Annotated in this window: 46 protein-coding genes and 1 pseudogene (2 of these 47 only partly in view); 21 read left to right on the top strand and 26 right to left on the bottom strand. The window is 54.0% G+C overall.

All coding sequences use genetic code 11. The features are described from left to right. Both ACZA91_RS03420 and gshB read left to right on the top strand, forming a co-directional pair. Positions 1-1,252 carry the 3' end of a glycosyltransferase gene (locus ACZA91_RS03420; RefSeq protein ID WP_463184681.1) on the top strand. The gene continues 4,424 nt to the left of window position 1, outside the view, so only the last 1,252 of its 5,676 coding nucleotides appear in the window; its start codon lies beyond the left edge, outside the window; the stop codon is at positions 1,250-1,252. Positions 1,253-1,348: 96 nt separating this feature from the next. Continuing rightward, complete coding sequence (gshB, locus tag ACZA91_RS03415) at positions 1,349-2,320, top strand: glutathione synthase (protein WP_463184679.1); 972 nt, start codon at positions 1,349-1,351, stop codon at positions 2,318-2,320. Between the two features lie 27 nt (positions 2,321-2,347). On the opposite strand, the gene ACZA91_RS03410 is transcribed toward gshB, so the two are convergent. Together ACZA91_RS03410 and mazG are read right to left on the bottom strand one after the other, a co-directional pair. Beyond that, a complete protein-coding gene (locus ACZA91_RS03410) occupies positions 2,348-2,605 on the bottom strand; it encodes a hypothetical protein (RefSeq protein ID WP_143473140.1) in 258 nt (85 codons plus the stop codon). A 251-nt stretch (positions 2,606-2,856) separates the two neighbouring features. Further along, positions 2,857-3,714, bottom strand: coding sequence for a nucleoside triphosphate pyrophosphohydrolase (gene mazG, locus ACZA91_RS03405; RefSeq protein WP_463184677.1), 858 nt, complete (start codon positions 3,712-3,714; stop codon positions 2,857-2,859). A gap of 217 nt (positions 3,715-3,931) precedes the next feature. Here mazG and ACZA91_RS03400 point away from each other — a divergent pair, with 217 nt between their 5' ends. Further along, the gene (locus ACZA91_RS03400; RefSeq protein WP_190531328.1) at positions 3,932-4,360 is read left to right on the top strand and encodes a hypothetical protein; all 429 of its coding nucleotides are present in this window, start codon (positions 3,932-3,934) and stop codon (positions 4,358-4,360) included. 171 nt (positions 4,361-4,531) lie between these two features. Here the strand turns inward: ACZA91_RS03400 and ACZA91_RS03395 are convergent, their stop codons facing one another. The 9 genes from ACZA91_RS03395 to ACZA91_RS03355 all read right to left on the bottom strand — a co-directional run bounded on the left by ACZA91_RS03395 (position 4,532) and on the right by ACZA91_RS03355 (position 16,241). Continuing rightward, on the bottom strand, positions 4,532-5,350 hold the full coding sequence (locus tag ACZA91_RS03395) for a DUF4231 domain-containing protein (protein WP_463184675.1): 819 nt from the start codon (positions 5,348-5,350) through the stop codon (positions 4,532-4,534). A 260-nt stretch (positions 5,351-5,610) separates the two neighbouring features. Beyond that, positions 5,611-6,705 (bottom strand): hypothetical protein, encoded by a 1,095-nt coding sequence (locus ACZA91_RS03390; protein WP_463184673.1) that lies wholly within the window; start codon positions 6,703-6,705, stop codon positions 5,611-5,613. 83 nt (positions 6,706-6,788) lie between these two features. Further along, positions 6,789-7,580: a class I SAM-dependent methyltransferase gene (locus tag ACZA91_RS03385; protein ID WP_463184672.1), complete on the bottom strand. Its 792-nt coding sequence runs from the start codon at positions 7,578-7,580 to the stop codon at positions 6,789-6,791. 48 nt (positions 7,581-7,628) lie between these two features. Then, positions 7,629-8,837, bottom strand: coding sequence for a DMT family transporter (locus ACZA91_RS03380; protein ID WP_463184670.1), 1,209 nt, complete (start codon positions 8,835-8,837; stop codon positions 7,629-7,631). Positions 8,838-8,934: 97 nt separating this feature from the next. Next, on the bottom strand, positions 8,935-9,528 hold the full coding sequence (locus ACZA91_RS03375; protein ID WP_463184669.1) for a DUF1349 domain-containing protein: 594 nt from the start codon (positions 9,526-9,528) through the stop codon (positions 8,935-8,937). Between the two features lie 57 nt (positions 9,529-9,585). Further along, positions 9,586-10,662 (bottom strand): NAD-dependent epimerase/dehydratase family protein, encoded by a 1,077-nt coding sequence (locus ACZA91_RS03370; protein ID WP_463184667.1) that lies wholly within the window; start codon positions 10,660-10,662, stop codon positions 9,586-9,588. Between the two features lie 300 nt (positions 10,663-10,962). Further along, positions 10,963-13,113, bottom strand: coding sequence for a DegT/DnrJ/EryC1/StrS family aminotransferase (locus ACZA91_RS03365; protein WP_463184666.1), 2,151 nt, complete (start codon positions 13,111-13,113; stop codon positions 10,963-10,965). Between the two features lie 880 nt (positions 13,114-13,993). Next, entirely contained in the window at positions 13,994-14,563 is a 570-nt protein-coding gene (gene rdgB, locus ACZA91_RS03360) for an RdgB/HAM1 family non-canonical purine NTP pyrophosphatase (RefSeq protein WP_099534669.1), read from the bottom strand. A 205-nt stretch (positions 14,564-14,768) separates the two neighbouring features. Then, positions 14,769-16,241: a phosphoglucomutase/phosphomannomutase family protein gene (locus tag ACZA91_RS03355; RefSeq protein WP_463184664.1), complete on the bottom strand. Its 1,473-nt coding sequence runs from the start codon at positions 16,239-16,241 to the stop codon at positions 14,769-14,771. Between ACZA91_RS03355 and ACZA91_RS03350 the strand changes: the two genes are divergently transcribed. Next, entirely contained in the window at positions 16,240-16,488 is a 249-nt protein-coding gene (locus tag ACZA91_RS03350; protein ID WP_463184663.1) for a hypothetical protein, read from the top strand. The genes ACZA91_RS03355 and ACZA91_RS03350 overlap by 2 nt on opposite strands. A gap of 189 nt (positions 16,489-16,677) precedes the next feature. Then, positions 16,678-18,276, top strand: a complete 1,599-nt coding sequence (locus tag ACZA91_RS03345) for a calcium-binding protein (protein ID WP_099534672.1) — start codon at positions 16,678-16,680, stop codon at positions 18,274-18,276. On the opposite strand, the pseudogene ACZA91_RS03340 reads toward ACZA91_RS03345, so the two are convergent. From ACZA91_RS03340 to ACZA91_RS03330, 3 genes and pseudogenes are all read right to left on the bottom strand, one after another. Then, positions 18,273-19,076: pseudogene (locus tag ACZA91_RS03340) on the bottom strand (creatininase family protein). The gene ACZA91_RS03345 and the pseudogene ACZA91_RS03340 sit on opposite strands and share 4 nt — an antisense overlap. A gap of 52 nt (positions 19,077-19,128) precedes the next feature. Beyond that, positions 19,129-20,754 carry an ATP-binding protein gene (locus ACZA91_RS03335; RefSeq protein ID WP_463184661.1) on the bottom strand — a complete coding sequence of 542 codons (1,626 nt, stop codon included), beginning with the start codon at positions 20,752-20,754 and terminating at the stop codon, positions 19,129-19,131. 305 nt (positions 20,755-21,059) lie between these two features. Continuing rightward, positions 21,060-21,395, bottom strand: coding sequence for a hypothetical protein (locus tag ACZA91_RS03330; RefSeq protein WP_099534674.1), 336 nt, complete (start codon positions 21,393-21,395; stop codon positions 21,060-21,062). Between the two features lie 229 nt (positions 21,396-21,624). On the opposite strand from ACZA91_RS03330, the gene ACZA91_RS03325 reads away from it, so the two are divergent. Both ACZA91_RS03325 and sigC read left to right on the top strand, forming a co-directional pair. Continuing rightward, a complete protein-coding gene (locus tag ACZA91_RS03325; RefSeq protein ID WP_463184658.1) occupies positions 21,625-23,127 on the top strand; it encodes a BCD family MFS transporter in 1,503 nt (500 codons plus the stop codon). Between the two features lie 955 nt (positions 23,128-24,082). After that, positions 24,083-25,480, top strand: a complete 1,398-nt coding sequence (sigC, locus tag ACZA91_RS03320) for an RNA polymerase sigma factor SigC (protein ID WP_199291669.1) — start codon at positions 24,083-24,085, stop codon at positions 25,478-25,480. Between the two features lie 256 nt (positions 25,481-25,736). On the opposite strand, the gene ACZA91_RS03315 is transcribed toward sigC, so the two are convergent. Next, positions 25,737-27,548, bottom strand: coding sequence for a DUF3352 domain-containing protein (locus tag ACZA91_RS03315; protein ID WP_463184657.1), 1,812 nt, complete (start codon positions 27,546-27,548; stop codon positions 25,737-25,739). A 272-nt stretch (positions 27,549-27,820) separates the two neighbouring features. Beyond that, a complete protein-coding gene (gene sppA / locus ACZA91_RS03310; RefSeq protein WP_190356251.1) occupies positions 27,821-29,662 on the bottom strand; it encodes a signal peptide peptidase SppA in 1,842 nt (613 codons plus the stop codon). Between the two features lie 211 nt (positions 29,663-29,873). Between sppA and ACZA91_RS03305 the strand changes: the two genes are divergently transcribed. Continuing rightward, positions 29,874-34,265, top strand: coding sequence for a PAS domain-containing sensor histidine kinase (locus ACZA91_RS03305; protein WP_463184654.1), 4,392 nt, complete (start codon positions 29,874-29,876; stop codon positions 34,263-34,265). Positions 34,266-34,346: 81 nt separating this feature from the next. Here ACZA91_RS03305 and panB read toward each other — a convergent pair whose 3' ends face one another. The 4 genes from panB to ACZA91_RS03285 all read right to left on the bottom strand — a co-directional run bounded on the left by panB (position 34,347) and on the right by ACZA91_RS03285 (position 38,397). Beyond that, the gene (gene panB, locus ACZA91_RS03300; protein WP_463184653.1) at positions 34,347-35,168 is read right to left on the bottom strand and encodes a 3-methyl-2-oxobutanoate hydroxymethyltransferase; all 822 of its coding nucleotides are present in this window, start codon (positions 35,166-35,168) and stop codon (positions 34,347-34,349) included. Between the two features lie 207 nt (positions 35,169-35,375). After that, complete coding sequence (locus ACZA91_RS03295; protein WP_463184651.1) at positions 35,376-36,350, bottom strand: hypothetical protein; 975 nt, start codon at positions 36,348-36,350, stop codon at positions 35,376-35,378. Next, complete coding sequence (locus tag ACZA91_RS03290) at positions 36,351-37,439, bottom strand: D-alanine--D-alanine ligase family protein (RefSeq protein ID WP_463184650.1); 1,089 nt, start codon at positions 37,437-37,439, stop codon at positions 36,351-36,353. Between the two features lie 724 nt (positions 37,440-38,163). Next, a complete protein-coding gene (locus ACZA91_RS03285) occupies positions 38,164-38,397 on the bottom strand; it encodes a hypothetical protein (RefSeq protein WP_463184648.1) in 234 nt (77 codons plus the stop codon). Between the two features lie 42 nt (positions 38,398-38,439). On the opposite strand from ACZA91_RS03285, the gene ACZA91_RS03280 reads away from it, so the two are divergent. Both ACZA91_RS03280 and rnc read left to right on the top strand, forming a co-directional pair. Next, entirely contained in the window at positions 38,440-40,299 is a 1,860-nt protein-coding gene (locus ACZA91_RS03280; RefSeq protein ID WP_463184647.1) for a sensor histidine kinase, read from the top strand. A gap of 691 nt (positions 40,300-40,990) precedes the next feature. Further along, positions 40,991-41,824, top strand: a complete 834-nt coding sequence (gene rnc, locus ACZA91_RS03275) for a ribonuclease III (protein WP_234407052.1) — start codon at positions 40,991-40,993, stop codon at positions 41,822-41,824. 103 nt (positions 41,825-41,927) lie between these two features. Here the strand turns inward: rnc and miaB are convergent, their stop codons facing one another. Then, positions 41,928-43,283 carry a tRNA (N6-isopentenyl adenosine(37)-C2)-methylthiotransferase MiaB gene (gene miaB / locus ACZA91_RS03270; RefSeq protein ID WP_393010857.1) on the bottom strand — a complete coding sequence of 452 codons (1,356 nt, stop codon included), beginning with the start codon at positions 43,281-43,283 and terminating at the stop codon, positions 41,928-41,930. 248 nt (positions 43,284-43,531) lie between these two features. On the opposite strand from miaB, the gene ACZA91_RS03265 reads away from it, so the two are divergent. Further along, a complete protein-coding gene (locus ACZA91_RS03265) occupies positions 43,532-43,828 on the top strand; it encodes a type II toxin-antitoxin system HigB family toxin (RefSeq protein WP_463184645.1) in 297 nt (98 codons plus the stop codon). A gap of 190 nt (positions 43,829-44,018) precedes the next feature. Next, the gene (locus tag ACZA91_RS03260) at positions 44,019-44,417 is read left to right on the top strand and encodes a helix-turn-helix domain-containing protein (protein ID WP_463184644.1); all 399 of its coding nucleotides are present in this window, start codon (positions 44,019-44,021) and stop codon (positions 44,415-44,417) included. 217 nt (positions 44,418-44,634) lie between these two features. On the opposite strand, the gene ACZA91_RS03255 is transcribed toward ACZA91_RS03260, so the two are convergent. Further along, positions 44,635-45,213 carry a restriction endonuclease subunit R gene (locus ACZA91_RS03255; RefSeq protein WP_463184642.1) on the bottom strand — a complete coding sequence of 193 codons (579 nt, stop codon included), beginning with the start codon at positions 45,211-45,213 and terminating at the stop codon, positions 44,635-44,637. Positions 45,214-45,428: 215 nt separating this feature from the next. On the opposite strand from ACZA91_RS03255, the gene ahcY reads away from it, so the two are divergent. The 4 genes from ahcY to ACZA91_RS03235 all read left to right on the top strand — a co-directional run bounded on the left by ahcY (position 45,429) and on the right by ACZA91_RS03235 (position 48,708). Then, positions 45,429-46,718 (top strand): adenosylhomocysteinase, encoded by a 1,290-nt coding sequence (gene ahcY, locus ACZA91_RS03250; RefSeq protein ID WP_099534684.1) that lies wholly within the window; start codon positions 45,429-45,431, stop codon positions 46,716-46,718. Positions 46,719-46,857: 139 nt separating this feature from the next. Further along, positions 46,858-47,481, top strand: a complete 624-nt coding sequence (locus ACZA91_RS03245; protein ID WP_463184640.1) for a DedA family protein — start codon at positions 46,858-46,860, stop codon at positions 47,479-47,481. Between the two features lie 139 nt (positions 47,482-47,620). Then, positions 47,621-48,043, top strand: a complete 423-nt coding sequence (gene ruvX / locus ACZA91_RS03240) for a Holliday junction resolvase RuvX (RefSeq protein ID WP_190531376.1) — start codon at positions 47,621-47,623, stop codon at positions 48,041-48,043. Between the two features lie 68 nt (positions 48,044-48,111). Continuing rightward, entirely contained in the window at positions 48,112-48,708 is a 597-nt protein-coding gene (locus ACZA91_RS03235) for a Uma2 family endonuclease (RefSeq protein WP_463184638.1), read from the top strand. A 21-nt stretch (positions 48,709-48,729) separates the two neighbouring features. Here ACZA91_RS03235 and ACZA91_RS03230 read toward each other — a convergent pair whose 3' ends face one another. From ACZA91_RS03230 to ACZA91_RS03220, 3 genes are all read right to left on the bottom strand, one after another. Then, a complete protein-coding gene (locus ACZA91_RS03230; RefSeq protein WP_099534688.1) occupies positions 48,730-49,299 on the bottom strand; it encodes a DUF4126 domain-containing protein in 570 nt (189 codons plus the stop codon). Positions 49,300-49,560: 261 nt separating this feature from the next. Continuing rightward, entirely contained in the window at positions 49,561-52,179 is a 2,619-nt protein-coding gene (gene clpB, locus ACZA91_RS03225) for an ATP-dependent chaperone ClpB (protein ID WP_463186383.1), read from the bottom strand. Between the two features lie 188 nt (positions 52,180-52,367). Next, positions 52,368-52,562 carry a hypothetical protein gene (locus ACZA91_RS03220; RefSeq protein ID WP_463184637.1) on the bottom strand — a complete coding sequence of 65 codons (195 nt, stop codon included), beginning with the start codon at positions 52,560-52,562 and terminating at the stop codon, positions 52,368-52,370. Between the two features lie 216 nt (positions 52,563-52,778). Between ACZA91_RS03220 and ACZA91_RS03215 the strand changes: the two genes are divergently transcribed. The 3 genes from ACZA91_RS03215 to ACZA91_RS03205 all read left to right on the top strand — a co-directional run bounded on the left by ACZA91_RS03215 (position 52,779) and on the right by ACZA91_RS03205 (position 56,014). Continuing rightward, positions 52,779-53,549, top strand: a complete 771-nt coding sequence (locus ACZA91_RS03215; protein ID WP_190356086.1) for a coiled-coil domain-containing protein — start codon at positions 52,779-52,781, stop codon at positions 53,547-53,549. 136 nt (positions 53,550-53,685) lie between these two features. Further along, a complete protein-coding gene (locus ACZA91_RS03210; protein WP_190356085.1) occupies positions 53,686-54,105 on the top strand; it encodes a hypothetical protein in 420 nt (139 codons plus the stop codon). A 367-nt stretch (positions 54,106-54,472) separates the two neighbouring features. Next, on the top strand, positions 54,473-56,014 hold the full coding sequence (locus ACZA91_RS03205) for an adenylate/guanylate cyclase domain-containing protein (protein ID WP_463184633.1): 1,542 nt from the start codon (positions 54,473-54,475) through the stop codon (positions 56,012-56,014). Here ACZA91_RS03205 and ACZA91_RS03200 read toward each other — a convergent pair. Next, positions 56,011-56,508 carry a hypothetical protein gene (locus ACZA91_RS03200; RefSeq protein WP_099534693.1) on the bottom strand — a complete coding sequence of 166 codons (498 nt, stop codon included), beginning with the start codon at positions 56,506-56,508 and terminating at the stop codon, positions 56,011-56,013. The two genes, ACZA91_RS03205 and ACZA91_RS03200, sit on opposite strands and share 4 nt — an antisense overlap. Before the next feature lie 214 nt (positions 56,509-56,722). On the opposite strand from ACZA91_RS03200, the gene ACZA91_RS03195 reads away from it, so the two are divergent. Next, a complete protein-coding gene (locus ACZA91_RS03195; RefSeq protein WP_143473144.1) occupies positions 56,723-57,304 on the top strand; it encodes a hypothetical protein in 582 nt (193 codons plus the stop codon). A gap of 198 nt (positions 57,305-57,502) precedes the next feature. Next, positions 57,503-57,671: the 5' portion of a glycine--tRNA ligase subunit beta gene (gene glyS, locus ACZA91_RS03190; RefSeq protein ID WP_463184630.1), read on the top strand. It continues 1,988 nt past the right edge of the window; the window shows 169 of its 2,157 coding nt (coding positions 1-169); its start codon is at positions 57,503-57,505; the stop codon falls past the right edge of the window.

Genomic DNA, 57,671 nt, shown 5'->3' with positions numbered 1-57,671 from the left:
CAGCCCAACGGATATCTATCGCAAGCGAGCGTTCCTGATTGCAAAAACCCTGAAGGATCAGGGCGAAGTGGTCGATTATCGGTTTGGGCCCAGGGATCCCCAGCGGCAAAAGCTGCGGGTGGGGATTTTGAAGGATCACTTCACGCCCCAAACGGAAACCTTCACCACCCTGCCCGCCTTTGAATATTTAGATCGATCGCGCTTTGAGATCATTCTCTATAGCGTCTTTGCCACCGGTCATCCCCTAGAGCAATATTGCGCCAGCCGCGCCGATCAGTTTGTGCATTTGCAAGGAAGCTTGGCCCAACAGACGGCCCGGATGCGGGCCGATGACCTGGATTTGCTGCTGATTGGCACGAACGTCACCATGGTGACCAATCCGATCACGGTGTTGGCGGTGCAGCGCCTGGCCCGAGTGCAGGTGATGTCCACCTCAGCACCGGTCACCACGGGAATGACCCATGTGGATGCCTATATTTCCGGGTCGCTGACGGAGACCACCGATGCCCAAACCCGCTACACGGAAAAGCTGTTGGCGCTTGAGGGGCCGGCCCATGCCTTTAACTATGATGTGTTGCCCCAAACGGCGACGATTCAACCCTCGCGGGCTTCCTGGGGAGCTACGGATCAAACCACGGTTTATATGTCCGGGGCCAATTTCAACAAAATTGTGCCGGAGTTGCGATCGGTGTGGGTGAAACTGCTGGCACAGGTGGCGGATTCGGTGCTGGTGCTCTATCCGTTCAATCCCAATTGGGGGCAAAATTATCCCGCGCAACCGTTCATCGATCGGTTCCGATCGGACTTGGCCGCCGTGGGTGTGGATCCGCAGCGCCTAGTGATTTTGAATCCCTTGCCCACCATGGCCGACATTCGCGAGTGCCTGAAGCTGGGGGATGTTTATTTGGATTCGTTCCCCTTTGCGGGGGTGAATTCCACGATCGATCCGTTGCTGGTGGGAATGCCGCCCGTGGTGGTGGAAGGGGTGGCGTTCCGATCGCGGATGGCCTCGGCCCTGTTGCAATCGCTGCGAATTCCGGAGCTGATTGCGGCCGATGAGGCGGACTATCTGCAATTGGCGGTGCGGTTGGCTAAAAACCGCGACTGGCGGCAGGCCTTGAGCGATCGCATCCGGCGGGCCATGGCGGCCAACCCGGTTTTCTTTGACAGTCGCCGCTATTCAACACTGATGGGGCTAGCCTTTGAGCAACTGTTTGCCGCTTGGCAACGGGGCGAGCTAGGGGCCCGCTAGGAGATTTGGAAACGGCGATCGCAACCCTGGACTCACAACTGCTCTTGAACCCAGATTCTTGAGCGCCCTTCGTCAATCAACATTCGGGAGCACCTCGTGAAACTGGCTTTTATCATTGACCCGATCGAACGACTGGATCCGACCCACGACACCAGCGTTGCCCTGATGGAAACGGCCCAACTGGCGGGCCACCAGGTTTTCATTACCCAAGCCACGGATCTGAGTGTGCGGGATTCCCAGGCCTGGGCCAAGCTGTTGCCGGTCACCTTGGCCCCCGTGACCCTGGGCGAAGGACGCTGGTTAGCCGTTGAGGACTGGTTCAGCTTGGGTGAAGCGCTGTGGCAGCCTCTGGAGGCCATGGATGCGGTTTTTATGCGCACCGATCCGCCCGTGACCGTGCCCTATCTTTACGCCACCTATCTGCTGGATTATGTCAATCCGGCTAAAACCCTGGTCATTAACCGCCCCAGCGGGATTCGGGCTGCCAATGAGAAAATGTATGCCCTGCAATTCACTTCGGTAATTCCCGAAACGATCGTCACCAGCGATCGGGAAATCATTCGGGCGTTTGTGGAGCGGCGGGGCGCGGCGGTGTTGAAACCCCTGGGCGGCAAAGCGGGCGAGGGCATTTTGTTCCTGGAGCCGGGCGATCGCAACTTCAATTCGCTAGTGGAAATCAGCACCCAGCGGGGTCAATTACCGGTGATGGTGCAGCAGTTTTTGCCGGAAGCCAAGGCCGGCGATAAACGGGTGATTTTGTTGAATGGCGAGCCGATCGGGGCGGTGAATCGGGTTCCCACCGGCAGTGAGTTTCGCGGCAACATGGCCGTGGGCGGGGCGGCCGTGAAGGTGGCCGTGACCGATCGCGATCGGGAAATTGCGGCCGCCTTGGCCCCCACCCTCCAGCGCGACGGGTTGATCTTTGTGGGCATTGACGTAATCGGCGGCTACTTAACTGAAGTGAACGTCACCAGCCCCACGGGAATGCGCGAGATTGATCGGCTCGACGGGGTGCGTTTGGGCGATCGGGTTTTGGATTGGTTAGCCCAAAATTCCCCGACCCAGTAAGGCCGCATCGGCCCAACCCCTAGCGAATTAGGGATGCTGGCAGCGATCCCAGCCTTCCAACACCATCAAGCTCTTCACGGCTTCCGCTGTGGCCACCTCCGCGTGGCCCAGCCATTGAAGCCACTGTTGCCGGCCCAGGTTCGGATCGCTCAATTGACGGAGGGTACGTCGATCCCAACGGAAACTTTGCCACCGATCGCCGGGTTCAGGAACCCAACCATCTAAGTCGGAACAGCGCTGAATTTGGCCGCTGACGGGGCCGAGGAGGGAAACATGGTAGGACATGACCAAGAGCAGTGCGGAACTCACACTGGCGAAACAGCTCCCCGAGGCCCGCTTGGGGCCGCGAGGGTGGCCTCGCCTTCGCGCGATCGGGGCCACATCCTCATGCTGCCATGGGTTTCAGGAATCGCCCGCCCTGATCATGACGCTTCCGGTGATCCCGGCCATAACTTCAGATTGGCTTTAGATTTTTGGCTCTAGATTTTGTGAATGGCAGCGGCCCCAACGGACAGTTGCTGAACTCAAGCGGGAAATTAAAATTCCTGATTCTGAGCACTTGATCCTTGACCGGATCCTTGGCCCAATTGAGCCTTCGCTTTCTGCCAAAGGGCTTCCAAGGTTTCAAGGCTGTACTGTTCCAAGGGGCGATCGCTCAGGGCCTCCATCATTCGCAACCGCTGCACAAATCGCTGATTGGTTCCATGGAGCGCCGCCGAGGGGTCAATGCCCTGCCAGCGTGCCAATTGCACTACCGTGAACAGCAAATCGCCCAATTCCGAGGCCTGGTGTTCCGGGTCGCCTTGGGCGATCGCCCCTTGCAGCTCCGCTAACTCCTCGTGAAATTTCTCCCAAACCCCCTCCAGGCTGTCCCACTCGAAGCCCGCCTCCGCTGCCTTTTCCGACATCTTCAGGGCTGCCATCAAGGGCGGCAAGCGGTTGACATAGCGATCGAGTTTGGCGCTGAGGGGGGGCGGTTGGTCGATCGGCTCCCCCTTTTCCGCAGCCTTAATCTGTTCCCATTGACGATGCACCGCCGCCGCATCGGTGGCCTCAGCCTCGCCAAATACGTGGGGATGACGACGCACCAACTTATCGGCAATGCCGTTGGCCACCTGCCCCAAATCAAAATCCCCCGCCTCACTGGCCAGTTGCGCTTGCAACACCACCTGAAGCAATAAATCGCCCAATTCCTCCACCGTTTCCGCGCGATCGCCACTGCGAATTGCGGTCACGGTTTCGTAAGCTTCTTCCAGGATGTAAGGCACGAGGCTTTCGGGCGTTTGTGCCAAATCCCAAGGACAGCCCCGCACCGGATCGCGCAACTGGGCCACCACATCGATCAAACGTTGCAAGGCTGTCAGGATTTCAGACGGGCGATCGAGCGAAGACATAGGCAACCATGCATCTGCTATGCATCGAGGAGAAAACCACTGCCAATCCTAACGGTTACCGCCCCGAAAAATTGCTGGCCGATACACCAATCCTGGGGAAGTCATCCTGTGCTAAGACCTAAACACCGGGTCTTGAGCATGTATTAAACAGGTGTTAAACATGCACGGAAATGTGCATTGAATGTGGATTCAATTGAATTTTTCCATTGGAGGTTTTATGGCTCTTGTTTGGTCTGCAAAACGCTGGGCGATCGGTCTCAGTACCCTGACGTTAACGATCACCAGTTCGATCGGCCTAACCATTGAAACTGCCCAAGGAACTACACCCTATGGCCCCGCCGTGGAGCATCCTCAAAATGCGGGTTACCAAGCAGAACAGCGCGGAGATTTTGATACTGCAATCATGAACTATCGTCGGTCTTTAAATGCGGCGGCTGGGTTGTCTGATCCCGTCTTACGCGATTGTGGCGTGGCCGGTGCAGAAGCCAGGTTGCGAGGGGCCGAAGCCGCCAAGATCTATATTCAGCAACATGGGCGTTCTTCCGATCGGTTGAGCCAAGCTCGTGAACGCTCACAAGCCGCATTTCAGAATTATTGGAATGAATTTGATCAACGCCGTCCAGATTTAGTGAATGGCTGTCCCTAAATCTTGATCATGGCAATTCGTCGTAGCAATCTATTGTGGTGACACCCAGTGGGCAGCGATCGGAAAGGGCGGCGATCGCTGACAGGCTAGGTGTCACCACAAATGCTTTGACTAACACGACTGTTCGTCTCTAGATGCAGCCCTTAAATTCATACCCTATCCTGGACTGCCCTATCCTGGATTGCCCTCTGGGTTACTCGTTGCATCACTGCTCATGTCCGGCCCCTTCTTTTGGGATTCAGCATCGCCAGAGTTTTGCAACTGTTTCAAATGAATTTTATTCACCTGAATAATAAAACTTTCAACAGCTTCTTGCAGCTTGATGCGACGTTCCCGAGGCGGTAAATCGCTAAAGCGATAGGCATTCGTTACCCCAAGAATGAACTTCTCTAGCTCGGCTTCCAAAAACTCAACAGCCGTATTGGCAGCCACAGCGTTTTCCTGAAAAGGAAAAGACGTGGAAATACTTGTGACGATCGATGCAACAGCCGGGAACAGCACCGGTAACCACTTGAGCCAAGGAAGGCCAGTTTCTGTTTTATCTAGCAGCACCAAAATCGGTGTCACGCCCGACAACACAATGGTCGCTACCTGAAAGACATAATAAATAATTTGAGACTGACTCCGCATGAGCCGATAGTCAGCAATCAAGTCCTCGCAATATTGAATTGCACGACTGCGCAACAAGTTGATTGATGCATCATCAACATCTTCATTGTCTGGATTAAACTGCCCGTAGAGAGATCCCTTAAAACTACTCTCCCGTTCGCGGGCCGCTTGGCGAACTGCCTTGCCAACACTTCGGTTCACCAACAAAAGAAAAACAATGAGACCTGTTGCTGCAAAGCTGGCTGGCAACATATTGGAGTGTGTAATTCCCCAAAGGTTGAAGCCCACAATGCCAACAGCACTGGTGATTAATAGGGATTGAATGGTGTCAAGAATCAGATAGACTTTGCGATCGCTTTGCGTTAACTCAGCAGTATTCATGGCTCAAAACTCCAGAGCTAGATTCTTGTGTCCGAATGACAATGCATTTGGATTTGGGGCAATGGCTTCCGAGGTAATGATCAGGCTTAAAACCCAAATAACAGCAATAATTTGCAGTGGGTTTTGAATTGACTCCATCTAATCGACTGCCACAAATTAAATGCAATTTACTGATTGGGATTGGTAAGTGATAACCAACCCATCCTAACCAACCGATGGCGACTGGCTAAGGTTAACCAGCTCAATTCATTTACCTGACTTCAACAGCCAAGAAACTGAGTAATATAGTCCCTGGCTAAAAGGGCACTAGCTGCCCCGGCGGCTACGCAACAATGGGGCGCAAATTCCCCTGTTTCTTGAAAAGGTTGCGGATCGGTAATATCCCGCGAGCTTTCTTGAATGGTTGAGTTAGGGGTATATTCATGCTGAGAAAATTTGAGAGATGATCCATGGCGCTCAAACCACGTGCGATCGCGAATCCAAAGCAGCGCTAAAAACTCAGGACGTAGACAAAGCAAATCCATCGCGACCCCTGTGATCAGCAAAGTTGCTCCCCCACTGACCAATAGGGCTTGGAGATCAGCAATTTCAGGATATAAATTGGCTGTCTGTGCTCCCTCTTCATGGTCAAATAATTCCTCTGCAACTTCTCGTAAGATCGTTGCTTCCAAGTTATAAGATTGCTGATCAAAAGGGTCAACACCCGTTGGCTGAAAGATCATCGACGGAACAATATGATACTGACCTGCTCCCTCAGCAACCTGTGCGGATCGCTGATGCAGAAAGTATCGATATTTATCCTTGGAATCTGTCTCAGAACTGGCATTTACAACAAAGCAACAGGAAATGGCGATCGCGGCACTGCGGTTGTGTCCTGTCCAGGCATCTTGCAGCGCCTCCTGCCCTCGGCGATCGCCATGAAGTTTCTGTCGTAAGGGCAAGGCTTGATAGCAGTCTTGGGGGGAAGCATCGAGCGGTAAAGTAGCGATCGCCTGCTCCAATTCAGCTTCCAAAATGGTGCAAGTATTGACAGTATCAAAGTACGATCCCACGGTGCAGTGGAGGCGATCGCCCGCTAGAAAATCTTCAGCATCAGAAGCAGGCTTAAATCGATCCATAAAATCCAATGCATAGGTTTTTCCATTCCATAAATGCTTCCTTGTGCGTTGCATTTTCTCCAGTAACCAGCTACTGCTTGGAAATTGACCTGTTTCAAGCTTTAAGTTGCCCAAAACCTGCCTTGGACTTCGTGGTTTTTCAACCCAAGAGCATAGATTGATTGGATAAACTAAGCCTGTCCCACTGCGAAATAGGGACTCTTCACCATAAAGCCATGCCAAAAAGTTGATGGTCATTGCTTGGCGGGACAAGGGTGAAGTAGAACAAGAGCTAGAAATCATTGCAATGAAAAACCGCCGAAGAGGATTAACTGAAAAGACTAAGGACTAGGACTTACTTGGCAATCCAAAATCAGGTGTGAAGAATTAATGCTATAGGATCCTGATTGATAGTCTCCCCAGGTTTTCACGATCTGAAAATGATTAGCTTGCAAGAGTGTCATAATCTCTTGCGGCCAAAAAATTCGGAGATCTAAATCTTCTTCAGCAAACTGAACGCCATTGCGATAAAACATCAATGTCATTGTATGAATCTGGCTCCAGGCATGATATTGCCTCCGCCGTTTAATGGTCACCAAAGAGCCATCCTGAGGATCTTGAAACTGAGAATAAGGATCAATTCGATCCGGATTTTGCAGAATGTCGAAAATATAGTAGGGATTTTTGAAATCTACGATGAAATGACCGCCAGGAGCTAGATGCTGACGAACCCGACTTAAGCACTGCCGCACATCATCAAGACTATGCAAGTGGGTAAATGTGTCATAGGGAAAAATGATGAGAGAGAACTGAGTCTGAAGATCAAAATCACGAACGTCTCCTTGAACCCAATGGGCTTTTTGGGATTTAGTACGAGCCGCATTGAGCATGGATTCTGAAATGTCGATGCCGGTGCAAAGAAAGCCTCCTTCTGCCAAATCAGCGGTAACCCTTCCAGTTCCGCAAGCCAGTTCCAAAATAGGACTGCCGTGAACTTGGGCGATCGATTGCCAAAATCCAATGTCTTGAGATTGAACTGAGTGTCGATAGGATCCCTGAAAAATTAAGTCGTAAAAGCAACCGTTATAAAATAAATTTTGGTTGTCTTGATTCGTTGATTCTGAATGGCTCATAATAGCAATTCTCCTTGAATTTGAAGCTAAAAATGTCGCGTAAAGCTACTACGATTCGCCAGAAATTTCTGGTGTCTCTAGTGCCAAATCTTGACTAGTAGATGTATTTGATGGATTGGGAATTAGATTGGGACTATTGTTTTTGCTTCCTGTTGCTCCAGTGCCTGTTTTGGCTAGATAAATTCCGAGGGTAATTAGAAAGAAACCCAAAATATTAAGAGGATCAAGAAATTCACCAAACCACAACCAAGCTATGGCAGCAACAGGGGCTGGCTCTAGCAACAAAACAATGGTGACAAATGTAGAAGAGAAATGCTTGAGGCTATAAACAATTAGTCCATGGCCAGTGACTTCACTAATTAATGCGAGTCCAATGACTGCAATCCAACCCATGGTGCTAATGGGAAAGATGGTGCTATCGATCGCCCAAACAATCGGTGTTGCCAAGAGCAAACCAATGGCACAGCGCCATACTAGAATTTTTGAGGTTGAAAGGTGCTGACGCAGTTTTTCAACGAGCAGGAAACTGGCCGCGTAAAAGACCGAGGAGAGCAAGGCTGCCCCATCTCCAAGCAAGGCGCTAGTGCCAAAAAGAGCTTCTTTGGGTTGAATCCAGTCACCGATCGCGAGGGTGATTGCCCCAATGACCGCGATCGCCAACCCACTCAAAAACCGTCGATCGAACCGTTGTCCCAAAAAAAGCCAACCCCCAAGGGCCGTGAACAGGGGAGGCATATTCGCCAACATTGCTCCATTGGCTGCGGTGGTGCTGGTGAGCGACCATGTCCACAAATAACGCCCCACAAGATGCACAAACCCCAGTGCCAACAACAGGTTGATGGTTGCCCAAGGTAGTTTTTGTTGTTGGTCTGTTACTTCTGCGGAAGAATAGTCGGCTGCTCCAGGATTTTGGGTAGTATGGCCACCTTCCGTTTTGCTTTCGGAAACTGCTGATGGAGGCTGTTCTCTTTGAAGCCAATTCAACCCCGTAAACGCCAGCGTTGCAATCCATAATCGATTAAAAACCGTTGCTTCTGCACTGATTTCTCTAATCGATAATTTAATGAAAATGGCTGTCGATGAGAGAGCGATTAGCCCCAAAATTAGCCACAAAAAAGCCAGTGATGAATGGCGATTGTTCTGATTTTGGGAATCAGACTCAGAAGTGGGTGGCTGGCTGATGGAATGATTGGTGGTTGTTTCCTCTTTTGGATTGTCTGAATCATCACTGGGAGATGCTTGGGCTTCAGGGGTCATAAGGTTAAGCCACGGTTTTCAGGTTTGGATATGCCTTGCAGAAAAATCACAGCAGAAATGACACCCGCTAGCTTCGAGGAAGCTTGAATGATAGTTACTAATCGACGACTGGCTTAGAGCAAGATTCAATCATAAAAGCTTCAAAGATCACCTCAAAGTGGGCCCGCTCCGGTGAAGCGCAAACAGGCCCTACCTGAACTGTAGGATCTTCGGGAAAATCCGCTAATCGTAATAGGGTGAATTGCTTCCCATTCAGGGAATAGAGAATTGCAATTGCCTCATCTTTTCGGCGCACTTCAAACCAAACACGCTCTGGCTGTCCAGGAAGTGGTGCAACAGACCAGTCCGAGCGATCGCGTGTTACGACTGCACTGGCGTATTGCACGCCTTCAACGTATTCGATTCCACACTTGAGCCAATGCGTTTCACTCGCGCGTACCATCAGTCCGGCTTGATCATAAAGATCTTGATATTGCCCTGTAAAACAAACGCGCGCCCGGAAGTTGCCGCTGATGGCGCAATGATAAAAATGCCCTGAATCTCGAATAAATCCGTAGTGAGTGGTTCGCCAAAAATCGGATTTCAAGCCTGTTTTAACCCAAAGTTGACCATTGTGATCGCTCCATTCGGCTGGGGGGTTATGCCACTGCATTGTTGACCAGAAATTAGCTTCCGAAAAGCTGTTGACCATGAGCTAACCTGTCAAGATTTTTGATTCAAGAGCCATCGCATTCTAATCCTGTTAATCCTAAACCAAGGCCATATCTTCTCGCTTGGATAAACCCTCATAAATTTGAATTAAAATATCATCCAGACTATATTTAAAGTCCCAATCGGGATAGTGATCCTTAAACTTCTGCACATCGCTGACCCACCAAATATGATCACCGAGGCGATTTTGCTCGCTGTAGCTCCAATTCATGGGCTTGCCCACAATTTCGCTGCTGCGGGTGATGGCCTCCATCATTGAGCAGTGGGAATAGCGGCTGCCGCCAGCGTTATACACTTCTCCACAGCGAGGATTTTGATAAAAATGCCAAAACATATTCACCAAATCATAGCTGTGAATATTATCGCGAACCTGTTTGGCCTGATAGCCGAAAACAGTGTAGTGACGACCGGTAATGGCACATTTCATGAGGTAGGCTAAAAAACCATGCAACTGGGTTCCAGAATGGTCGGGGCCAGTCAGACATCCCCCCCGAAAAATGCCTGTTTTTAAGCCATAGTAAATGCCATATTCTTGCACCATGATGTCAGCAGCAACCTTGGAAGCTCCGAAGATGGTGTGCACAGAGCGATCGATGCTCATGGTCTCGTCAATTCCGCGTTCAAAATAGGGATGAAACGGTTCTAGTTCCCATCGAGTTTCCAATTCCACTAATGGATAGTGATTAATGGCATCTCCATACACATTATTCGTAGAGGTGAAAATAAACACTGCTTCGGGGCAGTGCTGGCGGGTCATCTCTAAAAGATTGAGGGTTCCATTGGCATTCACTGCAAAATCGGTTAAAGGTTCCGTTGCGGCCCAATCATGGGATGGTTGAGCTGCTGCATGAATAATGATTTTGATGTCTGTGTTGTAGGTTTTGAAGATGCGTTCTAGGGCTGCTAAATCGCGAATGTCCTCGTTTTCATGAATGTAGTGGGCAACTTCGGCTTGCAGTCGATCGCGGTTCCAGGCGGTGGAAGCTTCCTCGCCAAAAAAGTAGCGACGTAAATCATTGTCAATGCCAACCACTTGTAAACCCCGATCGGCCAGGAAGCGCACAGCCGCAGAGCCAATTAAGCCGGATGCGCCAGTTACGATTGCAATATCCATAGTGTTCTGCTGAAATTTCTTGTTCAGGCAAAGGGAAGCTAAGCGGCAAGGGCAATCAAAACCCGAGCAGGTGGATGACTATTTAATTGGCGGCAAATTGACGGTCAAATTAACCTGGTGATCAACTCGCGATCGCTTTGCATTCAAGCTGCAATCAATGAACTGGTGATGAGCTAATGGGCAATCAGTACCAGCTCCGTTCACCGATTAATTTCAAGTCATTCGTGAGCATTTCATGATTGCTTGATCTAGTCATGATCGGCAGTGAATTTCTGATCCACTGCCGATCGAACGGATTGGTTAGGACACTTGCGCAAGGGTCAAAACATCAGCAACCGATCGCGCCGCTAACTGCACCCGATCAATGTCTTTCGCATCCATTTGGCTGTGAATGGGGAAGCATAGCAGCGAATTCCAAACCTGATTCGTGACGGGCAGGGGATAGCGTGCATAGCTCTTAGCCCGTGCCAGGGTATGAAGGGCGGGGTTGAAGTATGAGCGACATTCCACCCCTTCTTCCCTCAGGGCGGTAATGACGCGGCTCAGTTCCCCTTGCTTGGCAACCGGCATCAACACTCCCAGGTTTTGGAAATTGGAAATCACGCCCTCGGGAATTCGCTGGGGCATCAGGGCCCCGTGACAGGACTCCTGGAAGAAGGTGCGCAGTTGTTGGGCGTATTGGCGGCGTTGCTCAAGATTTTTGGGGAAGTGGCGCAGGACGTGGCGACCGGTGGCGGCCCGCAACTCATCCATTTTGGCGTTCATGCCCAAGCTCGATTCTGACAAGTTGTGATGGGCAATGCCGTGGTTACGCAACTGTCGCACTTGATTGAGCAAGTCCAAATCATGGCCAACCAGTGCGCCGCCCTCGATCGCTGGCAGCACCTTGGTTGCATGAAAGCTAAACATTTGCAGGCGCGGTTCTGCGGGAACCCGACGGCCATGGGTTTCAGTGCCAAATCCGTGGCAGTTGTCATAGATTAGCTCCGCCCCCGCCTGTTGACAAAGGGCAGCGATCGCCGGCAAGTCAGGCGTTACCCCGAACACATTCACCGGCACTACCACAGCAACATCCCGCTCCTGGTCAAGAATTTGCGCCAGGGCCGTGGGCGACATCGTAAAGGTTTCGGGATCGATGTCGCAGAAAATTGGCTCTAGACCCGCCGACTCGATCGAATTCAAAGTGGCAATGAAGGTATAGGACGGCAACACCGCCTTGCCTTTGCGCCCCAGCACTTGCATACCCAACGTCAGCGCATCCGCACCATTGCTCAAGACCACCACATCGGGCACGCCGAGATACTGGGCCAATTCCTTTTCAAAATTGTGCAAGTGGGGACCGCCGTTGGTGGCTTGCCCGGTGGCCAAAGATTGCTGGAAGGATTGGATGAGAACACTGTTGGGCGCAAAGTGCGGGCGCACCATGGGCACCACTGGAGGAGTATGGCTGGAACTGCGAGAGAACGCACCGCGACCGGCATCGGGGCTAAGCAGTCCCCAATAGTCGAGGGTTCGGCGCAACCCTTCCTCCATGTCAATTTTGGCTTTGAAGTTTAGGATCCGTTCCAGCTTGGACACATCAGGCACACGCACGGGAATTTCTTCAAATCCCTCGCCAAAAAATTGCTTTCCATCAATGTTTTCGGTTCCGGCTTTGTGGCCTGAGAGGCGAATCATAATTTCCGCCAATTCACGCATGGTAATTGGCTCAGGACGGCCAATATTAACGGCTGAGTGGTTATAGCTACAGTCGGGACTGAGTTCAAGGGCGAGTCTTGCGGTTGCTTCTGCCGCATCGTCGATATAACAAAGGGTGCGCACGGCTTGACCGCCATCCACCAACATCAAGGGCAAACCGTCGCGAATTCTGCCCAGAAACTTACTGATGACACGTCCTTTTCCCGGTGCATCAAGTTGGGGGCCATAGATATTAAAGTATCGAACGGCGGCGGCGGTCAGTCCCAAACGGCCCAGGGCATAGGCGTAGTGTTCCCCGGTGGTTTTGGAAATGGCATAGCTCCAGCGATGGTTTCGAGAAGTGCCATAGATGCGATCGCTATCTTCTTCCAGAATGCCGGTATTTAAGCCGTAGGTTTCGCTGCTGCTGGCAATTAAAACAGGGCGGTCATGTTTCAAGCAAGCCATTAAGACATTGCGCGTTCCCAAGATATTCACATCCAAAACATCGTGGGGCCGAGTGACATATTCATCCACACCAACAACGGCCGCGAGATGAATCACTCGATCGCAGCGAGCAATCCAATGATCCATGCAATCAGCATCGAGAATATCGCCCGCGACGTTCTCAATTCGATCATCAATATCGACTAGCCGACCGGGATCGTGGCGATCTAAACAAACCACTGACTTGCCCACACTCAGTAGATAGCGTGCGATCGCGCTGCCGACAAAACCAGCACCACCCGTAATTAAAACGTCAAAATCTGCCATTTCAATAGCCTCGCCAGCGAAAATTGCTGAACCAAATAGCGGGATTATTTCAGCTCAATAATCCCTTGATCGTTTTGAAATTCAACCAAACGGAAACCCGACTTAACTTAAGCCTTGGAAGATTTTTCGAAGTGACTAGTTCAAGAGAGACAGCCCAACAATGACTCTCATGGACGAAGCTTATTCGCTCAAGCAAGATGCTTGAGTCAAGACCTAGAAATTCCGACTGGAGGGGTGGAATGATCTTAGGTCTAATGCTGTTTAAAGGTCAGATTAACTCTAGGCTAAGACAATTTTGATCGCAAATAGAAAAAGCAGTGATTGTAATGAATCTTAATCTCTTGAATGGACTTAAAAATCGTGGCTCATCGATCAATTTAACGAGCAGATATCATTGGATACATGACCAAGGGGGTTGGGTGTTAAAAATCATACATTTGCCTTGGTTTTGAATAACTGAAGCTCAAGAATTTTGGTAAAAATTCTTCTGTTCAACTAAGGTGGATCGCTAACTAACTTCTTGAAGAAAAGTGTAGTTAATCTCCTAAGTCAGATCATCGCCAATGAGGGGTTTGACCCCCTCAGATTCTCGACCTTTCAACGTCAAAATCAAAGTTTTGTGAACCTGATCACCCATCCTAAGGCTCTATAACTGAAATTCTGTAAAAAATATTAAGTTCATCAATTGAAATTGTGTGCTTGAAGCGCTGTGCAAACTATGGAGAAAGAGTGGCAATGAGGGGATTGAAAAATAAAGGCAAAGGGGATTAGTCCTTTGCCTGCTGCGTATGCCGCTTGTGCTGTGGTGAATGTTGAGCCGGGGGGGTGAGGAGACGAGGTTGCTGGGCCTTGGGGTGGGGGTGATGGATTGGCGCGGGAGTTACAGGGTTGCGAGTTGGGGCCGCAACAGGGCGATCGCCCGGCCGCGATGGCTCAGTTCATGTTTTTGGGCGGCAGACATTTCGGCGTAGGTGAGACCCAACTCAGGCATCAGAAAAATGGGGTCGTAACCAAAACCCTGCTCTCCCCGGGGGGCTGTGGTAATTTCACCGGGACAGATGCCCTCAGCTTCGGCGGCCACTGTGCCATCGGGCCGCACGACCACCAACGCACAGACAAATTGGGCCCGGCGATCGGGCTGGTTGGCCAATTCGGTGAGGACGCGGTTGATTCGATCGGCATCGGTGACTCCATAGCGAGCGGAGTAGAGACCCGGTGCGCCATTGAGGGCATCGATCGCCAGGCCGGAATCATCGGCGATCGCCCATTCACCGGTTGCCAGGGCCACTTGGGTGGCTTTCAGGCGGGCATTTTCGAGGAAGGTTTGGCCCGTTTCTTCAATCTCTAGCTCCGGGGGCTTCAGGGCCAGTTCCCAGCCCAAATCATCCAAGTAGGCCTGTAGTTCTTTGAGTTTGCCGGAGTTTCCGGTGGCAACGACTAAACGGGGCATGGCGAAAAAAGAAATTTCAGAATGGACAGAACTTCCCAATTGTCCCGATCGGGGGTGGTTTGGCAAAGGGCAACCAACGGTAATGACCACCCAAAAAAATCACCCGGGGATCAGCCCGGGCGAACCAAGTCCAGCAGGTTTGGGTTAAATCAAGAGCGCACGGTTGGTTTTGGGTGGGTGCGCCCGTGGGAATTGGGCAGCAACCTTAGGCGGCGGCAGCTTCGGCCCATTGCCGGGCCCATTCCAGGATTTCATGCACCCGATCGAGCGTGACGGCTTCGCAATAGAGCCGCAGGACGGGTTCCGTGCCGCTGAAGCGCACCATTAACCAATCGCCACTGGTTAGGCGGAATTTATAGCCGTCGGTGGTTTGGCAGTCGGTGACCGCTTGCCCGGCAATCGTTTGGGGTGGGTTGGCTTGCAGTTGTCCCAAAAGCCGATCGCGGGCGGCCATGCTGGCCAGGGCTAAATCAATGCGATCGTAGGCATTGAAAAAGTTGGTTTTGGTTTGCAGATCTCCGTAAAGCTCATTCAGGCTTTTGCCCGCTTTCACAACGGCTTCCAGCACATACAGGGCCGAGAGCAGCGCGTCCCGCTCGGGAATGTGGTTGCCATAGCCCACGCCGCCGGACTCTTCGCCCCCAATCAACACCGGCACGCTCAACATGCGATCGGCGATGTATTTGTAGCCCACGGCGGTTTCATGAACCGGCAATTGATACAGTTCCGCCACCTTGGGCATCAGGTCGGAGCCGCTGACGGTTTTAACCACTTCGCCGGTTTGCCCACGCACCACGGCCAGGTGTTGAATCAAAATTGGGATCAAGATCTGGGAGGTGAGAAATTCCCCAGACCCATCGATCGCGGCGATCCGATCGCAGTCGCCATCAAAGACCAGCCCCACGGCCAACTGGTCGGGATGGGTTTGTTGGTGGTCGCGAATTTGGGTGATCGAGCGGGTGGTGTATTTGGGCAACGGTTCCGGCGCGCCCCCTTCAAACAACGGATCGCGATTGGTATTCAGCTCTTGCACGGCAACATCCAGCACCTTGCTGAGGCCGCCGGCCGAAGCGCCATGCATCGCATCCACAAACACCGCCAGCTTGCCATCGGCAATGGCAGCTCGGATGGCAGCAAGATCAACAAATTGCCGCAACGCTTCACAGTAGCCGCTTTCCCAAGGATTAAACGACTCGATCGGCTCCGGATGCTCCACCTCGGCCGGAACCGTTTCGGCCGCCAACATCGTCTCAATCTTTTGGGTCACCTCCGGCGACACAGAACCCCCAAAGGCTCCCTTGACCTTCAGACCTAAATAGCGACCAGGATTGTGGCTGGCCGTCAGGACGATCGCCCCAAGGGCCTGTTCATGGTGGGCAATCCAGCTAAAGACCGGCGTGGGGGCATAGCAGTCCGACAGCTTCACCCGATAGCCGATCGCCTGGATGGCTTCAGCGGCCACCCGTGCAAAATCTTCCGCCATGAACCGGCGATCGTAGCCCACCAAAATGGTGCGGTTGCCGGTGCTGGCCCCAAACTCCTGGGCCAACGCTTCCGCCGCCAGCGGGGCCACCCGAGCCACCCGCTCGATCGTGAAGTCCGCCGCAATTACCCCCCGCCAACCATCCGTGCCGAATTTGATCGGGCTGGCCGCCGCCGCTCTCAACGATTGACTCATGAATCAAAAACCTCTGCTTTGTGCGCTGCAATACCGCTCAGATTGGGAATCTAGGACGCAAACGACTGGGGGCGATCGTCCTGGGCTGCTTTGGCCGGGCCGATCGATCGCCCCCGTCCCTTCCGGATTTCCTGAACCACCCCACCCCAACGCCGTGCGGGGTCGCCCCACGCAAGCCTATGTTAACAATCGGGTTAATCGGGTTTGCCCCCTCCCGATCGCCCCAGGGATCCAGGTCAATTCCTGACCTTGCCGGCCCCATCTCTCCGCCTCGCACCCGCCCCAAACCCGCCATTTTCGGCACATCCCCCATTTGACAACCCCAGAACAAATCGACCATCATCGATTCGCGCGAGCCACACCCACCCTCACCTCATCTTCAGCCTGCTCACGCATCGGTTCGCCCGCAGGACTGTAGCCCACCTTGGAGCGCCCCATGGCCATCATTAACGGTAACAACCTTCCCAACCTCCTCACCGGAACCAACGACAACGACCAAATTTTTGGCAACGAAGGGAGCGACACCCTCATTGGCTTAGCCGGTAACGATGCCCTCCAAGGGGGCCGCGACAACGACATCCTCAATGGCAACGATGGCAACGACTTCCTGCAAGGGGGCTTTGGCAGCGACCAACTCTTTGGTGGCAAGGGAAATGACACCCTTTACGGCAACGAAGATAACGACTTGCTGGATGGGAACGATGGCAACGATCTGCTCTTTGGTGGCCAAGATCCCGACATCCTGCGAGGCAGCCAAGGCAACGACACCCTATGGGGCGACGTGGGAGCCGATACCCTCTACGGTGGCCAGGGCGATGACCTGCTGCAAGGCAACGAGGGCGAAGACATCCTGTTTGGAGATTTGGGCAACGATGTCATTTTCGGTGGCCAGGGCAATGACCTGATTTTTGGCAGCCAAGGGAACGATCGGATTGATGGCAGTCGAGGGGATGACGTAGTTTTTGGTGGCCGAGAAGCCGACACTATCAATGGCGGCGATGGTAACGATGATCTGAATGGTGACAGCGGGGCTGATCTGATTTTGGGCGGCCGCGACCTTGACATCATCAACGGCGGCGAAGGCAGCGACACCCTCAACGGCAACGGCGATGCGGATACGATCAATGGCGGCGACAACGAAGATGTGATCTTCGGCGGAACCGGGGACGATCGCCTGTCCGGGGATAACGGTAACGACACCCTGTATGGCAACCAGGGCAGCAACACCCTGATTGGGGGCAATGGCGGCGACACCTTCATTGTGTCAGGCCAAGCGGGTGGCGTTGACATCATTGCTGACTATGACTTCACCCAAGACCTGATTGGGTTTGAGGGCAACATTGCCTCGCGGGTGGTGGTGGTTCCGGGAACGGGGCTGAACGCGGCCGATACGTTCCTGACGTTGGTGGATACCAACAACACGGAGCGGCTGATTGCGATCGTGAAAAACAGCCAGCGCCTCAGTTTCCTCACCCCCGTGGGTACAGACACCACCACGGGCGGCGTGAGCGGCAGCACGGGCGGCACGGGCAGCACCGGTTCCACCCAGCCCTCCACCGGCAATGACAATATTCAAGGCACGTTTGGGGATGACACGATCGATGCTTTGGATGGCAACGATACGGTCACCGGTTTGGGTGGTGCAGATTTGCTGAAGGGCAGTGGCGGCAACGATTTGATTGATGGCGGCGAGGGCAATGACTCCATGGAAGGGGGATTGGGGTCTGATACGTTGCTGGCCACGGGGGGAAGCGACTTCTTTATTTACAACACGCCCGCTGAAGGGGGCGATGTGCTGACGGACTTTGACCCCACGTTGGACAAATTGGTGATTCGGAGCACCGGATTTGGGGGAATTACGACCCTGCGGGTGTTCTCGGTGGATCCGGAGCGGGGCGGGTTTGCCTTTGTCACTAGCGGCACGGGGGTCGCGTTGCAGTTCAACAACGGATCCGGCGTGCAAACGATCGCCACCTTCCCCAATGCGCCTGCCAACTTGTCCAGTAGTTTCAACAGTTGGGCCATCCTGGGCTAGGGCTGGGCGATCGGGTAGTAGTCGTAGATTTCGGCCAGGATCTCAGCCCAGTTGCGGGCGAGCAGTTCAATAATCTGTTCGCCCCGATCGGCCGCCGCCGCCGTTGGGTCACCAATCACGCCACTTTGGCTCAGATCTTGAATTGTCCAGGCGTAGGTTAAGGCTCCCTTGGGCCCCAGTCGCTTGCCCGGATGGATCAGGGGCATCTCTGCTTGGGCCCGTTGCATCCGCACCCGATCGGGATCAAGGGCCAGCATCACGCAGGTTTCCGCATCGCCCGCGTGCATTCCCAGGGTTTCCGCCGGGTTCAAAAGGGGTTTGTAATTGGCCGATCGCCACACAAAACAGGAATAGGTTCAAAAGTCGGGATATCGCTCATGGAGATCCGTGGCGGCAATATCCAACACCTGGGGCTGTCCTCCGTGGCCATTCAGCAACAGCAACTTCCGAAAGCCTGATCGATAGAGGCTGTGGCCAATGTCCATCACCAAGGACAGGAGCGTGGTGGCGCTGAGGGAAATGGTTCCCGGCAGCGCCAGATGCTCGTTAGATTTGCCGTAGAACAACGGTGGCAGGGCATAGGCCACCACGTCAGGCCGTTGTTGATCGAGCCATTGGAGCGATCGCCCGAGAATTCCGTTCACGATCGCGCTGTCCACATTCAGGGGCAAGTGGGGCCCATGCTGCTCGATCGCCCCCACCGGCAAAATCACCACGGCCCGCTCCCGATCGGGCAAGGCCGCGATATCTTGCCAAGTTAGATAAGCAAAAAAGCGGTGTTCCGGAATGGGCCCATGCATAGGTGGCTCGTCCAAATCAGCATCAGCGGTTAACCCAGAGCCATGAGCGCCCTCAAGCTTCCGAAGTCTCAGAAGCTTCCGAAGTCTCAGTGCTGGGAGCGGCCTTGGCCGCCAAGGCCTGCTCAGCGGTGAGGAAGTCGATGAACTGGCGAGCCGTGCGACCCGATCGCCCATTGTGGCGTGTGGCCCACTGCAAAGCTCGGAACCGCAATTCTGCCCGATCGATCCCGAGATTGGCTAAATCAGCCAAATGATTCACGATTTCTAAATAGGTGTCTTGGTCGGCCGCCTCAAAGGTCAACGTCAGGCCAAATCGATCGGCAAAGGAGAGCTTTTCCTGCACCGTATCCCAGGACTGCACCTCATCCGCATCGCTGGGCCGGGGGCGATCGGCAAAATATTCCCGCACCAAATGTCGTCGGTTGGAAGTGGCATAGACCACCACATTCTTTGGCCGCTCCGTGATGCCGCCCTCCAGGCAAACCTTCAACGCCTTGAAGGCCTCGTCATCCTCCTCAAAGGACAAATCATCCACAAATAGGATGAATTTTTGGGGTGCGCTCCGCAACAAGTCCACAATCTCCGGCAGATGACCCAACTCTTGCTTGGCCACCTCCACCAATCGCAACCCCCGATCGCCATAGGCCGACAGCAGCGCCTTCACGAGGGATGATTTTCCCGTGCCCCGCGCCCCATACAGCAACACGTTGAGCGCTCGGTGACCCGCCAACAGAAATTCCGTGTTTTGGATTAGTTGCGCCTTGGGGCCGTCATAGCCGGCCAGGTCGGGCAGATCGATCGGGTCAGGGTGGGTCACCGGCACAAGCTGCCCCGATCGCCAACGGAAAGCGCGGGACTCGCTGAACTGTCCCCGATCGGCCGCTGCCAAATAACGCACCAAAGCTGGCGTGGCTGTCGCCCAGTCGTCCAGGTTGCGCAACTGGGCCCGGAGTGCGGCTTTTGGATTGGGTTTTGTATCTGGTTTTGTATCTGGTTTGGTTTCCGGCTCGGTGACGGCAGATTGATCCGACACATCGGATTGATCCGACTCATTAGATTGATCAGGCTTATCAAGTTGATCAGGATCAAGCGCAGTCAATTGATCGGGCTTGTGATCGGGCTTGTCCAGTTGATCAGAGACATCAAGCGGATCAGATGCGTCGAGTGAATCCAATTCCATTTCTGAGTCAGCACTGGGCCCACTCCAGGCCACTAGCTCGATCGCCCCACCCGCCAACTCCTGGGCCCACTGACAAGCCAAGGCCGGCTCGAACCGCCACAGTTGCTGAAATGCCCGCAAATCATGGTCGATCGCCGCGATCGTGGCCTTGGGCAATTGCTCGATCGTCTTGCCTTTGAGCACCGGAGCCAACACCGCATCCACCGTTACCAGGCGATCGAGCAAATAATCACCCCAGCTTTGGCCCGTGGTCATCAGCGCCCGAAACCAGCGCCCATAGGCCAATGTAATATCTGTCGCATCGCGCGATCGCTCCAGCACCGTTCCCAAAAACTGCGCAAAAGCCTTGCCCACTTCGTTATCCAACACTCCCGGCAACACCAGCAGCGAGGCCAGCAACCATTGCAGCCGTTCAGCCTCCTCCTGAATTTCCCGTAACCGACCGGGACTAATTTTCGGCCGCTGGGAGGATGGGTCGTCAGTCCGCAAGTAGGTCATAGGCCAGATCTCGTTGTCTCAATGAGCAGGAGTTTGCACCGGGCAGCCACCTTCAAAAGCCATCAGCGGCGCGATCGCCCTAGCTGGAAGTGGCAACCAACAGCTTAACTGCCCAGAGATCGCTCGCAAAATGAGCCAGCACAAGAATCAATCACCGCCGGAACTAACCAGCCAGCGTTAAGCCACATCAGACCCCATCCACATCAGAACCCATCAACACACAGGAGGGAGAACAACTCAACATTGCTCTCCCTCCCGTGGCGATCGACTGGATTCGTTTGGCGATCCCAGTTTTGAGACCCCGCCTATTTTTTCAGGTCTTTAGCCATGCTGCGGAACGCATCCAAGTTGCGATCGGCCTTGCGGCGTTCCAGGGTTTCGCCGGCCGTGCTGGCCGGAGCGCTGCTGGTGGGTTCCGCAGCCTTGGCCTTGGGCTTGGCCGGTTGTTCAACGGGCGTAGTTCCCTTGGGGAAAGTCTTGTGGACTTCCACTTCCTTGCGCATCCGCTCAATGTCCCCGAAGGTGCGAGCGCTGTCAAAATCCAAGAAAAAGTCCTGGGTTTCCTTTTGGCGAGCGGGTTGGGGCGCGGGTGCTTCTTCTTTTTTGTTGCCGCCGAACAGGCCACGAATGAATCCGGTCATGGTTGGATCTCGTTCTCTAAAGGTTTGGGCTGGAGTTGATGAGAAATTTTAGACAAAACATTAATTTCTGTGAACCAATTATAAGGATTTATTCTTCAAGAAATTTGGGTATTCCCCAAAATTCCGTCAGGATTTCGGGACTGAAGGGGAAGTTCCGGTGTGCCTTTTAAAATTGGAGAGCGATCGCCGATCCCAATCCATCCTTGAATTCTCTGCCCTTCTTAGCACCATGCCTCCAGAGTCTCCCGAATCCACTTTGAATCCGTTGTCTCCTCCATTGGAGTTGCCCCCGCACCATGACTTGCCCCAACAGCCCCCTAAGCTTTCCCTGCCAGTGATGTTGCGCTTGGGCCTGTTTCAAATGGGCCTGGGCATGATGTCGGTGCTCACCTTGGGGCTGCTGAACCGGGTGATGGGCAATGAGTTGGCCATTCCCCTGGATGTGGCGGCGGGGGCGATCGCCCTGCACCAGTTCATTGCGCCCGCCCGTGTTTGGTTTGGGCAACTGTCCGATGCCAAGCCCCTGTTCCGACTGCATCGATCGGGCTATGTCTGGCTGGGATCGATGGTTTTTGCTGTGCTCTCGTTTTTGATTGTGCAGGTGATGTGGCAATTGGGCGCGGCCGTGGCGCAGGCGGGCGGTTGGTCTTGGGAGGGAACCACGGGCCTCTGGACGATCGCCCTTGGGTTGCTGTTTGCGGGCTATGGCCTCTCCATCAGTGCCAGCTCCACGCCCTTTGCGGCTCTGTTGGTGGACGTGTCCGACGAAGATGATCGATCGCGCCTAGTGGGGGTGGTTTGGTCAATGCTGATGGTGGGGATCATCATCGGGGCCATCGTGACTTCGATTCTCCTGAAACGGGCCGAAGCGGCCAACAGCCTCGCCGCTTTGCAAGGGGCCTTGAACCAACTGTTCATCATCGTGCCCGCGACTGTGGTTGGGTTGGCCTTTGCGGCCACCTGGGGTGTGGAAAAACGGTTTTCGCGCTATGGCCTGCGATCGCACCTGGCGGAACGGGAAGACCAAATTACCCTCGGGCGGGCCCTGCGAATTTTGACCGCCAGTCGGCAAACAGGCATCTTTTTCGCATTCTTGCTAGCCATGACCTTGGGTCTGTTTTTGCAAGAGGCCGTTCTCGAAAACTACGGCGGCGAAGTGTTCAACATGCCCCCTTCGGCCACCACGAGTTTGAATGCATTCTTTGGCACGGGAACCCTTTTGGGGTTGGTGGCCACGGGCTTTGGCCTGATTCCCCGGTTGGGCAAACAGCGCACCACAAAGCTTGGTTGTTTGCTGACGATCGCGGCGCTGGGGCTAATCATCTTGGCGGGATTTTCCAGCAATCCCAATCCTGGGTCGATCGGGGCTAATCCCACGGTTTTGCAAGCGGCCGTGGGTATTTTTGGCCTCACCTCGGGCGTTGTCACCACCGGGGCCTTGACCCTGATGTTGGATCTAACGGCGGCGGAAACGGCCGGCACGTTCATTGGGGCTTGGGGTCTGGCTCAGGCCTTGGCCAAGGCCCTGTCTACCTGGTTGGGCGGCTTAATTTACCAACGGGTTGGGCTGGCGCTGTTTGGGCAACCGATCTATGGCTTCATCACGGTGTTTGCGGCGGAAGCGTTGATGATGGCGATCGCGATCGGGCTGCTGTGGTGGGTGAATGTGCGGGAGTTCAAAACCGATTCCCAACAGGCGATCGCCAACGTTTTGCAGGTGGAAATGGACTAAACCGCTTGCTGCTGATGGCTGCTGAGTCGTGGCTAAGTCGCAGCTGAGTTATTGCCGAGTTATTGCCGAGTTACGGAATCATCAGCTCGGGTTGAGCAGGGTGCAGGGTAGGCAATGTCCACCCGTCATCGATCGCCCAACGAGTCTAATCATCCCTGGAGAGAGGTGAATCATGGGGGCATCTTGAGCGAGATGCTCCCATGATTTTTGGGTAAGAAGTTCTTTGCAGCCTGATCAAAAGTAGTTAAAAATCAATACAAAAATCCATAACCCTGATAGTGTCAGCCAGAGCAAGTTCACGCAAATTAATGCGGTCTTTTGAAATTGAGAATCATCATCAATCAATAATCAAGGAGTAATTCAACAACCATCCATGGACTCATCACTGACAATTGGATGAAATCAGAGTCTTAACCCCTATGGCTCAACCCAATTTCAGAATTCTGGGGATGGGTCTTTAATTGATAATTGATCAGGATTAATTCCTAAATTGCTGGTATTGCGATTTACAAAATTTATCTTTTTTTGTAAAAGTTCAGACAAAATCCAAAGAAGTCTTAAGACATTCTTGGGAGACAGTCATCCCGGGAACAATTCACGATAACTACATCTTAGGGGTGAATTTGTGGACGGAGGTTCCTACCAGCGATCGAGATCACACAGGATGGCGATCGATTATCGACCGTAATGGCGATCCGGCTAACTAGCGCTCCGTGACGAAGATTGTTCGAGAACGCCGCTTCGGTCACTGAGCATTCAGAGGAGCCTCACTACGATAGTTAGCATCAGGGCAGCTTCCCATCGATCCCTATTCCGGCCGCGCGCACTGGCGATCCAGGCTTAAAAACGAACCCATGCGGCGATAGATCGATAGCTATGCAGCAACTGGCGCATTGAGGGTGTTGGACTCGCTTGATTCATGCGCATCTTCGGAGCGGTAGAGACTATGACTGCTATGCCTATCAACTTTTTCGATTCAGATCAATTCTTTAGTAAATCGCCGATCGATTTGTCGCCTGAGTTGTCCAGTGGCCTGCTGGATGAGCAAGAAGACCACTCCGAAGAATCCCTTGATTCCGGAGACCAGGATTTTGATGAAACGACTCTGGAAAATGAGCTGAGTGGCTCAGGATTTGAGGTTGAAGATTTGGGCGTAGATGATTTGAGTGCTGAGGATTTGGGCACAGATGACCTCGGGGCCGATCGCCTTGAGGAAGAGGATGAGGACGTAAAGGCGGCCTTGGCCCAGGATGGCCGGCGCGATCGCCGCAGAACCACCGATCTCGTGCGCCTATATCTCCAAGAGATTGGGCGGGTGCGTCTGTTGGGTCGGGACGAGGAAGTGACCGAAGCCCAAAAGGTGCAGCGATATATGCAACTGTTGCGGCTGCGGGAAACGGCCGCCTGCCCCGAAGAACCGCAACTGGAACGGTTGGTGAACTTGGTGGCTGTGCGCGATCGCCTTTGCGCCACCCTGGGCCATCGCCCCTCGATCGAGCGTTGGGCCCGCGAAGCCGGTGTGACCGTGCCGGAACTGAAGACCGATTTAAACAAGGGCAAAAACCGCTGGGCCGCCGTCGCCCAACTGACCCTGGCGGAGTTGGAAGACATCCAGACCCAAGGCACGCGGGCCAAGGAGCGGATGATCAAGGCCAACCTGCGCTTGGTGGTGTCCGTGGCCAAGAAGTATCAAAACCGTGGTTTGGAACTGCTGGATTTGATTCAAGAAGGAACCCTGGGCCTGGAGCGGGCCGTTGAGAAGTTTGATCCCACCAAGGGTTATCGCTTCAGCACCTATGCCTACTGGTGGATTCGCCAAGGCATTACTCGGGCGATCGCCACCCAAAGCCGCACCATTCGGTTACCGGTGCATATCACCGAGAAGCTGAACAAAATCAAGAAGGCCCAACGGAAAATTTCCCAAGCCAAGGGCCGCACGGCCACCCTTGATGATGTGGCGGCTGAGTTGGATATGACCCCCGCCCAGGTGCGCGAGGTGTTGATGCGCGTGCCCCGGGCCGTTTCGCTGGAAACGAAGGTGGGCAAGGACAAGGACACCGAGTTGGGGGATCTGCTGGAGGCGGATAGCGCTTCGCCGGAAGAGAACCTGATGCGGGAGTCGTTGCAACGGGATTTGCAACAACTGCTGGCACAACTAACCAGCCGCGAGCGGGACGTGATTCAAATGCGGTTTGGCTTGGGTCACAGCAGCCCCTATTCCTTGGCGGAAATTGGGCGGGCGCTGGACTTGTCACGGGAACGGGTGCGGCAAATTGAGGCGAAGGCCTTGCAAAAACTGCGCCAACCGCGCCATCGCAACCAGGTACGGGATTATCTGGAAGCGCTGTCCTAGGGCAATGTCTGCGGGTTGGTGAGCGCTGCTGCCCAATGGGACGTTTGCCCCTTGAGTCCATGAATCATTAAGTCCATGAGTAATAGAGGGGCGATCGAACTAATCGATCGCCCCTCTATGATTTGTTGGATTTTTTGGGCTGATTTTTGCTGGTTGATTTTTGCCTGTTGGCTGAGCTGATTAGCCGTTGCTCGGAAACTGAGTTTCGAGACAAGACCAAGGCGGAATGGGGTCGCGACCCGATCGCCCGACCAGGTTACCAGCTCGTCCAGTGGGCAAACAGGGAGAAGCGACGAAGATTTTCAGGGCCGCCTTCGCTGGTGAAACTCAGGCGATCGAGGCGATCGAACAGGGGCCGCAGGGGCACTTCCACCAACCGGAACAGGGGGATCAAGCGGCGCACCACTGGGCGGGCAGCGGGCCAGCTCAGGGTAACATTGCCATCGTTGGGGACAGGCAGGGTGGTGACAACGGATTGCCAGAGGTGATCACCCAGGAGGGAGGCCGTTTCATCGCGCCCCGCTTGCACTGCTGCGGCCAAGGCGGGAACGGAGGTGGCCAAAATTTCGTAGTCTCCCACCGTGGCCCGGGCCCCTTGCACTTGGGTGCTGACTTGACCCGCATTGCGCCAACCCATTAGGCCGGCGCTGGACGGTGCGATCAGTTGCGTCCAAACGGTGGCTAGTTGGTCGCTGTCCAAGTTCAGGGTTCCGAGGGTCAGGCCCTGTTGTTTGGCCAGGGCATCAATCCGATCGAGTGCGGCGGCGGTTTCGGGAGTGCGGCGGGCCACAAAGACCCAATCGCCGGGAAATTCACCCAAGGCTCGTTCCGCTGCCCGATCGCCCACTTCCACAGGAATTAAGCCCAGGGCAAAATCTCCGGTGTTCCAGGCCAAAAGGTCGTTTTGCAAATTTAGCCCTGAATTGGTTGCCACCTGACTCAGCAGCGGGCCGATCGCCTGGGCGATGGGGCCGTCGCCCAAGATTTGCTGCCACTGTTGGGTGAGTTGTTGCAGGTTTGTGCCGCTGAGGGCAATGGTGGCGGTGTTGGGTAAATAGCGGGTGGCGGTGGCGGGTTCCGTGAGGGGAGATTCGGCCGCCACCAGGGTCAGGCCATCGGCCGCCACCCAAGCGGCCTCGGTGACCAAGCCCGATCGCTCGGCCTTCAGGGACAGGGTGGCGCTGTGGGCCGGCAGTGCGGCCAACCACTCGGCGGGTAACAGTGCTTTCGATCGGCGGCGGGTAGCGGTGGCGGGTTCCAGGAGTTCACCCAAGGCCGTGGGGTTCACGTAGGCGATCGCCAGTCGATCGGGCGGGAGCGCTGCCAATTCCCGTTGATAGTCCGGTTCTCGCAACAGGCTCAAGTCAGCCGCTTGGATGTTGTTGATGGCATCCCGCAGGACTTTGGGATCGTTGGCAGCCAGCACGAAGCGATCGGCCACCAGGGCCGTGGCCAAGTCCGTTTGGGTCGAAACTCGGCCGCCCTGGGCCAAGCGTTTGGCCCAACCGCGTGGAATCAGATCCAACGCTTCCCCATGAACGATTTTTACGCCCTTGTATTGCTCAAAAATCAGGTTAATGCCGTTCAGGGCTTGTTTTTGCCAGAACAGTTGCAAGAATTCCCGGGCCCGATCGGGATCGTTGGCGGCCGCCGCCAGCAAATAGCCCGGCTCCCGGCCATTGTTGGGATCGCGATCGATGTCCACGGTGGTCACCGCCAGGGTCACTTCATCCCCCAGCCAGGGCTGCACATCGCGATCGTAGGTTAGGCCGCTACGGGTGAGCCAGGCATCGCGGGCCTGTTGCCATTCGTGGCGGGCCGCCCTGCGCCGACCCAAGGGCGCGATCGCTTGGCGCAAGGCCTCCACGCGATCGGGATTCACCAACAACGAAACCATGGCCGGAGCCTGTTTGGGGATCATCACAGCGGCTTCGGGCTGAGCATTAGCCACACCGTCCAACAAGCCCAGGGGGCTGTGGGTGGCAATCCAAACAGCTCCGGCGGCCCCGGCCGCCACCAGCGAAATTGCGATCGCCGCCAAAATTGAAAAAAACGCGCGCCCCTTCATGCTTCTCGCTCGCCCTTTTTGGTGTTCGCTTGTGGCGGCCTCCCGCTTGGGTCGGGCTGCCTAGCCCGGCTCCATTATTCCATCTCGATCGCGGGCGGCCTGTGCAGATGCCTGTCTCGGTTGCAGTTAGCAACAAAATGTTGAAGTTGAGCCGTTGGGTGGCAAGGTTGCTGGGGCTGCTTCCCGATGATTTTCCCGGTTAGTTATTTTCCCAGCTAGTTATTTTTCTGGTGATCTGCCCGCTCAACGGTGACTCTTCAACATTGGCCGGCCTAGCGAATTTCCAGCCGATCGGGCCACCAAACATAGGTTGATCGGGGATCGTCATTCAAGAGCCACAACTGCGACGGTAACTGAGCCAGCGATCGCGCAATTAAGGGGGACTGACTCCAGCCCAACCGACTCCAGAGGGCTTGGCTCTTGTCCTCTAGCCAACTGAGGCCAAAGGGTTCCCGGCGCGGATATTCCGCCAACACCCAGTCTTTCCCCAGTTTGGCGGCCTTGGCGGCGGCGGCGATCGCCTGATCTAACCCCCCCAACTGATCGACTAAGCCCAAATCTGCTGCGGCTTTGCCCGACCAAATTCGCCCCTGGGCCAACTCTTCCACCTTGGCCCGATCGATCGATCGCGACTGGGCCACATGATCCAAAAATCGATCGTAAGTCCAGTCCACCGACGATTGCAGCAGGGCCAGCTCAGCGGGCGTTTTGCTGCGGGTCACGGAGCCAATGTTGGCAAAGGGAGCCGTGGTGACCGCATCCCAATTCACCCCATTGTTCTCGCCCAGTTTTTGGATATTGGGCAACAGGCCAAAAACCCCGATCGACCCGGCAATGGTGGTGGGTTCCGCCCAAATTTCCGTGGCCGGCGCAGCAATCCAATAGCCTCCAGAGGCGGCCACATCGCCCATGGAGACAATCACCGGCTTGTCTTTAGCCGCCAAGGACACCTCCCGAGCAATGATGTCAGCGGCGGTGGCGCTGCCACCGGGACTGTCAATTCGCAAAACGATCGCCTTAACATCCTCGTTTTTGCGCAACTTCCGCAGTTCCGTGGCGATCGCGGTGCCATTCATCGCATCCCGCTCGCCGTCTGTGGTTTGGGTCACCATCGTGCCCGTGGCATAGAGCAAGGCAATTTCTTGGCCCGTTGCGTTTTTGCGCCGATCGCCCAATTTGCTTTGGGCTGCTTCCACGGTTCCCACTTGGCGTGCATAGTCAGCCACCGCAACCCGTTGGAAGGTGGGCTTGTTGTCTTCCCGATCGGCCAGCTTCAGCACCCGTTCAATCACCTGGTCGTCATAGGCCAGGCGATCGACCAAACCCAGCTTCACCGCCTGATCGGAGCGCAACAACCCTCCCTGATCGGCGATCGCTTGCAACTGGGCGATCGACTGTTTGCGACTTTGGCCCGTCGCCGTCAGCACCGTTTGCCACAAATCCTGAAGTAGGGCTGCCGTTTGGGCCCGATTTTCAGGGCTGAAATCCCGACGGGCAAAGGGTTCCACCGCCGACTTGAACTTGCCGGCCCGCACAAACTGTACCCCAATGCCATATTTTTCAAGGGCCCCGCTCCAAAAGGTGCTTTCGGCGGCCAACCCGTTGAACTCCAGCCCTCCCGCCGGATGCAACCGCGTTTCATTGGCGGCGGATGTTAGGTAATAGGTACGCTCGTCCCAATCCGTGCCATAGGCAATGACAGGCTTCTTTTTCCGAAACTCCAGAATGGCTTCCCGCACTTCCCGGAGGGTGGCATAGCCCGCGATCGGGCCCGTTCCGGCACTGTCGTAAAGATAAAGACCGGTGATTTGGCGGTCTTTGGCCGCCTGGGCCAAGGTGTCTAGCAACACCCTGAGGGGAATGGTTCGAGGGCGATCGCTGAGCCAGCGATCGATCGAGTCCTCTGCCTGGCCCGGCTCATCCCGAATCGCCAGCGACAGATCCAACGCCAACATCGATCGCCCCTTGAGGGCCACTGGCTCCGAGGAGCTGGACAGGGCCGCCAAAAAAGTAATCAAACCAATGAGTCCCAGGAGGCTGCCACCTGCGAAGATCGTGAGGCCAACCAGCGTTCCCAGAATGCTCGCGATTGTTTGTTGTAAAAAACTTTTCATGACGGCTGGCGGTGCAGGGACTAGGGCAGCAGGAACCAAAGCAGCAAGGTTGCGGATCACTGGCAATCCCTGCGAGCTTTTCTATGCTAGACCCAATCCTAGCGATCGCTGCTGGGGCTTGCGCGACAGAGGTTGACGTTGGCCGCTCATGCTGCCCTCTGCTTGCCTGCTTTTGTTCGCCTGTTTCGCCTGCCTTCCGAGATTTCCACCCATGACCAACCCCGACGCTCCGCAATCTAGCGATCCGCAACCCGCCGGTGGCGATGGGGGTTGCGTGACGGCGACTTCGCAACCGTTGGAACCTCCCGTAACCCCTGAGGCAGCTTTACAACAGCTTGTGGCCGGGTTGCCCCTGCCGATCGCCCTGGTGGATGGCCAAGGGAGCTATTGGGCTGCCAGCCCGGCCTGGTTAACGGCGCTATCGCTGCCGGAAGCCACCCCCGGCCAATCGGTCATGACCCTTTGTCCAGAACTGGCCACCCTTTGGCAACCGGCCATTGCCCGAGCCAGTCAGGGGCAAACCATGCGCTCAGAGCAACCCCATTGGCTGCAACGGTCACCCCATCCGGGCCTTTGGTTGGAATGGGAGGTGGCTCCCTGGGGCAATGGCGGCCTTGGGCCGAACGATGCCGGGCACAACCTGGTTTGCATTTCCCTGCGGGTGGTGAGCGATCGGGTGGTGATGGAGCAAGCCTGGAAACAGCTTTTTATCCAATCGGGCAGTTGCCTTTGCACGATCAACAGTCAAGGGGAATTTCAATTTCTCAACGAAACCTGGGATCAGGTTTTGGGCTGGCGGGAAGAGGCGATCGGGCGGCCTTTCACCGATTACGTTCACCCGGACGATCGCACCCGCACCCAGGCGGAAACTCACTTTTCACCCCAAGGAACCCCTACCCGCGTCCTGGAAAATCGCTACCGACGCAAAGACGGAACCTATCGTTGGTTTCGCTGGAATTTCTTTTGGGATCGGGCCCAGGATCTGATCTACGCCGTTGCCCAAGACATCACCGAGCGGCGCGTGCTGCGCTTGGCCCAAGAACAGGCCGACACCGCCTTGCGAGACAACAACGAGCGCTTCCGCACCATGGTGGCCAACGTCCCCGGCGTGATCTATCGCTGTTTGGGCGATCGGGAACGGACGTTGTTGTTTGCCAGCGAGGCGATCGAACATCTCACCGGTCACCGAGCCGAAACCTTCGTTCAATATCGCAATCGCACCCTGCAAGACCTCACCCACCCCGAAGACCGCGATCGGGTGTGGACGGAAATCCAAGCCGCGATCGCCCAGCAGCAACCCTACCGCGTCGAGTATCGGCTTGGCCACGTCAGCGGCGAACTGCGTTGGGTGGTGGAACAGGGACAACCCAGTTTCAACCACAACCGACAACTGATGTGGCTGGATGGGGTGATTTTTGACGTAACCGATCGCAAAGCCACCGAACAGGCCCTCCAGTCCTCAAAAAAGCGCTGGTCATCCCTGGTGCAACGCATCCCCGTTGCCATCATTGAATGGCTCTCCGATGGGCGCATCATCACCTGGAACCGTGCCGCCACCGAACTCTTCGGCTACACCGCCGAAGACATGATCAATCAACCGTTCGATCGAATCCTGCCCGAAAACGAACAGCCCAAAGTCTATGCCCTGATTGCCGATCTGATGACCGGTCGTGGCGGCAGCCGGTTCCGCAACTACAACCGCACCCGCGACGGCCGCATCATCCTTTGCGAGTGGCAAAATGCCCCCCTTCGCAACGAACAGGGGGACATGATTGGCTGTCTGTCCATTGCCACCGACATCACCGCCCGCATCCTGGCCGAAGATCGCCTGCGCCAAAGCGAAGAACGCTATCGCTGCCTGGTGGAAGCCATGGGCCAAACCCTCTGGCGCACCAACGCCGATGGAGAAGTGACCGAACCCATGCCCCACTGGGCCCACTTCACCGGCCAATCCTTTGCGGACTACTGCGGCCAAGGTTGGTTGATGGCCGTTCACCCCGACGATCGCGGCTACACCCAAGAAGCTTGGCAAACGGCCCGACAACAGCGCCAGCCCTACAAAATTGAGCATCGGTTGCGCCGCGCCGATGGTGAATATCGCCACATGGTGGTGCGGGGTGTGCCCGTCCTGGAAGCCGATGGAACCATCCGCGAGTGGGTGGGGGTGGACACGGACATCACCGAACGCAAACAGGCCGAAATTCGCCTGATGGAACAGGAGCGTACCCTGCGCACCGTGTTGGACACGGCTCCCCTGCTGATTTGGCTCACGGATGCCAAAGGGCGAGTGCAATTGGCCAATCGGCCCCTCTGTCAAACCTTTGGTGTCGAAGAATCCACCCTGCTGGCGGCCAATCACTATCAAGACGTGCTGGGAGAAGAGTCCTGCCGCGTTTGTCTGCTGTCCGATCAACGCTGCCTTTCCCTCGGGAAAACGATTCAGGTTGAAGAGCAGTTTCCCAACGCGGCCGGCGAATTGCGTGATTTTGATGTGGTCAAAACGCCCCTGCGAGATCACACGGGCGCAATTACCGGATTGCTGTTGGTGGCGATCGACACCACGGAGCGCAAGCAAATTGAACGGGAACAACAGCGCCTGTTAGCCATTTTGGAGGCGACCACGGACTTTGTGGGAACCACCGACATTCACGGCAACTTAACCTATGTCAACCCCGCTGGTTGCGCCATGTTGGGCTACAGCGCCGAGGAAATTTTGCGCTTGAACATTGCCCAGTTGCTCCACCCTTCAGAGCGAAACCTAATTCAAGAGCAGTTTCCCCAGTTGTTGCAGGAAGGCGTGTGGCAAGGGGAAGGCTTATTTTGCGATCGAGCCGGGAATCCGATTCCCGTGTCCCAAGTGGCTCTGGTGCATTACGGGCGCAATGGACAGGTGGAATATTTGTCCAACGTGGCCCGCAACATTGCAGCCCTGAAGCAGGTGGAACAGGCCCTGCGAGATTCCCAGCACTGTTTGCAACGACAGGTGGAACGGGAGCGGCTGATTAACACCCTGTCAACGGAAATTCGCAAAAGCATTCATGGCTCCAAGGAACAGGTGATTGGGTTTGCCTTGGAGGAAATTCGCCTGGCCTTGGGGGTTGATCTAACGACCTTTGCCCTGTATGACCAACCGGTTCATGATCAAGTGCATCAACCAATTGATCAATTCAATCAGCTCAATCAGTTAGCTCAGCCACTGGAGGATCAGCAACTCGGTGAGCCAATTAATCAACAAACTGACCAGCCAATTGACCAGCAAGCTGACCAGCCGGCCACAGAAACAATATTGGTGACCAATTCAGCAACTGATTCAGCAACTGAAGTGTTGGCAGAGGGGGCTTGGAGCATCGTGGCGGAAGCGAGAGATCCGGCCATTCCCTCGGTGATTGGTACTTACCATGAGTCCCAGTTTGGCTCGTTGCTGGCAGGGCTAACCCGTATGGAGGTGGTGCAAATTGACGATGTGAAGCAACTGCCTTTGCGAGAGCGGCTAACCCTGTCGCGGATGAAGGTTCGATCGCTCCTCATGGTGCCGGTGCGAATTCATGGCTCCCGAATGGCAGTAATTTCTTGCTTGCAGATGTCCCATGAGCATCGATGGCAGCCGGATGAGGTGGCGTTGGTGCAGGCGGTGGTGAATCAGGTGGCAATCGCTAAAAATCAGGCAGATTTGTTGGAGCGAACCGAAATGGCCGCCGCTGAAGCCCGGGCCAAGGCGATCGCCCTGGAGCAAGCATTGCGAGAATTACGCCTGACCCAAACCAAATTGGTGCAACAGGAAAAAATGTCGAGTTTGGGGCAGTTGGTGGCCGGGGTAGCCCATGAGATTAATAATCCCGTGAACTTTATTTATGGCAACTTAGCTCATACGGAAGATTACAGCAGAGATCTATTGCGATTAGTGGCGTTATATCGCGACTTTTATCCTGATTTAGAACAGCCGATCGCTGACCTCATTGAGGAAATTGATCTGGACTTTTTGATGATTGATCTGCCCAAAATGCTTGATTCGATGAAATTGGGGGCAGAGCGAATTAAGGAAATTGTGCAATCGCTGCGGATTTTCTCCCGCATGGATGAGGCGGAAATGAAGGTGGTGAATATCCATGAGGGATTGGATAGCACCCTGACGATTTTGAATGGGCGAATGAAACCGAAGAATAATCGGTTGGGTATTGAGGTGATTCGAGAGTATGGAACATTGCCAGAAATTGAGTGCTACGCGGGGCAACTCAATCAGGTGTTTATGAATATTTTGGTCAACGCGATTGACACCTTGGAGGAACGAGATCAGCAGCGATCGATGGCGGAAATGCAAGCGAACCCGAGCCGAATTCGGATTATGACGGAACGCCGGGGAGAGCAAGCGATTATCCGGATTCAAGATAACGGTCTGGGAATTCCGCAGGAGGTGCAGCAGCGGCTATTTGACCCGTTCTATACCACCAAGCCCGTGGGCAAGGGCACGGGGCTGGGATTGTCCATTAGCTACCAAATTGTGACCGAAAAACACGGAGGGACGCTAATTTGCGATTCGACCCCTGGGGCAGGCAGCACGTTTGAAATTACGATTCCACTCTGGCAACCCAATGCGCCTTCTTGAGGGGCCGGTGGCCAAAACGCTGGGCACTGGGCCTGATGGGGTGATGTGGGCCCCAATCAGCAGCCAAGGAGGAGACGCGAATCAGGAGCCGATCGACTGGTGAGTCTGGGCAGCGGCTGATAGGGGAGCCGGTGGAAATTGTCCCGATCGCACCTCTTGGCAGTAGGTTTCCGCCGCCGCAATCACCGCTGCTCCCAAATCCGCGTAGGTTTTGGCAAAAGGCGGGGTTTGGTCGCTCAAACCCAACAGGTCGGCGGTCACCAGCACTTGGCCATCGCAGGCATTGCCCGCCCCGATGCCAATGGTGGGAATGGTGAGTTCTCGGGTAATGCGCTCGGCCAGGGTGGCGGGCACATGCTCCAAAACAATGGCAAACGCACCGGCCGCTTCTAGGGCGAGGGCTTCGGCCAGGATCCGATCGCCCTCAGCGGGGCTGCGGCCCTGTTGTCGATAACCCAGTTGATTCACCGATTGGGGGGTGAGGCCCACGTGGCCCATGACGGGAATGCCCGATCGCACCAACCGAGCCACGGTGGCGGCCATTTCGGGATAGCCCCCTTCGAGCTTCACGGCCTGTGCCCCGGTTTCCTTCAGAATCCGACCGGCGGAGGCGATGGCTTCTGCCTCACTGGCTTGGTAGGTCAAGAAGGGTAAATCCACCACCACCAAAGCGCTCTCCACCCCACGGGCAACGGCGGCCGCGTGGTGAATCATTTGGTCGAGGGTCAGGGGCAGGGTGGTTTTGTAGCCCAGAGCCACCATGGCCAGGGAGTCGCCTACCAGCAGCAGATCAACCCCCGCGCGATCGAGCAGACGGGCCCACAGCCAATCCCAGGCCGTGAGAGCCGCGATCGGGCGACCCTGTTGTTTCCATTGCTGTAGCTGTTGAATGCGCAAGGCCAAATTCAGTTCTCCTGTTGCCCGATCGCAACGGTTTGGTTCGCAACCCTGGACATTGCCTGATTCTTGGTCTAGACCGAAATTCTGTGTAGACCGAAATTCAACCACAAAATTCAACCCCAAAGGCCATCAAGCTGATGGATGGGGGAGTTTAGACTTTGCCGGTCGATCGCTCGACTCGCTCTCTAGCGCTTAATTTGCATGAGCGCCCTAGGGCCGGCGACCCATTTGTTGCAAGCGCACCCAAGCACCCAGGCTACAGAGCACCACCACCCCGGCGAATAGTCCCAACGGTGGGCCCGATCGCTGCGGTCGCACCATGGGCTGCAATTCTCCGAAGCCATTGGCCGGAGCGTTGGCGGTGGTGGAATTTTGCTGAAAACGGCGCTCACTATCGGTGGGCAGGAGAGACGGCGCGGGGCTGGGGCTGGCGGTGTTCCCGATCGCCCCTGAAACCTCTGGGTTTTGCCCCACTTGCAACGGAATCACTTCCGCTGGGCGATCCATCTTCAGCAAGCGGACGATCGCCACGCCGCCCACCAGCCAAAACAAAGCCCAAAATACAAATAGCCCAATCAAAACCCGCCCCCGCAACAGGCGTTCCAAAGCGGTCACCACCGTTGGCATTTGGGCCAGCCAGGCCGGTGACGGCCGACGACGACGCGATCGCCCGATCGGGGCGAGGGCCGTTGAGGCGGCCCCGGTTCCGTCACTCGATCGTCCGGGCCGACGATGGCGCGATCGCCCACGATTTCCGAAGGTAGGATTGGGCTGGGCTGAATCCTGGTCGGCGGATCTAGATTGACTAGGGTGATCAGTGGGGTCTAGTCCAGTGCGATCCAGTCCAGCGCGGTCTAGCCCAGTGCGACCTATGGAGATTGATCGAGGGCGATTTGCACCAACGATCGAGCCGCTGCGATCAGGATCGCCGGGCTGGGGCAGCGCCTCTGCTCTGGGTGCTGGTTCAGGCTTTGGGGCCGGTGTGGGCAGCGGTTGGGGTGATCGCGGCAACGGAGCCGATAGCGGCGGTGGCGGCCCATAACGCGGCAACGGAGCGGGCGCAGCCGGCGGCATTGGGCGCGGCGGCAAGGCAGGCAACTGGGGCGATCCTCGCTTCAGGGCCACATCAAAAGGATTCGATTCCCCATCTGGTAAAGAAGATGATCGCGATGCTCCAGCCGTCATTTACTGCGCCCCTTGTGCCACGGTATGACGTTCAATTGCTAGCGTTACCAATCGGTGTACTAATTCCGGAAAGGGAATTCCGGTCGCTTCCCACAATTGGGGATACATGCTGGTGGCGGTGAAACCCGGCAGCGTGTTGATCTCGTTCAAAAAGATTTCGCCCGTGGCTTCCACATAGAAAAAATCAACCCGCGCTAACCCAGCACAATCGAGGGCTAAAAAAGCCTCCCTGGCCATGGTTTGCAGGCGATCGACCACCGGGGCGGGCAAGGCTGCCGGAATCACCAAATCCGCCGCCCCGTCGGAATATTTGGTGTCGTAGTCATAAAACTCGCTCTCGAAGGTGATTTCCCCAATCACCGAGGCGATCGGCTGATCATTGCCCAGCACGGCGCACTCCACCTCCCGTGGTTTGCCCCCCGCCGCCGCTTCCACAATGATTCGTCGATCGAAACTGGCTGCACTGTCCAGGGCCGCTTCCAACTCAGCACGCGATCGGGCCTTGGCAATGCCCACGGAGGATCCGAGATTCGCCGGTTTCACAAAGCAGGGATAGCCCAAATCTGCTTCAAGCTGATCGCAAAGCTTCGGAAACACGCAAGGATTTGACCAAACTTCTGATCGAGTCACCAATCGATAGGCCACTTGCGGCAAACCCGCCTGGGCAAACAGCATCTTCATGGCGATCTTGTCCATGCCCGCTGCGGATCCCAGCACCCCCGACCCAACCCAGGGAACCTGCATCAGTTGCAGCAATCCTTGGACTGACCCATCTTCCCCATTGGGCCCGTGCAGCGTCGGAAACCACACATCCACCGTGCTGGCCTCGGGCGGAAATTGCCAGAGCGCCGCGCGATCGACGGGGCGATCGTCACTCGGCAACGGTTGCCCCGACTCCAAAACCCCTTGGGCCACCGCTGGCCCTTGCCAAAGCCCATCCTTTTGCAAATAGAACGGCAACACCTGATAGCGATCGCGATTGCTGTTTGCTTGCAGGGCCCGAGCCGCGGCCGCGGCCGATCGAATCGACACCTCATGCTCGCCCGATCGCCCACCAAACAACAGTCCAATACGCAGAGGATTGCTCATGTTGCCAATCGTTCCATTCACCCAAATCAAGACCCGTTTGCCAGCAATGGTCAACGTAGCTACCAGTTAATCACAGGTTGCTAAGAGTTGTGTCTAGGTTGTGCCTAGCCCGCCATTCCCTGGCCACCCACCCCCAAGGGCATCAGGGCCTGTTGTCAGATCGTCCAAAACCCTGATTCCAACCCTAGTGGCTCGGGAAGACAAGGGGCTTAAGCCCCTTGCTACGGCGGTTGAGGCATCGAAAATCAACCGTTTTCACCTGATTTCAGGAAATAACGACAGGCCTTACCCCCCGATCGACCTCCGCACCAAGATTTTCCAGCGAAATCCTCCAAAAAGCCTGCCTTTCCTAGGTTTGATGTAAATTTTCCTCTATCTTCCCTAGATTTTTACACTTGGCGAGTAAAGTCAAATACAACAACCCTAAACGCATTGCTAAATCTTGGTTTTTGCGGAATCGTCACTGCCCAGTCCGCTTCAATTCATTCACCCAATTCACTTGATTCACTTGATTCACTTGATTCACTAATTTACCCAAATTGAATCACTTGAGTTGATTTGAATCGATTGGCATCCATTTGAATCGGTCTATGCTGATGAACCCCACTTGATAAAATTGCTTTGGCTCTAAATCTGGGCAAAAATTCTCGGTAAAAATTATCAGCTCTTTTCGATTGTCAATCTTTGAATGTTGATTTTGGTTATGAATTGACGAATTTGGATTTCAGATCTGAATTTCAATTTCCTCAAGAAATCCCTGTCTGAATTGCCCCACAGAGCGATCGCCCAAATCATCGCCCCAACCATAGTGGCCATTAATCCATAATTTTTCAATTTCTCGAAAATGAAGCTTAATCAAGACTGAAATTAGCCTGGAAAATTGATCCAGCTCCGTTGAGTCTTCAGGATCAATTGAGCCAGCTTTTCCCAGTGAAGTTTCATGAGTCATGTTTCCCATTGTGCCAGTCGTGCTTTACTCTCCTTGCAGGACTGATTCTCCATGATCGCCAAGTCTCGTACCGTGCTGCAATCATCCCCTCCACAGGATCCTTGGTCGCATCCTCAATCGGCTGCCCGAGGAAATTGGTCACGGCGTTTGGCAGACCTCACGATCGGGAAATATCAACGACTCTTGAATCATTTTTCGCGCGATTGGAGCATTGCGCGGAAAGTGTGTTGGGCTTCTGGAACAGCAATTTTTACAGCCATTTTGGGAACCAGTGTTGGCCTATTTGTGGGCAACCGCTATGCCATCCAAACGGTGGCGGAAATTCGGGCTGCTGATATTCGCCAAGAGGAATTAGCCCACTTTGCAGATGACTGGATGGTTATTCTTAATTACCCATTCGAGTCTTTGTACTTGTTGCGCTATCCATCACAATTCCAAGATCGCCAACGACAACACCTCGATAAATTGGCGGAGTTGCGCCGAGAGTTGGTGGAATTCTCGGTCACTATGAAAGACAAGGAAGATGGAATCGATGCGGCTCAGTGGCAGAAATTAATGAATCGCCTCAATGAGTCCATGCGCCACTATCAGCGCTTTGCTTCTCCCTTGCTACAGTCATTGACCCTTCGGCCGGGATACACGACTCAGGAATATGAGGTGGCCCATCAGACTCTGGTGAATTTTCTGGTGAGCGACTCCTATCGATCGTTCTATTTAGAACTGAACAGCATTCACCAGGAACTTTTGACTGTTGCGGAAAAAGTAGAAGAACAGGAAAATATTGGCACTGACCAACTACAGGAAATTCGACAAATTCAAGCGCTGATTGTGGGTGGCAGCCTGTTCGTGAGTTTGCTGTTGGGAATTTTTCTGTCGTTAATGGCCGGCAAAACGATCACAACACCCCTGTTGGAGCTGACTGAAACAGTTCAAAAAGTTACCACAGAGAACAACTTAAAATTAAGGGCATCGATTACCCAAGAGGATAGAACCACTGCTGATTTATCCATGGCGTTTAATCAATTGGTTGAATGGGCCGATTTATATATGAGCGAGCTACACCAGGCTCAAAGTCGCCTCGTCCATTCGGAAAAAATGTCTAGTCTGGGCAAAATGGTGGCAGGCATTGCCCATGAAATTAATAATCCAGCGGGTTTTGTTTATAGCAATCTCTACCATGCCAAGAACTATGCCCAGGAGTTGCAAGCCCTAGTGGCGCTTTATCAAGAAGCCTATCCTAACCCTCCCCAACATTTGCAAGAGGCGATTCAAGAAAGCGATTTGGAATTCATTCAAGGTGATTTAGATCGCGTGTTTTCTTCGATGGAAGTGGGCACTGGTCGGATTCGCGATATTGTGAAATCCCTGCGAGTGTTTTCGCGGCTGGACGAGGCGGAATTCAAAACAATTGATTTGCATGAGTCGATCGAGAGTGCCCTCACGATTTTGGGCTATCGATTGCGGGAGCAGAATGAACGTCCGGAAATTCAAATTGTTCGTGATTATGGCTCTGTTCCCCCGATCGACTGTTTTGCAGGACAACTCAATCAAGCGTTGATGCATTTGCTGACGAATGCGATCGATGCCTTGGATGAGCGCGATCGAGCACGAAGCTACCAAGAATGCCTCAATCAACCGAGTCAAATTCGGATCGCCACAGCCCTGTCCGACTCTGAGCACCTCACCATCACGATCGCGGATAATGGCCCCGGAATTCCCGAAGCCATTCAACCCAAATTATTCGATCCGTTCTTCACCACCAAGCCCGTGGGCATGGGAACGGGCTTGGGGCTAAGCATTACCTATCAAATTGTGGTGGAACATCATCGGGGACAACTGATCTGTCGATCGACCCTCAATCGAGGAACGGAAATCCTTGTGGTGTTACCGATCCATCGCGCCAATTCCTAGCACTAATTTGTCCTCCTAGAGGATGTCTGAAAAGCCAAAGTTGCTGCTCTGGTTACCCCAGCGATCGACATAGAAAAGGGGCTGAAACTCCTTGCCTCTAAAATAATTGGCGCTTCTATTGACGCTTCTATTAATGCTTGTGTCGATGCCTGGCCCGCACTAAAAGATACTTCTCAGACATCCTCTTAGATGGAGGAGCAAGAGTCTTTTGGGCGATCGCGTGCCAATTTGATATCTGTCACTCATGATCAAGGGGCTTGATGAAACCTTTAAAAAGCCCCCAATGCTTTGGCCTGCAACTATTCGAGCGCGGTAAACTACCCTTAGAGCGGGTTTGAATTGAAGAATTGTCTTCCCGAGTTTTTTACGATTGATCGATACGGTATTAACCATATAAGACAATCTCTACTCATAATCTGCCAAACCCAATAGGGGTTTAAGCTCTGCTCCAGTTTCGGTAAAGGTTTGATATGCAAGAACGCCAACAGTCGCCAAAGTCCTGAGGTTCGCAGCCCACATAGCTAGCAACTCGGCTGAGATTCAAGATCAGACGCTGCGCCGTAGTTGTGATTGCATTGGGTGGCTGGCGCTCCCAACTTTAGTTGTCCTGTTGTTGTGCCTCTTGCCTATTTAGGATCACTGGCCCATTGCCAATGCCCAAAGTCTCCCAATCCAAGGACTCAACGCCGTTATGACCGCCTTTGCTCAACAGCCGTCTGGTTCCGAACGCCCTAGGGTGGTTACCTGGCCGCGACCTGCCAAATCCCTTGCTGTTCAGGAGTCGATCGCCCAAACGTCGCTGATGCCCCACTTGGTGCCGGAGCTGCCTCGGTTTAACTGCCAAAGCCTGTTGATTCAGGCACTCACCCATCGATCGCTCGTGCGGGAAAATCCACGACTCGGTGAGGATAACGAGCGACTGGAATTTTTGGGTGATGCAATTTTGACCTTTGTTAGTGGGGCTTATTTGTATCGCCGCTTTCCCGACTTGGGCGAGGACGAAATGACCCGGCGGCGATCGGCCCTCGTTGATGAAAAGCAACTGGCTCAGTTTGCGATCGCCCTGAATTTGGGTCAGCAACTGCGCATGAGCCGAGGGGTTGAGCAGATGGGAGGTCGCCATAATCCCAACCTACTCAGCAGCGCTTTTGAAGCCTTGGTCGGGGCCTACTATCTCGATCAACATGGGGATGTGGAGATTGTTCGCCCCTTTGTGGAAGCCCTGTTTGACGCAGTGCCGATCGAAGAACTCCAGGCGCGATCGAGCCTTGATGTGAAAAATCAACTGCAAGAATGGGCCCACAAATGCGGTCTTTCCTTGCCAAAATACAACACCCAAAAGATTGCCGGACAGGATCACAATCCCCTCTTTTCCTGCCAAGTTTCGTTGGGGTCTCGGATTTTAGGAACCGGTCAAGGCCGCTCCAAAAAAGAAGCCGAAAAATCCGCCGCCGCCGCTGCCCTGGAAACCCTCAACCAGAAGGCCACCAGCAGTACGAACGCGCCGCGAGCGGCCTTGGCCTAACGGGCTTAACTAGCTTTGGCGAACTAATTTGGGCTGTGTTCCCAGGGAATTCGCACTTCAGGGCGATCGCCGCCCAATATGCACCCAATATGAATAGGTTGTCTTAGCAAAGAGCGGGCAACAAAGCCTCACCGGTCAAACTGAAGGCTCGTACCTCCGTAATTTTGACGGGGACAATTTTGCCGCGCAGTTCTGCAAAATCTCCCGCAAAGAAGGTCAACCGATTGCCATCGGTGCGGCCCATCACCTGGCTCGGATTCTTCGGGTTCACATCTTCCACCAACACATATTCCGTGCGGCCAAAATAGCGCTGCGATCGCTCCGCCGCCTTAACCGACACCAGATGGTTCAACCGTTGCAGGCGATCGCTCTTAGTTTCCTCATCCAACTGGTTGTCCCACAGGGCCGCAGGCGTGCCCGGCCGCGGCGAATAGGCCGCCGTATTGAGCTGATCAAAGCCAATATCCTCAACCAGCTTCAGCGTGTTTTGGAACTGCTCCTCCGTTTCGCCTGGGAAACCAACGATCGCATCAGCGCTAATCGACGCATCGGGCATGTAGCGGCGAATCGTGTCAATAATTTGCCGGTAGCGTTCGTGGGTGTAGCCGCGCGACATGGCTTTCAGCACCTCGTTATCGCCCGACTGGAACGGAATATGGAAATGCTTACAAACCTTTGGCAGCTCGGCGCAGGTGCGAATCAGCCGCTCCGTGAAGTAGCGCGGGTGACTGGTGGCAAAGCGCAACCGCTCAATGCCTGCCACGTCATGCACTTCCCGCAGCAAGTCCGTGAAGTTGTACTTGTGCCGTCCGTCGGGCAAGCTTCCGGGCAAGTCGCGCCCATAGGCATCGATGTTTTGACCCAGCAAGGTCACTTCCTTGTAGCCCTGGCGACCCAATTCCTCCATTTCCCGGCGAATTTCCTCGGGATAGCGCGATTGCTCCACGCCGCGCACCCCTGGAACGACGCAATAGGTGCAGCGCTCGTTGCAACCGTAAATCACGTTCACCCAAGCCGTAATTTGGCTGTCGCGGCGGGGCTTAGTGATGTCTTCCATAATATGGACGGGTTCCGTGGCCACCACCTGGCTACCGTTGAACACCTGCTCCAGCAAGTCTTCGAGGCGGTTGGCGTGCTGCGGCCCCATGATCAAGTCCACCTCAGGCACGCGCCGCAACAGTTGCTCGCCTTCCTGTTGGGCGACGCAGCCGGCCACCACGATCGTCAGGTCGGGGTTGGTTTGTTTGCGCTTGGCCTGCCGTCCGAGGTAGGAATAGACCTTTTGTTCGGCGTTGTCGCGGATCGTGCAGGTGTTGTAGAGAATCAGATCCGCTTCTTCGGGTTCTTCAGTCCAAGCAAAGCCCATGGTGTCGAGGATGCCGGCCATCCGCTCGGAGTCGGCCTTATTCATCTGGCAGCCGAAGGTGGTGATGTGGTAGCGGCGGGGTTGGTTGCTCATGGCTCTGGCGGGGCGATCGAGACTCTTTATTCTAAAGCAGGATGTTTCGATTCAACCGCCAATTGATCAGGACTAGGCTTGACGGTTCTCTTTTTGAGAACTAAGATAAATTCCATAACCCATTCGCTGCTCTACCAAGAGCCATTTCAACAGGAGGTACTAATGCTGCAAGGTACAAAATTTAAGGGCTAGTCAACATGCACATTACTAATCTCAAGCTGATTCATGAGTTTTGCAAGCTCCATCCGATGGCTAAATCCAGGCTGGAACGATGGTATACAACCGTTTCAGCAGCCAAGTGGACAAGTTTTGAAGATATCAGAAAAACATTTGCCAGTGTTGATCGTGTAGGTGAATTTCTGGTTTTCAATGTCGGAGGAAATAGATATCGACTGATCGCCAGCCTGCAAAATTACTGTCACCTCCAAGAAGATGGATCACTCAGCAATGCCAAGCTTTTTATCAAGAAAATTTGCACTCATGCCGAATACAGCAAACTTAAGATTCCTGATGATTTGAGAAGAAAATCCAAAAAGCAAAGTTGATGTTTGGTTTAGCCACGTCATCAATTAGAGATAGGGGCTTCGGCCGCTTCTCCCTGAGGTTAGAGTAACTTGAACGGCAGATAGCAGGTTTACTCCAGAGATGGATGATATGTAAGTCGTCACTCTCCAAAGCACTGAATCATACATACAAAAAAGCACACACAGAAGCACGCACGCACCCAACCAAGCCATGCTGGCAGTTCTTGATCCAAAGTCTTATTCACAATTACTGGCAGAAGTCCGACCGACCGTCATTCAGACCGAGGAAGAATATGATCGCCTGGTAGATCAAATCGAGCAACTATTCTTGCGTGAAGATCGATCACCTGAAGAATCAGCTCTATTGGATTTACTGACATTACTCGTTAGTAGCTATGACGATCAGCACTATGCGATCGCTGATTGCTCTGGGCGGGAAGTACTGTTGGAACTGATGGAAGACAACGGACTGAAACAAGCTGATTTGGTCGGAGTGATTGGCTCCAAAGGCATTGTTTCTGAAGTAGTCAACGGCAAGCGCGACATTTCTAAGAAACAAGCGCAACGGTTAGGCGAATTCTTTGGACTGCCTTACACAGTCTTTCTTTGATTGTCACCCTGGCTGCCCTAGACAAAGGGCTTAAGCCCCTTGCCCCTAACATCTTTTTAAGGCGTTTTCCGTCAAGATATTAATTATTAATGAGTAGCGATCGGGCGTGAAATCAAACAGCTTGGCTAACGATCGCCCCGAGTTTTTTCATCACTTGCAAAACCGTGGCCAAATCGTCCGCGCGATCGAGAATTAATTCTGGTGATTTGTCGTACTGCTAACTGTAGAGAGGCGTATCAGCATCATCAGGAAATGTCAGCACCTTGGCTAATTTTAAAAATACAAAACTACTGCCATTGGTCACTAAGCCAAACCGCGCTTGCCGATCGGGAGCTGCTGCCAACATATAACCCAACACCTGCGGAATCCCCACCTTGACCGAAAATTCAGCTCGCTTGGATTCGATCGCCAACACCCACAAACGACCCATCAACACCAAACTATCCATCCGCCCGCGCAGCTTTTCGCCTCCCATTGGGTTAGCGTCCACGGGGCGATCGACCACAATTTCTATTGAAGTTTCCGTATCCACATAGAACGGCGGTAAAAAGAAACCGGCGAGATCCAACAGAGGAGCAACGACGGCTAACTTGGCCGTATTTTCGAGTATTGATCGCCGCTCCAAGTTGGCGTAGCTGGCTTGAATGCGTTGCAGCCGATCGCGCTCGATCGCCCCCAACTCCGGCAACCGATCGCGCCACTCCCGACAGAAATCAGGATCATCACTGCGCTGGAGGCCCAACCGCTGTTCCAGATCCTGAAGCGTTAGTTGTTCGATCGCCACTGTGGTTGTCATCCCGTATCTCCATTTGAGCAGCTTTCGCTTGTTTCCCGCGCCCTGAGGGCGATCCTAAACCCTGGCGACCGGTCACCAGGTTACGAAGTTGATACACTGATTGAGTTGACCTGCAAGAGGCTAACGATCTCCCCTCAGCCGGATGTGATCCGGTCGATCGCCCTAGCTGCCTGCCCCTCCCCCCTCAACGATTCAAGTAAGGAATTGCTAACCCAATGACCGTCGCGCCCGTAAGCTTGCCGCAACTGGTGAAACACGAAGTCAAAGACCTGTCCTTGGCCCCCATGGGTCGCCAACGGATTGAATGGGCGGGTCGAGAAATGCCGGTGCTGCGCCAAATCCGCGATCGCTTCGCCACCGAAAAGCCCTTCGCCGGTTTGCGTCTGGTTGCTTGTTGCCACGTCACCACCGAAACCGCCCACTTGGCGATCGCCCTCAAGGCCGGTGGCGCGGATGCGGTGTTGATTGCCAGCAACCCCCTTTCGACCCAGGACGACGTGGCCGCCAGCCTCGTGGTGGATGAAGGCATCTCGGTCTTTGCCTACAAGGGTGAAGATACCGAAACCTATCTGCGCCACGTGAACATTGCCCTCGACCACAAGCCGAACGTGATCATTGATGACGGTTCCGACGTGACCGCCACCCTGATCCAACAGCGCCAAGACCAAATCGCTGACCTGATTGGCACCACCGAAGAAACCACTACCGGCATCGTCCGTTTGCGGGCCATGCTGCGCGATGGCGTGCTGACCTTCCCGGCCATGAACGTCAACGACGCGCAAACCAAGCATTTCTTCGATAACCGCTACGGCACGGGCCAATCGACCCTCGACGGGATCATCCGCGCCACCAACGTCCTGTTGGCCGGCAAAACCGTGGTGGTTGCTGGCTATGGCTGGTGCGGTAAGGGCACGGCCATGCGGGCGCGCGGTTTGGGCGCAAACGTGATCGTCACTGAAGTGCTGCCCGTCCCGGCGATCGAAGCCGTAATGGATGGTTTCCGCGTGATGCCGATGGACGAAGCCGCCGCCCTGGGCGACCTGTTCATCACCGTCACCGGCAACAAGCATGTGATTCGCGGCGAGCATTTCGCCAAGATGAAGGACGGGGCGATCGTCTGCAACTCCGGTCACTTCGATTTGGAAATCGACCTGAAGGCCCTGAAGGCCCAATCGTCGGAAGTGAAGACCGTCCGCAACTTCACCGAAGAATATCGCCTGAACAACGGCAAGTCCGTGGTGGTGTTGGGCGAAGGTCGCTTGGTGAACCTGGCGGCGGCGGAAGGCCACCCCAGCGCCGTGATGGACATGAGCTTTGCCAACCAAGCCCTGGCTTGCGAATATTTGGTGAAGAACAAGGGCCAACTGGAGCCGGGTCTCTACTCGATTCCCGATGAGGTGGATCAAGAGATCGCCCGTCTGAAGCTGGCGGCCATGGGCATCGCGATCGACTCCCTGACCGCTGAACAGATCGAGTACATGAACTCCTGGACTGAAGGCACATAATCGCCCCAGTCTGAACCCTCATTCCTAGTGCGGGGCAAGGGGCTTAAGCCCCTTGTCTTGCCCTCAAGGGCTTGATGTTTGATTGCGCGATCGCACACCCAACTCATCGATTTTGTTCACCGCGTTATTCTTGCTTTCTATGAAAGAGTGGATTGTTGAAATTATTGGTTCCCTGGGCTATTTCGGCATTGGGTTCCTGATGTTTTTGGAAAACCTGTTTCCGCCAATTCCTTCCGAATTGATCATGCCCTTGGCGGGGTTTACGGCTTCGCAGCCCAATAACAACCTAGAACTGATTCCGGCGATCGCAGCGGGTGTAATCGGTACGGTGTTGGGAGCCTATCCCTGGTACTACATCGGCAAACTGGTCAACGAAGAGCGCCTAGAACGTTGGGCAGATAAATACTTCAAATGGATCGGCATTTCCGGCGAGGATGTGGGGAAATCCAAAACCTGGTTCCAGAAGCATGGCGCTAAGGCTGTGTTTTTGGGTCGGATGGTTCCGGGAATTCGGACACTGATTTCACTCCCGGCGGGGATTGAAGAAATGCCGATCGCTCCCTTCACGATTTACACCACCCTCGGCACGATCATTTGGACAGCAGCCCTCACCACCTTGGGCTACAAACTCGGCTCGAACTATGAGCTGGTTGACGAATATCTCAGCCCAGTTTCTAAGATCGTGTTGGGGATTTTGGTGCTGGGCTTTGCGGCTTGGCTGGTGAAGAAAAACCTGGATTTACGCAACAAGGGCAACGGTTAAAACGTGGGTGACTGGGGGAGGGCGTAAGGTGTTACGCCCCTACGAGATGACTGCCAAAATAATAGTCACGTGAATCGGGGTGGGCTGGGCCTGCCCCGATTTGTTTGGGATGAATTGAGCCGGTTAGAGATCAACAACCATGACAGAAGTGGCGGCGATCGCCCTGGATATTGGGCGCAAACGGATCGGGGTGGCGGGGTGTGATCGCCTTGGGTTACTGGCCAGCCCGATCGCCACGATCGAGCGGCAATCTTTTGAGCAAGATGTGGCAGCGTTGCGGGCGATCGCCCAAGAACGCCAGGCTACATTGTTGGTGGCCGGGTTGCCCTTGACGATGGATGGGGAAGACAGCGCTCAAACCCGCCACGCCCGCAAGTGGGCCAAGCGCTATGCCACGGCGATCGGGCTGCCGTTTGTGTTGGTGGACGAGCGGCTGAGTTCGGTGGAAGCCGAGGAACTGTTGCGATCGCGCGGCCTCCAACCCTCGCGAGACAAGGGCAGCATCGATCGCTATGCGGCGGCGGCGATTTTGCAACGCTGGCTGGATGAGCAGCGGATTTGAATTTAGTCAGAACCAGTCGCTATCCTGGGAAGAGATAGCCCACTGCATCGGTTTTGGAGGATCGGTAAATGACCGCTAGCCTAAGCGCTCCGGTTGCTGCTGAGTCAGCCCCAGAGGCGATCGACCTAAACCAGTTTTTGGCCCTGCCCGATACCCAGCCGGCCAGTGAATTCATTAACGGCAAAATCATTCAAAAACCAATGCCCCAGGGAGAACACAGCACCCTCCAAGCAGACTTGGTAGCAGCCATTAACGCCGTGCTTAAACAGCGCAAAATTGCTCGGGCCTATACGGAATTACGCTGTACATTTGGCGGCCAGGCTATTGTTCCTGATTTATCAGTGTTTCTTTGGGATCGAATTCCCCGAAATGCGACAACTGGCCGGGTTGCCAACCAATTTTTAATCCCGCCAGACTGGGCGATCGAAATCTTATCGCCCAAGCAAGAAAGCCTGGGCATCATTGACAAGCTACTGCATTGTGCTCAGCACGGAACGCAAATGGGCTGGCTGATTGACCCCGATCAAAATGGTGTTTTAACAATTAATCGTGATTGCCAAATTTCAATTTTTTGGGATGAAAACGATCGCTTGCCTGTGCCTGAGTTTGCGGCTGAATTTCAACTTACGCTGGGTCAGCTCTTTGATTGGCTAGCAGTTGATTAATCGCTTTGATCATTTTGATCATTAGGTTCTGGGTGATGATGAGTTCGGTTGTCCTTGGTAATGGAAATACCAGGCCTTGGAACTGCGAATCGCTAACCACAAAAGCATCAGGGCGATTGTGCCCCCTTGGGTGGGCGCATCAAAGGCAAATAGCACCAGAAAAATGCAGAGGGCATCTTGGGTGAAAATTGCCCAAAGGGGCAGCCCTCCTAATCGAAAAAACCAGCCTACCTGCACCAGTTGCAAAACTAGGGCCAACAGGCCTCCCACAATTCCCAACAGTACGGTGATTTGATCCGTCCGATCGGCTGCTTGGGCGATCGCCATTCCCATCACGGCCCCAGCCAAGGGACTAAACACCAATTGCACCAACTGCAAAATTCTTTGCCCCAGCAGTTTTTTGGAAGCAAACAGCTCAAACAGAGACCAACTGACCAGCACCCCAAGCACCCATTGCGGCGACAGTTGCGACAGCAGCGGCACTCGTGACCAGAGGCGATCGCCCTGCAAGAGGCCAATCAACAACAGCGGCAGGGCAATGCGCATCCCTCCCGCCGCCGAAGCTGCCAGCACCGCTAGGAGTTCAACCATGACAATGGGCGCATCCCATAGAAACCTGAACTCGTCTGTAATTGCACCATCGATGCCCCTTTTTGAGTCAATGCCCCTTGTTGAACTGTTTTTTCCAGGATCGGTTGTTGAGATCCGCAAAGGATGGGGGTCGATCGCTCCAATCACAAACTCGGGGCGATCGACCCATGCGACTCGGAAATTTCCCAGTGGCCTTGAACTTTAGGCGATTTTGGTTCACTCAGCACGATCGAGAGCCATGGGCGATCGCCGTTGCCTAACCTAGAGTGCCACCAAGTCCGCCGTCAGCCGCTTAAAAGCCAGTCGCTCGTTTTCAATATCAACCCAAATCGTGTCACCTTCGGTAAACTCACCCCGCAAAATGCACTTAGCAATTTGGGTTTCCAATTCCCGTTGCACGGCGCGTTTTAAGGGGCGTGCGCCGTAGGTGGGATCGTAGCCAACCTCTGCCAAGAAGTCGATCGCCGCTTCTGACAGTTTCAGGGCCATTTTCTTCTCCGCTAAACGGGCTTCCAATCGCTGGGCTTGAATTTGGATAATTTGGCGCAATTCCGATTTTTCGAGACCGTGGAAAATGATGATGTCATCAATTCGGTTCAAGAATTCTGGGCGGAATTGCTCGCGCATGGCCGCCATCACCCGCGTCCGCATTTCTTCGTAGCGACTGTTATCGGCCGCCAATTCCAAAATGTATTGGGAGCCAATGTTACTGGTCAAAATGATGATGCTGTTTTTGAAATCAATGGTGCGCCCTTGGGAATCGGTCACTCGACCATCATCCAAAATTTGCAGCATGATGTTGAACACATCCGGGTGCGCTTTTTCAATTTCATCAAACAGAATCACGGAATAAGGACGACGACGAATGGCTTCTGTGAGTTGTCCGCCTTCTTCATAGCCCACATAACCGGGGGGCGCGCCGACCAAGCGCGAAACCGCATGTTTCTCCATATATTCCGACATATCAATTCGCACCATTGCTTCTTCGGTGTCGAATAGATAAGCCGCCAAGGATTTAGCGAGTTCAGTTTTGCCCACGCCTGTGGGGCCCAGGAAGATAAAGCTGGCGATCGGGCGGTTGGGGTCGGCCAGCCCCGCACGTGATCGCTGAATAGCATCGGCCACCGCCGTGACGGCCTCATCTTGGCCAATCACTCGTTGGTGTAGCTCGTCTTCCAAATGCAGCAGTTTTTCCATTTCGGAAGCAATCAGTTTGCTGACCGGAATGCCAGTCCACTTGGCAATAATTTCAGCAATATCAGATTCACTGACTTCTTCTCGCAGCAGAATTTGACCGCTCGATTGCTGAGTCGAAATGGTTTGTTCGATGGTCTGCAATTGTTGATGCAGTTCATTCAGGGTTCCAAACTTTAATTCAGCGGCCCGGTTGAGGTCATAGTCTCGCTCCGCTTGCTGAATTTCTAGCTCCACCCGATCGATCTGTTCCTTGAGGGCTTTTCGTTGCTCCAACAGATCTTTTTCCTGTTGCCATTGGGCGTTCAGATGGCTTTGGGTTTCCTTCAGGTCTGCCAGTTCCCGATCGAGTCGTTCCAGTCGCTCCTTGGACGCTGAATCACTCTCCTTTTGCAAGGATAAGCGCTCCATTTCCAGTTGCAAAATCTTGCGATCAATTTCATCTAGTTCCTCTGGCTTAGAGGTAACTTCCATTTTCAACTTGGCTGCGGCTTCATCCACCAGATCGATCGCCTTATCTGGCAAAAATCGATCGCTAATATAGCGATTAGAAAGGGTTGCCGCCGCCACCAAAGCACTATCGGAAATCTTGACGTTGTGGTGAGTTTCATAGCGGTCTTTCAATCCTCGCAGAATTGAAATCGTATCCACCACCGAAGGCTGATCAATATAAACCTGTTGGAATCGCCGTTCCAATGCCGCGTCTTTTTCAATATATTTGCGGTACTCATCAAGGGTGGTGGCTCCAATACAGCGCAATTCACCTCGAGCCAACATCGGTTTTAGGAGGTTACCGGCATCCATGGCCCCCTGCGTTGCCCCTGCGCCCACAACGGTGTGAATTTCATCGATGAAGAGAATGATATTCCCTTCAGAATCCGTCACTTCCTTGAGCACCGCTTTCAGACGTTCTTCAAATTCTCCGCGATATTTGGCCCCAGCAATCAGTGCGCCCATGTCAAGGGCAATCAGGGTGCGATTTTGCAAAGATTCTGGCACATCTCCTTTAACAATTCGCTGAGCCAATCCTTCAGCGATCGCGGTTTTGCCCACCCCTGGCTCGCCAATTAGAACAGGATTATTTTTGGTGCGACGCGACAAGATTTGGATGGTGCGACGGATTTCATCATCCCGGCCAATGACTGGATCGAGCTTCCCTTGGCGGGCATATTGGGTGAGGTCTCGGCCATATTTTTCAAGAGCTTCGTATTTCCCTTCTGGATCACGATCGGTCACGGTTTGATTGCCTCTCACTTGTTTAATTGCTTCCCGAAGTTTGGCCTCATTTAGCCCAACTTCATCAAAAATCTTGCGACCGCAGCGATCGTCCTTGGCAAACCCCAATACGAGGTGTTCGATCGAAAGATATTCATCACCAAATTCCTTGCGAAAAGCCTCGGATCGATCGAGCAACTTATCCAGGCTTTGTCCCAAATAAACGGAGCCAATATCACCGGAAATTTTGGGCTGTTTCTGCAAAAATTGATCCGCTAATTCTTGTAAGCGACTGGGCTGGGCCCCGGCCTTGCTAAAAATACTGGTCGCTAATCCCTCTTGTTCTAATAATGATTTGAGTAAATGTTCTGACTCTAGCTGTTGTTGGCGATTTTGCTTGGCAACTTCTGGCATTTGGGCAATCACTTCCCAAGCCTTGGTGGTGAACTTATTGGGATCAGTGGGTTGCATGGGGTGTTTGGGGTGTGCAGGAATTACTCCGGTAGGGATCAGCCTCCGCTGCACAACCGTAGCGTTATTGTAGGCAGGGAGGGCGATCGAGCGCGATCGGCTTTTACGACCCAAGGGGTGGGGGTTTGCCGTCTGGGGCAACCCTGGTAGGAACCCGATCGCGCCGAGCTGAGCCACTCCCGATCGGGTCATCGTTTAGGCTTGCCCTTTGTCCCCGATGCTGCTGTTACCCGTTCCCGGCAACCTTGTCGCGATTGTGCCGTGATTTTGTCGTGATTTTGCTGCGGTGCAGGGGGATTCAGATGACTGGGGCGCGGCGCGATCGCCCCCTTTTCAGCCAAGACCAACTGAGTCAGGCCTAGCCGTTCCGGGGTCAGTTGCATGGGTCAGTTGCCTCGGTTCGATGGTCAGCCCTTTGAGTCGAATCAGTGGACGCTGTGGGTTGCGGTCAGACCGGGCGATCGAAAAGCGGGGAGCTGCTTAGGATAGAAAACAAATCGCAACCCATCAGAAACGGCTGACCGAATCTGCCGCTCGTCAAATCGGGTAAAGCTCAGGCGAAACTGACCATTAAAGGAAACTGAATATGAGTGAAAAATATGACTGAAAAAACAACCGATTGGCAAACTTTGCTCCTGTCGCCTACGGACTTTCAAACCCTAACTGGCGTTCCCTTCAAAGATGCTCAAGATTTGTCTAAAGCCTTGTATCAAAATCGCAAATTGTCTAAATGGCAAGCAATCGGTAAGCGTTGCTTGAAATATGCTTGGAATGGATTTTGGTTTTCGATTATTTGGGCGATCTTACTCGGAATTTTTGTGATTCCCATTGCCATTGGTGGGTTTTACTTAGTTCGCCTGTTGGGCTTGTTTGCCGGAATCAGTGTCATTAACATTGTGCGCTGGTCTGCCGGTGTTTGTTTGCTGACAGGGATTCCCATGTCCATTTGGTTTTCTTGGGATGAAGAGAAAAAACAAGATACCTTGCGATCGCTCCTGCCCTTGACCCAAGAGGTCGAAAAATTTAATCGACTGGTACGCGCAACGGATGTGAAGGCTCAACTGGCCCAAGCCTCTGGAAAGGTAATTAGCCCTGAGGAACAAGCCCAAACAATTGCCACCCTGAGCCAACTGCGATCGGAGCTGGAAAATGCCTTAAAAGTGGAACGGGTGTTACGTGAAAACCAAGATGTGGTGATGGCGCAAGTGGATGCCTTTGAAGGGGCTACCCTGGGTCAGCATATGCAACTGGTGACGGATCAAGCCCTTGAATATGGTCAGGTACTTGATGAAGCATTAAAACTGGGCGATCGGGTTCGAAACGAGCTAAAAACGTTGCATAATCGACAAGATCAATGGAATTCTGACTAATTTCGCAGGAATGACTCAGAAATTATTCAGCATTCTCTCAACAATTTTCGCCATCCCCTAGCAGGGACTGAACAATCGCGCGTACACTGGACGCAATCTTTTTCTCAATTGCAACCTCACGCAGAGAGCCTGAGTTATGAATTTCAAGCGGTGGAGCAGCCAACTGATTGCCATGGGTCTGATCGGGGTTACAGTCCTCGGCACAGCGATCGAAGGAGCCTTCGCCCAATGGGACAATACCCGACCGGAAAACCGCATTGCGCGGATTCGGTTTCGCAACAATAATGCTCGTAGTTTATACGCCCTCTATATTGCACCTCGCTATTCAGGGGATTGGCAGGAACTCTTAGGCGATCGCATTTTAAAATCCGGTGAAGCGATCGACTTGGAATTTAATTACGACAACCTTTATCAATCTGGGTGTAACTACAAAATCAAAGCCATTTATTCTGATGGTTCCCAGACGGTCTTGGAAGAACAGCCCTATGATCTCTGTGGATTGCGCCAAGTACAATTTGGCCCCTATCCTTCGATCGATCCCTACCGTCCCAATTAATTGCTGTTTAGGACATTTTCTCAATGTCAATTGATGCCTGTTGATGGCGACTGATCATACGACCCTTACCTAAAACGATTAGCACGCCATATTGCAGATGCCATGACGTGATGATTCGGTGGGCATTGCCCACCCTACGGGCTATTGTTGATGGCGACTGACCATAACTTCAACTGATCGCTAGCAATTTTCAAATTAATTTAGGCAAATTTGCCTACTGCGATCCGTCAGATCTGATCAGTTGAAGTTTCTAGGGGAATGATCCCAAATTCTGACAACTGAATCTGCCTAATTTCGTCGCTCAATTCCGTTAAAATTCCAATAAAATTCCAAGAATCTTCGATCTCTCCCTGCTCTTGCTCTTGCTGTGCCCTTGACCCCTTGGCGACGGATTTGGCGCAATCGCCCTAGAGGTAGCCCATCCTTTCGTAGTCTGTTGCGCGCTTGGTTAACCCGTTGCATCAACCTTCTCTTGGGAGATGGGCGACATCTCAATGAAGCGGAATTTGATAGTTATGTCGCCTGGCGATCGGCACTGATTCATCAGCGCTTGATGCTGGGATTTCGCCTAGGAGTCATTTATTTCAGCACGTTCTCAATTCTGATTGCCTTTGAAGAATCCAGTAAAGGCGACCTGTTCAGTGTGCGTTTAATTCGCCATTTGATGGCAATTGTTTTAATTTTTGCTGGCAGCCGTGAAACCCAGTCTTTAACTGAACGATATTTGGTTCCGGCATCGACTGCGGAGGGCTATTTTGCTGTTTCTCGTCAAACAACTCCTACAAAAACTCCTAACAAAACTCCTAAGAATATTGTCCCAAAGCCCTTAAGCCAGGGTGGAAAATTGCCACCTCTAATTCAGTCGAAGCGGCCTGAGCACTTGAGCTTGGATCCGGTGATTTTTTCATCCCAATTTCGTCTATTTTTACTGCTTTCAACCACGATTTCGGTGGTGACTAATTTACCTAGCCATTGGGGAACACCCGTCATGCCCGATCTGAAGGGTTGGACGTTGGGATTTTTTAGCATCGCGGCCGTGCTGCCGTTTCGCTGGCACTGGCATCTCATTTCCCACCTCATTGCCTATGTGAATTATGTTTTGACCAATGGCTTGATGGGTCAGGCAATTTTTCCAGAGCCTTTGGATCCTGGGCAAGTTTTGTTTGATATGGTGTGGATTTCTTTGATGTCAACTTTGGTGGTTGGCCTCTATGAACGCCTATCTCGCACTGAATTTGAAGTTCGTAAACAACTGCGCCAAGAGCAGCGACGTTCGGATCAATTGCTCACCAATATTTTGCCGCGCAGTGTTGCCGATCGACTCCTGACGGATTCGTCCCAAATTGCAGATTTATTCCCAGAAGTAACGGTTTTATTTGCGGATTTAGTGGGGTTCACGCCCCTGGCTTCGCAACTGCAACCGGGCGAAACAATTGAATTACTCAATCGCATGTTTTCGCTATTTGACCAGTTAGCAGAGTTCCATGGCCTTGAAAAAATCAAGACCATTGGCGATGCCTACATGGCGGCGGCGGGCTTGCCGAATCCCAACCCTAACCATGCGGCGGCGGCGGCGGACATGGCTTTGGCGATGCAGCGGGCGATCGAGCAATTGAATCAAACGTCCCGCTATCCCCTCTCCATTCGGGTGGGACTCCATTCGGGGCCCGTGGTGGCGGGGGTGATTGGGCTGCGAAAGTTTGCCTACGATTTGTGGGGGGACACGGTGAATGTGGCCAGCCGCATGGAGTCTCAAGGATCGCCAGGCAAAATTCAAGTGACTCAAGCGGTGTTCGATCGCCTGGGGGGAGAAGCGAGCCTTTATCGATTAACCCAGCGGGGGGTAATTGCTGTGAAAGGCCGAGGAGACATGTTGGTTTATTGGCTAGAGGAAGCCCCTAAGAACTAACGGCAAGCATCCACGGAAACGACATACACTTTCCCGATCGATCCTGTGTTGCCTACCTTCACATTTACCTGAAACGGTTGAATGTTTTGGCCGGGCCGACGACGTGGATAGGCAGGCACTTGCACCAGTTGATTCGCTTCAGCATTCACCCGTTCGTCATAGAACTGGTCGTTGCTGCTGTCCCCATATTTGAGGAACATTTCAGACTTGTAGCTGCCGGAGTCTTTAAAAAATAAACTGACTCGAAAACTGGTAAAGCTTTGATTGCTAGGAACAACAAAATCGGTGTTCCAATTGTTGCGCGTAAACAGCAGGCTAGGGGCCGAAACCCGCTTCACCACTTCGGGGTCATTGCCACCAACGGGCATCAGGGGCACGGGGCGGCGACATTCCACCACGGGGGCGCTGCGGTCTTGGGCTTGGGCGTTGATGTGCAGTCCTGCCAAACCAAGGCCAAGGCTGGTGAGGGCGGCGATCGCGAGCGGCCGTTTCATAGCGCGCGGTGGTGTTTCTCAAAAAATGCCCCTTAAGATTAACCCAAGGTCTCGCCGCTGCGTAAAGAGTTATGGAGCACGGGGTTAAACTAAAGGCTCTGAACCGAGAGGAATTTGAGGCGATCGCGTGGCGGCAGAGCAAGATCAACCAGATCAAGAAGCAGTCTTTCACTCGCTGAATTCATCGCTGGACCCTGCATCGGGGGCGAGTGCTGTGGAAACCGGTACGGAGCCAGAGACGGCCGATCCAAAGCCGGTAACGGATTTTGAGGCCATGACCCTAGATCGGGCCCAAACGCTTTATGACCAGGGGCGGAGGCTGTTTGAGGCAGGGCGCTATCGCGAGGCGATCGAGTCCTTGGAAACGGGGGCGGCGCTGTTGCCGGCCAATGGGCGTTTGGGGGGTGAAATGCAGGTGTGGTTGGTGACGGCCTACGAGGCTGCGGGCCTGCGGGATGCGGGGTTGCAATTGTGTCGGCAACTGACGAAGCATCCCCACCTAGAAACCCGATCGCAAGCTCGCCGGCTGTTGGCGATTTTGGAAGCGCCCGTGTTGAGCAAGCGCCCGGAATGGCTGACGGAGATTCCTGACTTGTCGAGCTTGGAGGCGGCGGATGGTGCGGGGTTCAAGGCGGCCACCGGTCAGGCCCCGAGCCGATCGCCCCGATCTCGTCCCATGCCGGAGCCAAAGCCGATCGATCCGGCCCTGATTGTCCATGAGAATCGCTTTTTGGGCTTTGGGTTGTTGCTGGTGCTGCTGGTGATTGCAGGAATTCTGTGGCTGGGGCGTGCCTAGGGGGCTGATGGCTGCTGTGACTGAGGCGATTGGCCTGTCTTCTGGCTGGGCGCGTTAACGACGGCCAGGCCATGAAGACCAGTTAACGAAGGCAACGCAACGCAACGAAACAATCGCCCTCAGTCGGATGGTTTCGGATCGTTTATGCTGGCGATCTGCTAGGTTTTTCAAGTCTGTTCATCGAGTTCCAGCGCTCCCATGCCTGCTTTTTTGTTTGAGGTCGGCACTGAAGAATTACCCGCAAGTTTTGTGGCCAGTGCGGTGCGTCAGTGGCGCGATCGCGTGCCCCAGAGCTTGGCGGAAGCCAACCTAAGCGCCACATCGGTGCAGGTGTTTGCCACACCGCGCCGCTTGGCCCTGGTGATTG

This window comes from Limnothrix sp. CMB-01, from assembly GCF_055193175.1.
The sequence above is the reverse complement of the archived record's forward strand: the minus strand, read 5'-3'. Positions and strand labels throughout refer to the sequence as shown.

Bases quoted from the DNA above. Each gene is read 5' to 3' on its own strand.
- ACZA91_RS03410 (WP_143473140.1), bottom strand. From the start codon at position 2,605: ATGTCCTACCATGTTTCCCTCCTCGGCCCCGTCAGCGGCCAAATTCAG.
- mazG (WP_463184677.1), bottom strand. From the start codon at position 3,714: ATGTCTTCGCTCGATCGCCCGTCTGAAATCCTGACAGCCTTGCAACGT.
- ACZA91_RS03400 (WP_190531328.1), top strand. From the start codon at position 3,932: ATGGCTCTTGTTTGGTCTGCAAAACGCTGGGCGATCGGTCTCAGTACC.
- ACZA91_RS03395 (WP_463184675.1), bottom strand. From the start codon at position 5,350: ATGAATACTGCTGAGTTAACGCAAAGCGATCGCAAAGTCTATCTGATT.
- ACZA91_RS03390 (WP_463184673.1), bottom strand. From the start codon at position 6,705: ATGACCATCAACTTTTTGGCATGGCTTTATGGTGAAGAGTCCCTATTT.
- ACZA91_RS03385 (WP_463184672.1), bottom strand. From the start codon at position 7,580: ATGAGCCATTCAGAATCAACGAATCAAGACAACCAAAATTTATTTTAT.
- ACZA91_RS03380 (WP_463184670.1), bottom strand. From the start codon at position 8,837: ATGACCCCTGAAGCCCAAGCATCTCCCAGTGATGATTCAGACAATCCA.
- ACZA91_RS03375 (WP_463184669.1), bottom strand. From the start codon at position 9,528: ATGGTCAACAGCTTTTCGGAAGCTAATTTCTGGTCAACAATGCAGTGG.
- ACZA91_RS03370 (WP_463184667.1), bottom strand. From the start codon at position 10,662: ATGGATATTGCAATCGTAACTGGCGCATCCGGCTTAATTGGCTCTGCG.
- ACZA91_RS03365 (WP_463184666.1), bottom strand. From the start codon at position 13,113: ATGGCAGATTTTGACGTTTTAATTACGGGTGGTGCTGGTTTTGTCGGC.
- rdgB (WP_099534669.1), bottom strand. From the start codon at position 14,563: ATGCCCCGTTTAGTCGTTGCCACCGGAAACTCCGGCAAACTCAAAGAA.
- ACZA91_RS03350 (WP_463184663.1), top strand. From the start codon at position 16,240: ATGAATCAAAAACCTCTGCTTTGTGCGCTGCAATACCGCTCAGATTGG.
- ACZA91_RS03355 (WP_463184664.1), bottom strand. From the start codon at position 16,241: ATGAGTCAATCGTTGAGAGCGGCGGCGGCCAGCCCGATCAAATTCGGC.
- ACZA91_RS03345 (WP_099534672.1), top strand. From the start codon at position 16,678: ATGGCCATCATTAACGGTAACAACCTTCCCAACCTCCTCACCGGAACC.
- ACZA91_RS03335 (WP_463184661.1), bottom strand. From the start codon at position 20,754: ATGACCTACTTGCGGACTGACGACCCATCCTCCCAGCGGCCGAAAATT.
- ACZA91_RS03330 (WP_099534674.1), bottom strand. From the start codon at position 21,395: ATGACCGGATTCATTCGTGGCCTGTTCGGCGGCAACAAAAAAGAAGAA.
- ACZA91_RS03325 (WP_463184658.1), top strand. From the start codon at position 21,625: ATGCCTCCAGAGTCTCCCGAATCCACTTTGAATCCGTTGTCTCCTCCA.
- sigC (WP_199291669.1), top strand. From the start codon at position 24,083: ATGCCTATCAACTTTTTCGATTCAGATCAATTCTTTAGTAAATCGCCG.
- ACZA91_RS03315 (WP_463184657.1), bottom strand. From the start codon at position 27,548: ATGAAGGGGCGCGCGTTTTTTTCAATTTTGGCGGCGATCGCAATTTCG.
- sppA (WP_190356251.1), bottom strand. From the start codon at position 29,662: ATGAAAAGTTTTTTACAACAAACAATCGCGAGCATTCTGGGAACGCTG.
- ACZA91_RS03305 (WP_463184654.1), top strand. From the start codon at position 29,874: ATGACCAACCCCGACGCTCCGCAATCTAGCGATCCGCAACCCGCCGGT.
- ACZA91_RS03295 (WP_463184651.1), bottom strand. From the start codon at position 36,350: ATGACGGCTGGAGCATCGCGATCATCTTCTTTACCAGATGGGGAATCG.
- ACZA91_RS03290 (WP_463184650.1), bottom strand. From the start codon at position 37,439: ATGAGCAATCCTCTGCGTATTGGACTGTTGTTTGGTGGGCGATCGGGC.
- ACZA91_RS03285 (WP_463184648.1), bottom strand. From the start codon at position 38,397: ATGGGAAACATGACTCATGAAACTTCACTGGGAAAAGCTGGCTCAATT.
- ACZA91_RS03280 (WP_463184647.1), top strand. From the start codon at position 38,440: ATGATCGCCAAGTCTCGTACCGTGCTGCAATCATCCCCTCCACAGGAT.
- rnc (WP_234407052.1), top strand. From the start codon at position 40,991: ATGACCGCCTTTGCTCAACAGCCGTCTGGTTCCGAACGCCCTAGGGTG.
- miaB (WP_393010857.1), bottom strand. From the start codon at position 43,283: ATGAGCAACCAACCCCGCCGCTACCACATCACCACCTTCGGCTGCCAG.
- ACZA91_RS03265 (WP_463184645.1), top strand. From the start codon at position 43,532: ATGGCTAAATCCAGGCTGGAACGATGGTATACAACCGTTTCAGCAGCC.
- ACZA91_RS03260 (WP_463184644.1), top strand. From the start codon at position 44,019: ATGCTGGCAGTTCTTGATCCAAAGTCTTATTCACAATTACTGGCAGAA.
- ACZA91_RS03255 (WP_463184642.1), bottom strand. From the start codon at position 45,213: ATGACAACCACAGTGGCGATCGAACAACTAACGCTTCAGGATCTGGAA.
- ahcY (WP_099534684.1), top strand. From the start codon at position 45,429: ATGACCGTCGCGCCCGTAAGCTTGCCGCAACTGGTGAAACACGAAGTC.
- ACZA91_RS03245 (WP_463184640.1), top strand. From the start codon at position 46,858: ATGAAAGAGTGGATTGTTGAAATTATTGGTTCCCTGGGCTATTTCGGC.
- ruvX (WP_190531376.1), top strand. From the start codon at position 47,621: ATGACAGAAGTGGCGGCGATCGCCCTGGATATTGGGCGCAAACGGATC.
- ACZA91_RS03235 (WP_463184638.1), top strand. From the start codon at position 48,112: ATGACCGCTAGCCTAAGCGCTCCGGTTGCTGCTGAGTCAGCCCCAGAG.
- ACZA91_RS03230 (WP_099534688.1), bottom strand. From the start codon at position 49,299: ATGGTTGAACTCCTAGCGGTGCTGGCAGCTTCGGCGGCGGGAGGGATG.
- clpB (WP_463186383.1), bottom strand. From the start codon at position 52,179: ATGCAACCCACTGATCCCAATAAGTTCACCACCAAGGCTTGGGAAGTG.
- ACZA91_RS03220 (WP_463184637.1), bottom strand. From the start codon at position 52,562: ATGCAACTGACCCCGGAACGGCTAGGCCTGACTCAGTTGGTCTTGGCT.
- ACZA91_RS03215 (WP_190356086.1), top strand. From the start codon at position 52,779: ATGACTGAAAAAACAACCGATTGGCAAACTTTGCTCCTGTCGCCTACG.
- ACZA91_RS03210 (WP_190356085.1), top strand. From the start codon at position 53,686: ATGAATTTCAAGCGGTGGAGCAGCCAACTGATTGCCATGGGTCTGATC.
- ACZA91_RS03200 (WP_099534693.1), bottom strand. From the start codon at position 56,508: ATGAAACGGCCGCTCGCGATCGCCGCCCTCACCAGCCTTGGCCTTGGT.